Consider the following 53,988-nt stretch of genomic DNA (forward strand, 5'->3'; position numbering starts at 1 on the left):
CAATGGGTGGAGCGGGGCATAGTGCGCTTATTCTATCCAAGTTGTCAAAGGAAGGAAGATTATTTGCCTTTGACCAAGATGACGTTGCCATTGAAAATGCAAAGGAAAAATTAGCTGCATATGAAGGGCAATTAACTATTGTAAAAAGTAATTTTCGATACCTGCAAGAGGAATTACACAAGCTAGGGATTGAAAAGGTTGATGGAGTTCTTTATGATTTAGGCGTTTCCTCCCCACAATTAGACACACCGGAACGAGGATTTAGTTATCACCATGATGCCCCTTTAGACATGAGAATGGATCAACAGGCAGACCTCTCCGCATATGACGTTATTAATTCCTGGAGTTTTGAAGAGCTAGTGAAAATATTCTTTAAATATGGAGAAGAGAAATTCTCTAAACAAATTGCTAGAAAAATTGAGGCGGCAAGAGAAATAAAGCCAATTTCAACAACAGGAGAGCTAGTGGACTTGATCAAAGAGGGAATACCGGCTCCAGCTCGAAGAAAAGGTGGGCATCCAGCTAAACGAATTTTTCAAGCAATCCGAATTGCAGTAAATGACGAATTAGGTGTATTTGAAGATTCGTTAAATCAAGCGATTGATTTACTGAACCCTGGTGGAAGAATTAGTGTCATTACTTTCCACTCATTAGAGGACCGGATTTGTAAGGTGATATTTAAGAAGGCTAGTGAAACACCAGACCTTCCAAAAGGATTGCCTATTATCCCGGATGAGTTCAAACCAGAACTAAAGTTAATTACGAGAAAACCAATTGTGCCATCAGAAGAAGAATTAGAACATAACAATCGAGCACGTTCGGCAAAGTTACGTATTGCCGAAAAGCTGTAAACCTATCTAGGAGGGAATAGGATGAGTAACTTAGCAAGGAAGCTTCAGCAGGAACAGCAGCAACAAACCGTACAAGCACCTCAAAAGGTAAGAAAGACCAACTCATGGTTGTCTCCTGGAGAGAAAATCCTTGGTGTCACTTTTTGTGCCGCTCTATGCTTTGGTGCCGTACATATTATTTCAAATCAAGCGGCGATTTATGAATTAAATAAGGATATACAAAATACCTCTGTTAAATTAGAGGACCAACAGAAGATTAATAATGACTTAAGAATGCAAGTGGGAGAGTTAAGCACTCCAGATCGAATCCGCAGCATGGCAGAAAAGCTTGGATTAAAGCTTAATGACAATAATGTTAAGGTTGTGCAGGAGTAATGACAAAGAAACAGCCCAATATGAATGTGGGAGCAGCGATATTATTTATAATATTTAGCCTGCTCTTTTTTGTCTTAATTTTTCGGTATGTAACGATTTTGGCAACAGGAGAAGTGCACGGGCAGAATTTGTCTGCTTTAGCTCAGCAAAAATATGAGAAAGAGGCAACGATTGAGGCTACAAGAGGAACGATATATGACAACAATGGTGAAGTGATCGCAGAAGATACAGCTTCCTTCAAGTTAGTTGCGATTTTGGATGAAACATTAACCACTAGTCCTAAAAATCCAAGACATGTCGTTGACAAAGAAAAGACGGCCAGAGAGTTGTCAAAAGTGATTGATTTAGAAGAATCAGAGATTTATAGAATTCTTTCTAAAGAGGGTGCTAAGCAGGTAGAGTTCGGAACGAAGGGTAGAGATATTTCAATTCAAGTAAAAACAGAAATTGAAAATCTAAAACTTCCAGGAATTACATTTATACGTGGATCAAAGCGTTTTTATCCAAACGGCATTTTTTCCTCTCACGTAGTTGGCTATGTTGATGTGGATGAAGAAACGAATCAGACGGTTGGGCAGCTTGGAATCGAAAAATCAATGAACGAGGAATTAACCGGAATTAACGGGAAAGTAAATTACCCTGGTGACTTTTGGGGGTATATCCTACCCGGCGGTGAGGAAAATGTAACAGCGGCTAAAGATGGATATGATATTTATTTAACACTAGATAAAAAGATTCAGACTCTTCTTGAGGATGCTATGAACAAAGTGGATGAACAGTATGATCCAGCTAAAATGGTCGCGGTAGTAGCTGATCCAAAGACCGGTGAAATTTTAGCGATGGCGCAAAGACCAACGTTCCATCCAACAACTAGAGAAGGAATCTCTGACACCTGGCACAATGAGGTAATCGAAAACTCATTTGAACCAGGATCAACAATGAAAATTTTCACTCTTGCGGCTGCCGTTCAGGAAGGAGTTTTCAATCCGAACGAGGGGTACCAATCAGGTTCGTATAAACCAACCGAAAATTCGCAAAGGATTCACGATCATAATGGTAGCGGGTGGGGTACAATTTCCTACTTAGAAGGATTACAAAGATCCTCAAACGTAGCGTTTGCTAAACTTGTGAAGGAAAAGATCGGGTATGATACGTTTCGAGAGTATTTAACGAAGTTTGGGTTTGATCAGCCAACTGGGATTGACCTTCCCAATGAAACGAGCGGAAAGATCGTTTACCAATACCCAATTGATAAAATTACAACAGGGTATGGACAAGGAACAGCCATTACACCAATTCAGCAAATTCAAGCAGCCACTGCTATTGCAAACGGCGGTAAAATGGTGAAACCACATGTGATTGATAAGATTGTAGATCCAGCGTCAGGAAAGACGATTAAGCAAACAGAAACAGAAGTTGTCGGAACACCAATCTCAGAGGAAACCGCCAACCAGGTTCTTGAGTATCTAGAGACAGTGGTTAGTTCGCCGAAGGGAACAGGGTATAACCGATACAATATTGAAGGATATCAGGTTGCTGGGAAAACAGGTACTGCGAGTATGACCCAAAATGGTGTGTACTTAAATGGGAAGAATGACTATGTGTTTTCGTTTTTAGGGATGGCTCCTGCAGATGATCCGCGATTAATTATTTATGTGGCAGTACAGCAGCCGAAGGTAGACCATTATTCAGAAGGATCTATACCAGTTTCCATGATATTTAATCCAGTTATGAAAAATAGTCTTCAGTATTTAAATATTGAACCAGCTGAGCAAAAAGAGGTAGAGCCAATTACTGTTCCAGATTTTCTAAATAAAAACGTTGGAGAGACCGAAGAGCAAGTGAAAAGTTTTGGAGCTCATACCATTGTTATTGGGAATGGAACCAATGTCATTGCACAATCTCCACAAGAGGGAGAGAAAATACTCGCTGGAGAAAAGGTATTCATTGTAACAGACGGAGATTTAACGATGCCAGATGTTACAGGATGGTCCTTAAGAGATGTTGTTAAGATTGCTTCGCTTGCTAATTTACAACTAAGTACAACTGGCAGCGGCTATGTGACAAAACAAAATATAAGTGTAGGAAGTGTTGTAGAAGCGGGTGATCATTTAGTGATTCACCTGAAGGCACCGACAGAAGAAGAAACAAAGCTTGGTGATGATGCTTCTGAGGAAACTGGAACAGAAACAGAAGAAGGTTCAGAAGAACAAGCAGAAGAAGTGGAATCAGAATAATCTTAGAACGTACAAGTGATGCTTGTGCGTTCTATTTTTTTTTGTACAAGCATATAGTGGAACGAGCCATATATGTTGTTAGGAGGTTCTAACGAAGATGCGAGTGTCAAATGTTACAGTACGAAAAAGACTAACGATCTCACTTTTAGTAGGGTTTCTCATTTTCCTTATTATTGATGTAAGGCTAGGGTATGTACAATTTGCCTTAGGAAATATTTTAACCGATGGAGCGAAAGATCTTTGGAGTCGGAATATACCTTTTGAACCCGAGCGTGGTGAAATTGTCGATCGTAACGGTGTTGCACTCGCTACAAATAAAAGTGCACCGACCGTTTATGTAGTGCCAAGACAGGTGAAGGATCCTGCGAAAACAGCAGAGCAGCTAGCTGCCGTTTTAAACTTTTCAAAAGAGAAAGCGTACCAATATGTAACAAAGTCAGCGTCGATCGTGAGAATTAATGAGGGGCGAAAAATTACCCATGAAAAGGCGAATGAAGTTCGTGATTTGAACTTAGAAGGTGTATATATCGGAGAAGATTCGAAACGCCACTATCCGTTTGGGAACTATTTATCTCATGTTCTCGGTTTTACAGGGAGTGATAATCAGGGATTAACAGGTCTTGAAGCGTATTATGACAAAGAGCTCATGGGAGAAGAAGGTTCTGTAAAATTCTATGCAAATGCCAAAGGACAAAGAATGAATGATATGGCAGATGACTATGAGGCTCCTGTTGATGGATTAGATTTAAAACTAACCATTGATTCAAAGGTACAAACGATAGTAGAAAGAGAGTTGGATAATGCGCAGGCGCAATATAATCCTGATGGTATGATAGCCATAGCTATGGACCCGAATACCGGAGAGATTTTGGCAATGTCAAGCCGGCCGGGGTTTGATCCAGCTGAGTTCCAAGAGGTGAATCCTGAAGTGTATAACCGAAATCTCCCTGTTTGGAGTACGTATGAGCCAGGGTCTACCTTTAAGGTTATTACACTAGCAGCTGCACTTGAAGAGGGGAAAGTAGATTTAGAGAATGATCACTTTCATGACTCTGGATCGGTCAAAGTTGGTGGAGCGACGCTAAGATGCTGGAAACGAGGGGGACATGGGTCGCAAACCTATTTGGAGGTTGTGCAAAATTCCTGTAACCCAGGTTTTGTTCAATTAGGTGAAAGTCTCGGGAAAGATACATTATTTAAGTATATAAAGGATTTTGGATTTGGACAAAAAACAGGAATTGACCTACAAGGAGAAGGAAAAGGAATCTTATTTAATCTAGATCGAGTCGGACCAGTGGAATTAGCTACGACTGCATTTGGTCAAGGGGTATCAGTTACACCCATTCAACAGGTTGCTGCGATATCGGCAGCAATTAACGGTGGTACGTTATACACCCCTTATATTGCGAAGGAATTAGTTGATCCGCGAACTGGTGAAGTCGTAATGAAAAAGTCACCAGTAGCGAAACGAAAGGTAATTTCAGAAGATACCTCAGAGAAAATTCGATACGCTCTTGAAAGTGTTGTGGCACAAGGATCAGGTGGAAGAGCCTTTGTTGAAGGCTATCGAGTTGGTGGTAAAACAGGAACAGCGCAAAAGGTAAAGGACGGAAGGTATATGGAAAATAATCATATCGTTTCTTTTATTGGATTTGCGCCAGCGGACGACCCGCAACTCGTTGTGTATGTGGCTGTTGACAATCCTAAGGGAACTACACAGTTTGGGGGAGTGGTTTCCGCACCAATCGTAGGTAGCATTATGGGTGATAGTTTGAGAGCTTTAGGAGTAGAACCAAGAAAGGGTCAGCTAGAAAAAGAGTACAAGTGGCCAGATGTACCAATGATTGAGGTTCCTGATGTAGTTGGGATGACCAAAACAGAACTTGGCGATTTATTTGTTAATCTGAAAATTGAAACCTCTGGAGAAGGTAATGTAGTTGTAAAGCAAACACCGGAAGCAGGGGTAAAGTTAAAAGAAGGATCAACCATTCGATTGTATTTTGATAATGTGGAACAGAAAGAAGACGAGAAAGAGAAAGAAGAATAGACTGATTCAGTGTGTAGACGGCGAAGTTTTTTCGCCGTCTTTTCAAAATGCTACATTATAGAATAGCGAAAAAGGGTAACTTCATGTAAAATAGATAGGCGCATGCTTTTTTTTGGAAGTAGGTTAAATTATGAGAGGATTTGAGGAAATGAAACTACATACACTGGTCAATCACCTTCAACCGCTTGTTCCTTTCGAGGGTGAAAATCCAGACATATTACACATACATAATGACAATCGTAAAGTAACAGAAGGTAGTTTATTTATTTGTATAAAAGGCTTTACTGTCGATGGTCATGATTTTGCAGAGAATGCGGTGAAGTCTGGTGCGGTAGCCGTTATAGCAGAAAGACCGTTACAAGTGGACGTACCTGTTGTAATTGTAAAAGATACAAAACGTGCAATGGCAGTTATAGCAGATGCTTTTTATGGACAGCCAAGTCAGAAAATGAAAGTTGTTGGAATCACCGGGACAAACGGGAAAACAACAACGAGTCATATTATCGACCATATTCTGAAAGAGGCAGAAAAGAAAACTGGGCTAATCGGGACCATGTATACGAAAATTGGTGAAGATGTTCTTGAAACAAAAAATACTACTCCTGAGAGCTTAACTTTACAGAACATCTTTCATCAAATGATTGAAAAGCAAGTTGATTGTGCGGTTATGGAGGTTTCCTCTCATGCGCTAGTGGAAGGAAGAGTTCATGGTACGGACTTCGATGTTGCTGTGTTTACAAATTTATCACAGGATCATTTAGATTTTCATGGTTCGATGGAGGAGTATAAGAGAGCAAAAGGTTTATTGTTTGCCCAGCTAGGGAATAAATTTACTCTTAATCAACCGAAATATGCTGTACTAAATGCCGATGATGAGGCTAGTGAGCAGTACGCACATTCCACTTCGGCACATATCCTAACATATGGCATTCAGCATGATGCAGATATTAAAGCAACTAATATTTCCATGTCAGCAAAAGGCACCACTTTCTTATTAGTTACTCCAATCGGTTCCTCTAAGGTGACGATCAAACTTGTTGGGAAATTTAATGTATATAATGTACTCGCGGCTATAGGTGCAGCAATGGCACTAGGAATTCCATTATCTGTTATAACAGACGCTTTAAGCATCATGGAAGGTGTAGCAGGACGATTTGAACTTGTCGATGCAGGACAAAACTTTACTGTTATAGTAGATTACTCCCATACACCAGATAGTTTACAGAACGCACTTGAGACCATTAAAGAATTTGCTGTAGGGAAGACTCATGTGGTCGTTGGCTGCGGCGGGGACCGCGACCGTACAAAGAGACCATTGATGGCAAGAATCGCTTGTGATTATGCTGATGATGCCATTTTTACTTCTGATAATCCGAGAAGTGAGGACCCGTTTGCGATTCTAAATGAGATGGAAACAGGGGTTTCAGGAAGAAAATATAAAGTCATTGAAAATCGAAAGCAGGCGATTTACGAGGCGATTAATCAAGCCGAAAAAAATGATATTATCCTCATTGCTGGAAAAGGTCATGAAACATATCAGCAAATTGGCAAGGATATCCACCATTTTGACGACAGACTCGTTGCAAAGGATGCTATTTTAGAAAAAAATAAAGCGTAAAGCAAGAAAGGCTAGAATTTACATGATATTATACAAATTTTCACATGAAAAACTTCTGAATACAAAGGAACAAACATATGATATTGCTGTACTACATAAACAGCTTATTCATACTAGTGTTTCCGTGATGGAAAAAGTGGGGGGAAAGTGATGGAGCAAGTTATATTATTCACCATATTAGTGGGATTTCTCATTTCGGTCATCCTATCCCCAATTTTGATTCCGTTTTTAAGAAGGTTGAAATTCGGACAAAGCATTAGAGAAGAAGGACCTAAATCGCATCAAAAGAAATCAGGTACTCCGACGATGGGCGGTACGATGATCTTATTATCTATCGTTGTTACGACTATTGTGATGACATCGAAGTATTCGGAGCTTTCCGTACAAACATATTTACTACTTTTTGTAACAATAGGGTTTGGTCTTTTAGGATTTTTAGATGACTTTATTAAAGTGGTCATGAAGAGGAATTTAGGATTAACTTCTAGGCAAAAGCTATTTGGACAAATCGTTATTTCGTTTATTTTTTATTTTATTTTAAGACAAAATGAATTCTCAACAACAGTCTCCATTCCACTAACAGACATTAGTTTTGACCTTGGTTGGCTGTATGTATTTTTTATCATTTTCTGGCTAGTCGGGTTTTCAAATGCGGTAAATTTAACAGACGGTTTAGATGGGCTAGTTTCGGGGACAGCAGCTATTGCTTTTGGAGCTTTTGCTGTACTGTCTTGGAACCAGGGGGCATATGATGTAGCCATTTTCTCTTTAGCAGTTGTTGGTGCTGTACTAGGATTTCTTGTCTTTAATGCCCATCCCGCTAAAGTGTTTATGGGAGATACGGGATCTCTTGCTTTAGGGGGAGCGATAGCTACTATTGCCATTTTAACTAAGCTAGAAATTCTGCTAATCATTATTGGAGGAATATTTGTAGTTGAAACATTGTCCGTGATTCTACAGGTGATTTCTTTTAAAACGACTGGTAAAAGGATATTCCGTATGAGTCCTTTGCATCATCATTATGAGTTAATTGGTTGGTCCGAATGGAGAGTAGTTGTCACGTTCTGGACAGTTGGGTTAATATGTGCTGTATTAGGAATCTATATCGAGGTGTGGTTGTAATTGAGAGATATTAAAGATTATGTTCATAAAAAAGTACTTGTACTTGGTTTAGCGAAGAGTGGGGTCGGTGCAGCAAATTTGTTGCACCGTTTAGGTGCGTTTGTCACTGTGAATGATAATAAGCCATTATCTGAGAATCCTGAAGCTCAGGGGTTGCTTGAACAAGGGATCACAGTTATTTGTGGAAGTCATCCAGTCGAGCTTTTAGATGAAGGCTTTGAGCTTATCGTAAAGAACCCAGGTATTCCTTATCATAATGAAATGATCCAGGCGGCCATTGAAAAAGGAATTCCAATTATTACTGAAGTTGAGCTGGCGTATCAAATTTCTGAAGCTCCTTTTATTGCCATTACAGGTACGAATGGAAAAACAACAACTACCACTCTTATTTTTGAAATGTTAAAGGCAGGAAATAAGGCACCTTTAATTGCGGGGAACATTGGAACGGTTGCGTCAGAAGTGGCTCAGGAAGCAACATCTGAAAATACGATTGTTATTGAACTATCATCGTTTCAGCTAATGGGAATTACAACATTTAAGCCGAGGATTGCTGTACTCACTAATCTGTATGATGCTCATTTAGACTATCATGGTACCAGAGGAGAGTATTGGAGTGCGAAAGCAAATATAACGAAGTACCAAACAGATGAAGATTACTTTATCGTTAATGGAGATCAAGAGAGCACATTTGAAATAGGCCAAAGAAGCAACGCGGTCTGTGTTCCTTTTTCTACAAAACAATTTCAACCAAATGGTGCCTATGTATTAGATGATTATCTGTACTTTAAAGAAGAAAAGATTATTGAAATCGCTGATATTGTTTTACCCGGTGAGCATAACCTTGAAAATATCCTTTCAGCAGTAGCAGCTGCAAAGCTTACAAATGTTTCAAACGAAGCAATCGTCGAGGTACTGACCACTTTTACTGGTGTTAAGCATCGTCTTCAATATATTGGAGAAATCGAAGGGCGTAAGTTTTATAATGATTCAAAAGCAACAAATATATTAGCGACAGAAAAAGCTTTAACTGCATTTAAAACACCTATTGTGTTACTTGCCGGAGGATTGGATCGTGGAAACGGGTTTGACGAGTTAATTCCATTCTTACACAATGTGAAAACTGTTGTCACGTTTGGACAAACGGCTCCTAAAATTGAGGAGGCAGCACAGAAGGCAGGAATAAAAACAATTGTCCGTGTCGATAATGTGGAAAAAGCCGTACCTGTTGCCTTTACACACTCAAGTTCAGGAGATGTGATCCTCTTATCACCTGCATGTGCTAGCTGGGATCAATACAAAACTTTTGAGGTTAGAGGAGACATTTTTATCAATGCGGTGCATAAGCTTAAGTAAGGGCTTGTCTTATGGAGACTATTGAACGTAATGGTATCTAATTAAGGTGTAATCCTCACTGTAAGCCCTAAAACTTGCATTCGAGGTGTGTTCTTTTGCCGACTAAAAAAGCTACTCCAGATCTGATATTATTGATTGTAACATTTACCCTTTTAGCGACCGGATTAATTATGGTTTATAGTGCGAGTGCCATTTGGGCTGACTATAAATTTGACGATTCCTTTTATTTTGCCAAACGACAAATGTTGTTTGCTGGGGTCGGAATTGTGGCCATGTTCTTCATTATGAATGTCGATTATTGGACGTGGCGAACTTTCGCAAAAATGATCATAATCATCTGTTTTGTCCTTCTTGTTCTTGTACTCATCCCAGGGATAGGAAATGTAAGAAACGGTTCCCGAAGCTGGATTGGGGTTGGTGCGTTTTCTATTCAGCCTTCAGAGTTTATGAAGCTCGCGATGATTGCGTTTTTAGCTAAGTTTCTTTCGGAAAATCAAAAAAAGATTACTTCTTTCAGAAAAGGTCTTATGCCATCTCTTGGCTTAGTATTTCTTGCATTCGGGATGATTATGCTACAACCAGACCTAGGAACTGGAACGGTGATGGTTGGAACGTCGGTTGTCATGATTTTTATCGCTGGTGCCAGAATTGGCCATTTTGTGGGCTTAGGATTGCTAGGGGTTATTGGGTTTGTTGGCCTAGTTATATCAGCCCCATACCGAATTAAGAGGATTACCTCCTTTTTAGATCCATGGGAGGACCCACTCGGCAGTGGTTTTCAAATCATTCAGTCTCTTTATGCGATTGGTCCAGGTGGATTATTCGGTTTAGGATTAGGACAAAGTAGACAAAAGTTCTTCTATCTACCTGAACCACAAACCGATTTTATCTTTGCCATCTTGGCTGAGGAATTGGGTTTCATTGGAGGATCCTTTGTTTTACTTCTATTCGCTTTATTATTATGGCGTGGAATTCGAATTGCTCTAGGTGCTCCAGATTTATTTGGTAGTTTTTTAGCAGTTGGAATTGTTGCAATGGTCGCTATTCAAGTAATGATTAATGTGGGTGTGGTTACAGGACTGATGCCGGTTACTGGAATTACTCTTCCGTTTCTGAGCTATGGAGGTTCTTCCTTAACACTCATGCTTATGGCCATTGGGGTGCTACTAAACGTTAGTAAACACTCGAAATTATGAGATAGATAAGCTTAAGAACCCTGTTATTCATGCAGGGTTCTCTTCTGTTTATTATTACATTTAGATGACAATCGTTCGTTGTTTTTCGATTTGTCGTTTGAAATATAGTAAAATGGGGTAAAACGTGAGGGTGATTTTTTTCAGATTACATCATGACTATCATCGAGAATAGTTGATTTTTCAACGTTAAGGAGAGTGGAAAGAATTGCGTATAGTTGTAAGTGGTGGTGGAACCGGTGGTCATATTTATCCGGCTCTAGCCCTTATTAGAGAGATACAAAAGGAACATAAAAATGCTGAGTTTTTATATATCGGTACCGAAAAAGGATTAGAAAACACCATTGTTAGAAGAGAAAATATTCCTTTTCAATCAATACATATTACTGGGTTTAAACGTAAACTTTCAATAGATAATGTAAAAACGGTGATTAGATTTTTAAAGGGTGTTCAAAAAAGTAAGCAATATTTAAAAGAATTTAAAGCAGATGTTGTCATAGGCACGGGCGGGTACGTATGTGGTCCTGTTGTTTATGCTGCTTCTAAGCTCGGAATTCCAACAATCATACATGAACAAAACAGTGTACCAGGATTAACGAATAAGTTTTTAAGTCGGTATGTTGATAAGGTTGCTATTTGTTTTGAGGAAGCCAAAAGCTATTTTCCTCAAGAAAAGGTTGAGCTTACAGGAAATCCAAGAGCATCTGAAGTATTAAATAAGGATGGAATTAAAGGGAAGCTGTCTGTTGGATTAAAAACGAATATCCCATCAGTGCTAGTAGTAGGTGGAAGTCGTGGGGCACGGCCAATAAATGAAGCGATTTTAAAATCATTATCAGTGCTTAGTGAAAAACCTTATCAAGTATTATATGTAACTGGAGAGGTTCACTACGATGAAGTACTCAAAGAAGTGGAACTAGTTGGGAATCCTGATAATGTCATTGTAAAGCCTTTTATTCATAATATGCCAGAAGTTCTTGCAGGAATGGATTTAATTGTTGCTCGAGCAGGTGCAACGACGTTAGCTGAATTGACATCCTTAGGAGTACCAAGCATACTAGTTCCTAGCCCTTATGTAACAAACAATCATCAGGAAAAAAATGCTCGCGCCTTAAGTGATCATGGTGCTGCTATATTAATGCTTGAAAAAGACTTAACGGCTACTAAATTAATAGAGCAAATGGATTCTCTATTACTTCATAAAGAGAGCTTAAAAGAAATGAAGCAAGCAGCCTATAAATTAGGGATTCGTGATGCGGCCCAGAGACTGTATCGATTAATGGAGACGTTATTAAAAGAAAGAAACAGTCGATAATAATGATTCCTTCGTTTGTAGCCTAGGTTTGACACGATGCATAAGATAAAATAACTCCGACTGAAAGGGGAGGTAGGAATGATTGGATTAGCTGAAGAATTAAAGCAGTCTAAGATTGGAACGGTTAAAGAAAATGAGCCCATGGCGAATCATACAACGATTAAGATTGGTGGACCTGCAGAACTTTTTGTAGAGCCCTCATCAGTAGAAAACTTAGAAACGACCATGAATTTGATCCGAAAGTATAAAGTACAGTGGATTGCTATTGGAAGAGGGTCAAATTTACTCGTGTCTGATCGAGGAATTTCCGGTGTGGTAATTAAGCTTGGTTCAGGATTAGATAAGGTTGAAATAAATGGTACTACACTTACGGTTGGTGGTGGACACTCACTTGTGAGCTTGGCAACCTCCATCAGTAGAAAAGGGTTATCAGGATTAGAGTTTGCTAGTGGGATCCCTGGGTCTGTCGGTGGGGCAGTGTTCATGAACGCGGGTGCACACGGATCTGATATTTCTAAGATACTTGACAAAGCTCTCGTACTATTTGAGGACGGCACATTAGAATGGGTTTCGAACGAGGAAATGGAGTTTTCCTATCGAACCTCTGTGCTGCAAAAAAAGCGACCAGGAGTTGTTGTTGAAGCAGTTTTTTCTTTGAAAGAAGGAAACAAGGATTCTATTTTTAGTGAAATGCAAAAGAACAAAGACTACCGCAAAGAGACCCAACCTTGGAATTTCCCGTGTGCGGGTAGCATTTTCAGAAATCCACTGCCGAATTATGCAGGTAAGTTGATTGAGGTTGCGGGCCTAAAGGGTTACCAAATCGGTGGGGCTAAAATATCAGAAATGCATGGGAATTTTATCGTAAATACAGGAAATGCAAAGGCAGACGATGTTTTACAGTTAATTCAGCATGTCAAGGATACGATATATGACTTGTATGAAGTAAAAATGGAAACAGAAGTTGAAATAATAGGAATAAAATAGGATTAATGTCCCCCTTACAAAGTAGTGGTATATGATATAATAAATACTTGGGAAATTACTTATTACCTAAAAAATAACGGCATGATTTCTCGTGCCGTTGTTTTCACTTATAAAAAATTATTGGATTATCTGTTTTTTACACAAAATATATTTACATGGTGAGGTGATTGGATTGGATCAGGGGAAAATAGTCTCAATTGAAGAACGGATTCCCAAGTTGAAACAACAAAGACGAAAAAAGGCTAATAGAAGACTGGTCACTTTATTAAGTTTATTCTTCTTGTTAATCGTTTGCGTCGTTTATTTCCAATCACCGTTAAGTCATATTAAAAAAATAAGTGTTACAGGTAATGACTTATACAAGGCTGAACATCTAGTGAAAAACAGTGGCTTGTCCACGGGTATGAATATTTGGAAGCTCGATAAAAAAGAAGTGGAAAAGGAAATAGAGAAGCTTCCGGAAATAAAATCAGCAACTGTAAAATGGTCATTCCCTAATAATGTATTAATTACTGTAAAGGAATATGATCGGATTGCAGTTATTGCAAAAGAAAATTCGTTTATTCCCGTTTTAGAGAATGGTGAAATATTACAGGATGAAGGAAGTACAAGCTCACCTTCTAATGCTCCAATATTAATTGGTTTTACAGAAGGAGAGATACTTGAAGAGATGGTTAGTAGTCTGAAAGAGCTCCCGTTTGAAATTCTTTACTCCATTTCTGAAGTGAACTATACACCAAAAGAAACGGATCGTTTCCATATTTCTTTATACATGAATGATGGAAATGAAGTTAGTGCATCTTTAAGGAGCTTTTCAAAAAAAATGATACACTACCCTTCCATCGTGAGTCAGTTAGATCCGTCACAAAAGGGAGTTATTGATTTAGAGGTTGGTTCGTATTTTAAAACATACGAATCAGGAGGAGTTGAAACAAGTGAAGAAGAGGGTGAAGGGTAAACATGTTATCCTCTCGTTAGTTTTCCTTGTATTAGGATATATGGTGTCTTTTTCTTACCACTTAACTAAACAGGAAAAGGCACAAAATACGATATCGGACAAGCAGTGGAATCGTGATTTAGAACTGCGCAATCAGTTGATTGCTCAGGAAGAAAGAAACCGAGAGCTTCAAAATGAGTTAAAGGAAAAGCAAGATAAAATTGTAGAAATTGAAGAAGAATTAGCGAAGGAAGAACAAGTTTTCTTCAATCTTGCGGAAGACGCAGAGAAATATCGTATGTTTGTAGGTAAAGTGAAGGTAAAAGGGAAGGGAGTAGAAGTGTCCCTTGCTGATGGTGACTACAATCCGAATGAAGAAAACATTAATAACTATATTGTTCATGAGCATCATGTCTTTAAAGTGATCAATGAGTTATATATATCGGGTGCTGCGGCAATTGCGATTAATGGGCAAAGGCTCACACATAATTCCTATATTCTTTGTAATGGTCCAGTTATTGAAGTGGATGGATATCAGCATCCTGCTCCATTCGTAATTACGGCTATTGGTGATCCTGATGTGATGACCTCTGCTTTGAATATAACAGGTGGAATTAAAGATATGCTTGTAAGTGACAATATTGAAGTAACGATCGAGAAAAAAGAAGAAGTTATTTTGGATCCACTATTAGGTACTTAACTCGTTTGCAAGTTTTGTCCACAAATATTTTAGAAAGCTAGGTGATTATTGCGTGGACAGAAAGAAAATAAATAGCTTGGTAATCATCGGGGTGATTGTAGGCTTTATGCTTGCTATCCAATTTCAAACTGTCTCTAAGCCAGAGGTAAGAGACACAAGGGATACATGGCAGCTTCGTGAAGACTTAGTGAAGGAAAAGGAGCTTCAATCCCGACTGATTAAAGAAATTCGTTCCAATGAAGAAAAATTGAACGAATACGAAACGGAAAGGGAGCAGGGCAAGGGAAACACATTAAGGAATACTCTAGAGGAATTAAAGCAAGAAGCAGGACTAACTGAGTTGTCTGGACCAGGTTTGACGATTTACATAGAACAACTGAATGAAGAATTGATCCTAGGGACTTCAGGTGCTACGCTTTCAGCTGACCTATTAGAACGACTTCTTAATGAAATAAATATGTATGGCGCAAAACATGTTTCAGTCGCAGGTCAAAGGGTGATCAATACAACTGTTATCCGTGATATTAATGGCGAAACGAAAATAAACGGACGTTCCTTAACGAAATTTCCTATCGAAATCATTGTTTTGACGGAGGATTTTACCGTTGCGGAAAAGCTGTACAATCAAATGCAGGTTTCCAAATCAGCAGAAGAATTCTTTATTGATAATCTAACAGTTACTGTAAAGAAGCCTGAGCTTTCCATTACTGTCCCAGCCTTTGAAGATTCCATTCGAATTAGAGGTATGGAGCAAGTAAAATCTGACAAAGGAGATAGTTAATCATGTGGCTTCCCCTTTTAGGATTAATAATTGGAGTCGTCCTAGGTTTATTAACCGATATATCAGTTCCTGAGGAATATTCTAATTATCTATCCATTGCCGTACTAGCTGCCCTTGATACTTTATTCGGGGGAATCAGGGCGCATTTGCAAAATATATATGACGAAAAGGTTTTTGTTTCCGGTTTTTTCTTTAATATTATTCTTGCTGCAAGTTTAGCTTTTCTAGGTGTTCATCTTGGTGTAGACTTGTATTTAGCAGCAGTTTTTGCCTTTGGAGTAAGGCTATTTCAAAATATCGCCGTTATTCGAAGAATTTTGCTAACAAAATGGTCTACAAGTAAAGAAAAATAGAAAAAATTTGTATATTTTAAAAGGGAATACATTAATTTTGCCGAATAATTTTATAGATACAATATTATACGGTCTGAAAAACGGGAATTGTTGTTCAATTTTTTGAATTGTTAAAGGAGGTGCCAAAGAATGAACAGCAATGAAATATATGTAAGTCTTGACATCGGTACATCCAGTGTAAAAGTGATCATTGGGGAAATGGTCAATGACTCTTTAAATATTATTGGTGTTGGCAATGTTAAATCCGAAGGACTAAGAAAAGGATCCATTGTTGATATAGATGAAACCGTTCATTCTATTAGAAAGGCAATAGAACAAGCTGAGAGAATGATAGGCATGGAAATTAATAAGGTAATTGTTGGTGTAACTGGGAACCATGTGATGTTACAGCCCTGTCATGGTGTAGTAGCTGTTTCAAGTGAAAATCGTGAAATTACCAATGATGATGTAGCTCGAGTAATTGATGCAGCGCAAGTAATATCTATTCCTCCTGAGCGTGAGATTATTGATGTCATTCCTAAGCAATTTATTGTTGATGGACTAGATGAAATTAATGACCCGCGGGGAATGATAGGTGTAAGGCTTGAAATGGAAGGAACGATAATTACAGGTTCTAAGACGATTTTACATAATACTCTTCGATGCGTAGAACGTTCTGGATTAGAAATCCTTGATATTACTTTACAACCACTAGCTTCTGGTGCCTTTGCACTCTCAAAGGATGAAAAAAACTTAGGTGTGGCACTCGTTGATATAGGTGGAGGGTCAACAACCATTAGTGTCTTTGAACAAGGATTTTTGCGAGCAACAAGTGTACTTCCAGTTGGTGGAGACCATATAACAAAAGATATCTCGATTGGTCTTCGCACATCTACTGAAGATGCTGAGAAAATAAAAACGAAACACGGACATGCATTTTATGACCATGCTTCCGAGGAAGAAGTGTTTAGTGTACCGATTATCGGAAGCGATCAGCATCAACAATTTAACCAGCTAGAAGTTTCTGATATTATTGAAGCAAGAATGGAAGAAATTTTTGACCTTATTCAAAATGAAATTAGACGTTTGGGCATTCGTGATTTACCTGGTGGTTATGTGTTGTCAGGTGGAGTTGCAAACACCCAAGGAATTCTTGAATTAGCTCAAGTGGTTTTCCAAAACCGAGTACGCATCGCCATTCCGGATTATATTGGAGTGCGTGAGCCGCAATACACGACTGCTGTCGGTTTAATAAAATTCGCTTATAAAAATGCTAAAATACAAGGTCGGTCTATTGGTAACAGTACAGCTGCCTCTGAAACAAAGGAAAAAAGAGTTCAAAAGCAGCCACAACCAAAAACAAAACCGGACAAGCAGCCGGAAGAAAAAATGACATCACGAGTGAAAAAATTCCTTGGTTACTTTTTTGAATAGTGTTTTCAATTGACCGCTACCGGGAATATCGACGAATTAGGAGGATACGTCATGTTGGAATTTGATACAAATTTAGATTCATTGGCAACTATAAAAGTAATCGGCGTTGGTGGAGGCGGAAATAATGCTGTTAATCGGATGATTGAGCATGGCGTCCAGGGTGTCGAGTTTATTGCTGTAAATACAGATGCTCAGGCATTAAATTTATCCAAGGCAGAAACTAGAATGCAAATTGGGGGAAAGCTTACTCGTGGACTTGGAGCAGGAGCAAACCCTGAAGTAGGAAAAAAAGCAGCTGAAGAAAGTAGAGAACAAATTGAAGAAGTGTTAGCTGGAGCGGATATGGTTTTCGTTACAGCTGGTATGGGTGGCGGAACTGGAACAGGGGCTGCACCAGTTATTGCTCAAATCGCTCGCGAGTTAGGGGCATTAACAGTAGGTGTTGTAACAAGACCATTTACGTTTGAAGGTAGAAAGCGTTCGACTCAAGCTCAAGGCGGAATCTCGTCTATGAAGGAAGCGGTTGATACACTTATTGTGATTCCAAACGATCGTCTTCTTGAAATTGTGGATAAGAGTACGCCAATGCTTGAAGCATTCCGTGAGGCTGACAACGTTCTTCGCCAAGGGGTTCAAGGTATTTCTGACCTTATTGCAACACCAGGTCTTATCAACTTAGACTTTGCAGACGTAAAGACAATTATGTCTAACAAAGGCTCAGCTCTTATGGGGATTGGTGTAGCTGCAGGAGAAAATCGTGCAACAGAAGCAGCGAAAAAAGCCATTTCATCTCCGCTACTAGAAAAGTCCATTGATGGAGCTCAAGGTGTGTTGATGAACATTACTGGTGGGTCAAATTTAAGTCTATATGAAGTACAAGAAGCAGCAGACATCGTTGCTTCAGCATCAGACCAAGAAGTCAACATGATCTTTGGTTCAGTAATCAATGATAACTTAAAGGATGAGATTGTTGTAACCGTAATTGCGACTGGATTCAACGAAGACATTTCTCAACCGAAACCAATAAATCGTCCATCATTTGGGCAACAAAAACAATCAGTAGCACCTACAAAGCCACAAAGAGAAATCATTCGTGAAGAGGAGTACAATGAACCTGTACGTCCAACTACTTCACACAGCGGTGACGATACGTTAGATATACCTACTTTCTTACGTAATCGTAATAGAAGACGATAGTAAACCCTATCAATACAAAAAGCAGAATTCGAACAGAATTCTGCTTTTTATTTTGTTTTAAGTGGGAAATCTATTTTCCTAACCTCATATGAGAAATTTTGACAAAAAACGGAGGGATTTGTGAAAATCTCTTCTTTTTTGTGTACATAAAGTGACACACTTCCAACATCTATGTACGTTATACTTTTTCATAACAGAATAATAGATTGAAAAAGGAGAAACGAGCAAGGAGGAAAATCTTTGACACTATATTTAGATGTGATTTGGCTGCTAAATCTCCTTTTCGATACGTTACTTCTTTATTTAACTGCCATAATAGTAAAAAGAGAGTATAAGATTTGGAGACTGTTTTGTGGAGGACTCATAGGATCCTTCATTATTATATTGGCTTTTACTCCTTTTCAGAATTATTCTGGTCATCCTATTGTGAAATTAGCATTTTCTTTAGTGATGGTTCTTGTTACCTTTGGATACAAAAGAATACGTACCTTCATCCGTACGACGATGACTTTCTATTTCGTTACCTTTTTGGTAGGTGGAGCACTTATTGGGGTTCATTATTTCATTCAGTTTGATAATCAATTGACCTCCTCTGTGTTAATAGGAAGTGTAAAGGGATTTGGTGATCCGATTAGCTGGTTTTTTGTTCTCATAGGCTTTCCGATTGCATGGCATTTCTCCAGATCAAATATTGAACAATTTGAAATGACGAAAATACAATTTGATCAATTGGTTTCTATTCACATCCAGATTGGAGAAAGTCATTTGACATGTAAAGGGCTTATAGACAGTGGGAATCAACTTTACGATCCTCTCACCAAAATGCCTGTCATGTTTGTTTCTGTCCATAACCAAATAGACACGATCCCTGAATTCATTAGAAGACTCTCAAGTGAAAAGGATGAAATCATTTATGGATCTGCCTCTCTTCCAACTGAATGGGAAAATAAGCTCCGGATAATCCCATATAAAGTAGTTGGACAAGAGCATCAGCTTATCATTGCTATTAAGCCTGACCAACTTCAAATTGAGATGGAAGAAAAAATAATTCAAGTGGACAAAGGATTAGTTTCCTTTACAACCCAGCAACTTTCCTCTGACGATACGTTTCAATGTATTGTTCATCCAAAGATGGTAACAGGTGTCGCAAAGGTGAAATCAGATGTAAAGGTAAGCTAATAATACTATACTCAGAAAAACATAAATTAGAAGGAGGACAACTCATGAAAAGTATAAAACTTCGACTTTCTTATTACTGGTATAAATTATTAATCAAGCTAGGACTCAAGACAGATGAGGTCTTCTATATAGGTGGAAGTGAGGCATTGCCTCCTCCGTTATCAAAAGAAGAAGAGGAAGTGTTGCTTCAAAAGCTTCCGAGCGGGGATAAAGCAGCGAGGTCCATCCTCATTGAGAGAAATTTACGCCTTGTCGTTTATATAGCAAGAAAGTTTGAAAATACAGGAATCAATATTGAGGATTTAATTAGTATCGGAACCATAGGATTAATTAAGGCAGTTAACACATTTAATCCTGAAAAGAAAATTAAGCTTGCTACATATGCATCAAGATGTATCGAAAATGAAATACTCATGTACTTACGGAGAAATAATAAAATTCGTTCAGAAGTTTCCTTTGATGAGCCCCTGAATATTGATTGGGACGGTAACGAACTGTTATTGTCCGATGTATTAGGAACAGAAGAAGATATTATTACAAAAGACCTGGAAGCCAATGTTGATAAAAAGCTTTTATTAAAAGCATTGCATCAGCTGAATGACCGTGAAAAACAAATCATGGAGCTCAGATTCGGATTAGGTACAGGGGAAGAAAAAACCCAAAAAGACGTCGCTGACATGCTTGGTATATCACAATCATATATTTCAAGGCTCGAAAAAAGAATTATTAAAAGATTGAAGAAAGAGTTTAATAAAATGGTTTAGATCAATTCTTCGTGGAAAGAAAAAAATTTTACGATAAAATTATATGTGTAATACCTTGTCCTACAGACATTTATAGGAAATTCTAAGTATGCATGTCCATTTTGGATGTGCATATTTTTCCTTCTCGGGGAGATACTGTTTTTTGTACAGCAGCTCCTGTGAGGAGGGAAAAGAATTGACTCGTAATAAAGTTGAAATTTGCGGTGTTGATACATCTAAGTTACCAGTTTTGAAAAATGAAGAAATGCGTTTGCTATTTAAAGAAATGCAAGCCGGGGATATAACAGCCCGAGAAAAGCTCGTGAATGGTAACTTACGCCTTGTGTTAAGTGTCATTCAGCGATTTAACAATCGTGGTGAGTTTGTTGATGACCTATTTCAAGTAGGGTGTATCGGGTTGATGAAATCAATTGATAATTTTGACCTAGGTCAAAACGTAAAATTCTCTACTTATGCTGTTCCAATGATAATCGGAGAAATTCGACGTTACTTAAGAGATAACAACCCAATTCGTGTATCTCGTTCTTTAAGGGATATTGCTTACAAGGCGTTACAGGTTCGAGAAAAACTAATGAGTGAGACGTCAAAGGAGCCAACTGCTGAAGAAATAGCAAAAGTACTAGATGTTTCTCATGAAGAAATCGTATTTGCTTTAGATGCCATTCAAGACCCCGTTTCGTTATTTGAGCCAATATATAACGACGGTGGAGACCCCATCTATGTGATGGATCAATTAAGCGATGAACGTAACAAGGATGTTCAATGGATTGAAGAAATTGCTTTAAAAGAAGGAATGAGACGACTCAACGAAAGAGAAAAGCTCATTCTAAGAAAGCGATTCTTCCAAGGAAAAACTCAAATGGAAGTCGCCGAAGAGATTGGAATCTCCCAAGCACAAGTATCCAGATTAGAAAAAGCTGCAATTAAACAAATGAATAAAAACATACAAACATAAACTACCGATTCTCCTCGGTAGTTTTTTTTGTATAAAACAATCATGAATTCTCCTCCCTTCTTCATATATTTAACTATCGAATAGTCGGGAGTGAAATGTGATGGTGAAAATTTCTGAATTTCAAATTAAAGATGTGGTCAATGTTGCAGATGGCAAAAAGTTAGGGAATATTAGTGATATAGAAATAAACTTATCAAACGGTAAAATTGAGGCGATTATCGTGAGTGGTAACGGACGGATGTTAGGCTTCTTTGGAAAAGAAGAAGAGATTATTATTTCTTGGAGAAATATACTTAAAATCGGTGAGGATGTCATTTTAGTTCGTTACAGAGGGGTTAATGAAGGGCAATACGATGAAGCAGAGGCCAAGTAAGCCTGAATTCACTGGGAGTATACTGCGAATTATGGTAAACTATAGAAAAATCAACAAACAATTGAGGTTTTTATAATGGAACCATTTATTCTAAAAGAGACGTCTCATTTCATCATAAAAGATTGGACGGATCGTTTCGATGGACTTGTTGCGGGTTTTACTACGAAAAACGGAGGACAAAGCAAGAACTTCTTTTCAACTTTGAATACAGGATTTCACGTTGGGGATCAGGAAAAGGATGTTTGCTTAAATCGAGAAATCTTGTCAAAAAGCACTGGTATCCCGTTAACTCATTGGGTTGGCGCCGAGCAGACGCATGATGTACATGTAAAAAAAGTCTCGCTACATGACCGTGGGCTTGGCTCCAATTCATATGCAGATGCTTTTAGGGATACCGATGCTTTCTTTACCTATGATAAAAACCTGCTTTTAACATTGTGCTTTGCTGACTGTGTTCCACTCTATTTTATTGCTCCAAAATACGAAGCAATTGCGATTGCTCATGCAGGGTGGAAAGGGACAGTTGGAGGGATCGCGAAAAGTGTGATAACTGTATTTGAGGACGAAAATATTCCTGTTTCGGAAATTTTCGCAGTAATTGGCCCCTCCATTTGCGAAAAATGTTATATTGTAGATGATAAAGTCATTTCATTTGTGGAGAATTTAGTGGAAGATGTCGAAAAAAAACCATATAATCGAATCAAAGATAACCAATACCACTTAAATTTAAAAGAGTTAAATAAACTGATTCTCCTCAAAGCAGGAATGAATGAGTCAAATATTCAGGTAACTGATTTATGTACGAGTTGTGATTCTGATTATTTTTTCTCCCACCGAAGAGACAAGGGAAAAACGGGTCGAATGATGAGTTTTATTGGTTGGAAGGAGGAGCAATCGAGAGAATGAAAGTTAGTGAAAATCTACGTGTGCTCCAGGAAAAGGTAAGTGTGGCATGTCAAAGGAGCAAAAGAGATCCAGAGGAAGTAAAAATCATTGCTGTAACAAAATATGTAACAACAGAAAGAGCGTTAGAGGCATTAGAATGTGGGGTAACACATCTTGGTGAAAACCGTGATGAAGGCCTTCTTGAAAAGTGGAACACTTTAGGGGACAAGCCTACCTGGCATTTTATCGGAACTCTTCAAACTAGAAAGGTAAAAAATATCATAGATAAAGTGGATTATATTCACTCTTTAGATCGTGAGTCCTTGGCAAAGGAGATTAATGCAAGAGCCGGAGATAGAACGATTTCTTGCTTCGTTCAGGTGAATGCGTCAGGCGAAGAATCAAAGCATGGATTAACGCCAGAAATGGTGGTACCATTTTTAAAGGAATTAGAAAAATTCCCTAAAATAAGGGTAGAAGGGCTAATGACGATGGCTCCCTTTACTGAGGACGATACGATCATTAGACAATGCTTTCAAACGTTAAAAAAACTTCAGCTCGAAATTCAACATATTGATTTACCATATGCTCCATGTCTGGAGCTTTCAATGGGTATGTCTAATGATTTTGAAATTGCCATTGAAGAAGGGGCTACAATGATACGAATCGGCACCGCTTTGGTGGGCGAATAGTGTGGGAGGTGTAATGGATGAGTCTTAAATCAAAATTTAAAACATTCTTTTTCTTAGATGATGAATATGAGTATGAAGAAGAGGAGTACGAAGCTCCAGCAGCAAAGCCGCAAAGACAACCTCAACAACAGCAACAAAGTGTGTCTCCTAAACAGAACGTGGTAAGCTTGCAGAGTGTTCAAAAATCTTCAAAGGTTGTTTTAATTGAACCGAGAGTATATGCAGAAGCTCAGGAAATTGCAGATCAATTAAAAAATCGTCGGGCAGTTGTTGTGAATTTACACAGAATTGAACGAGACCAAGCGAAACGGATTGTTGATTTTTTAAGTGGTACTGTGTATGCCATCGGTGGAGATATTCAAAAGATTGGTGCAGAAATTTTCTTATGTACCCCAGATAACGTGGAGGTTTCAGGCAATATCTCGCAACTTATGCAAGAAACAGAATTCGAAGATACGAGGTGGTAATACGTAAATGGACTTACTTCTAACGATTTTAATTCGAGTGGTGGATATCTACTCTTGGGCATTGATTATTTATATTCTTATGTCATGGTTTCCAAATGCAAGAGAAACAGCTATCGGGCAATTTTTAGCCAGAATTTGTGAACCGTATTTAGAGCCATTCCGAAGAATTATTCCTCCGATCGGTGGAATGATTGATATTTCACCAATTGTTGGTATTTTTGTATTAAAATTGGCATCAACAGGCTTATATACGTTATTTGGTTGGTTTTAGCTAAAAGGGGCATAATTGCCCCTTTTTTGCACTTTCATATCTTTATAAATTACGATAGGAGATTAGATCAATATGGATTTGCACCAGCACTTCCGCCGAGAAGAACATAGTTTTGTCGATCAAGTCATGAGTTGGAAGGATCAGGTGGAGAGTAACTATGCTCCAAAGCTAACGGACTTTCTTGACCCCAGAGAGCAGAAAATTGTCGATATGATTATTGGAGCGAATTCGGAGGTAAAGGTTCAATTTTTCGGTGGAGCAGAGCAAGTGGAAAGAAAGAGAGCCTTCATCTATCCAGATTATTATTCTGTAGAGGAAGAGGATTTCCGAATTTCCTTATATGAGCTGATCTACCCTAATAAGTTTGTTTCAATTGAGCATCGACAAATTTTAGGTAGCATGATGTCTCTTGGTCTAAAAAGAGGAAAATTTGGAGACATCCTTATAGAAGGGGAAACCATTCAACTCTTTGTCGCCAATGAAATAAGCGATTATATTTCCATGCAGTTGGAGTCGGTAGGGCGTTCAAAAGTAAGTTTAAAAGAGCGTCGTCTAGACGAAGCCATTCAAATGAAGGAACAATGGAATGAGTACACGACAACCGTTTCTTCCCTTAGATTAGACGCGATTATAGCTGCTGCTCATAATATTTCTCGTCAGAAATCTCAAACATTAATTGCAGGTGGAGTAGTGAAAGTTAATTGGATGACCATTGAAAATCCCTCGTTCGAATGTAAGGAAGACGATGTCTTATCCGTACGAGGATACGGAAGAGCAAAGCTATCTTCCATCGATGGGAAAACAAAGAAAGATAAATGGCGAATTGTTGTAGAAAAACATCAATAATTTATAAAAAATTTGCAGGAATTTAAAAGTACTTGTCGAATATCTGTTACAATGAATAGTATATACTATTAAGCAATTGGAGGTGGCTTATAATGCCATTAACACCGTTAGACATACATAACAAGGAATTTACAAAAGGATTCCGTGGTTACGATGAAGATGAAGTAAATGAGTTCCTTGACCAAGTAATCAAGGACTACGAATTGATTATTCGAGAAAAGAAAGAACTTGATGAACGATTAAACGATATGAATGAGCGTTTAACTCATTTTTCGAATATTGAAGAAACCTTAAATAAATCAATTATTGTAGCTCAAGAAGCAGCGGAAGAGCTAAAGCGTAATGCTCAAAAAGAAGCTAAGCTAATAATTAGAGAAGCAGAGAAAAATGCGGATCGCATTGTAAATGAGTCCCTTTCTAAAGCTCGTAAAATTGCTCTAGAAATTGAGGATCTGAAAAAGCAATCCAAAGTGTTTAGAACTCGCTTTAAAATGCTTATTGAAGCACAGCTTGATATGCTTAATAACGATGATTGGGATCATCTCTTACAATATGAGCTTGATTCAGCAGAATTAAAATCTGCAAATTTAAAAGAAGAAGAAGATTCATTGGCTTGACGAAAAGCGGTTTCTTCGAATATAATTTTTTAACAAGTAAAAATTGTATGTTGCGATGACAGGGATAGTAGAATTTATCAATGCTTTTTCTAGCGAGTTAACAGTTGGTGGGAGGTTAACAAAAGCGATAAGTTTGAATATCACCCTTGAGTACCTAGCTGAACGTCCATTAGGAATAGTAAGCTTTGGCGTCTAAATTCACGTTACGAATTTTAGAGCGGATGGGTTTTTAGCCTATCTACTAGGGTGGTACCGCGGGAATATAAGCCTTCTCGTCCCTTTTTGGGATGAGAGGGCTTTTTTGTATTTATTTTTACTAATAACTGGTAACAATGAAGCTAGATGAGGAAGATTTAGGAGGAAGTTTAAAAATGGATTATAAAGATACGTTATTGATGCCGCAAACGGAATTCCCGATGCGTGGAAATTTGCCAAAGCGTGAGCCAGAGATTCAAGAAAAGTGGAACCAAATGGATATTTATTCTCTAGTTCAGGATCGTACGAAGAATCGTCCGATGTTTGTTCTTCACGATGGGCCTCCGTACGCAAACGGAGATATTCATATGGGTCACGCATTAAATAAAATCCTTAAGGACTTTATTGTCCGTTATAAGTCAATGAGTGGTTACAACGCGCCGTATGTTCCTGGTTGGGACACACACGGGTTGCCAATCGAGCAAGCTTTAACAAATAAGGGTGTTAAGCGTAAGGAACTTACAGTTGCAGAGTTTCGTAAGCTTTGTGAGGAGTATGCTTTAGGTCAAATTGATTCTCAGCGCACACAGTTTAAGCGTTTAGGTGTTCGTGGAGATTGGGAGAATCCTTATATCACTCTTGATCCAGCATATGAAGCACAGCAAATTAAGGTCTTTGGTGAAATGGCGAAGAAAGGGTATATCTATAAAGGATTAAAGCCGGTATACTGGTCACCATCTAGTGAATCAGCTTTAGCAGAAGCGGAAATTGAGTACCAAGATAAAAAGTCAGCTTCTATTTATGTTGGTTTCCCTGTTCAAGATGGAAAGGGTGTGCTTGATGCGGATACGGAAATCGTTATCTGGACAACAACACCATGGACCATTCCAGCAAACCTTGGAATTTCTGTACATCCAACATTAAATTATGTTGTTGCTCAAGTGAATAATAAAAAGTACGTTGTGGCTGAAGAGCTTTTAGAAGCAGTCACAAAAGAAATTGGCTGGGAAGAAGTAACGGTAGTAAAGACGGTGAAAGGTCAGGAGCTAGAACATATTTTAGCGAAGCATCCGTTATATGATCGCACGTCTTTAGTCATGCTAGGGGAACATGTTACGACAGATGCAGGAACGGGCTGTGTTCATACGGCTCCAGGACATGGGGAAGACGACTTCCATGTAGGTCAAAAATACGGTTTAGACGTCCTTTGTCCAGTTGATGATAAAGGGGTAATGACGAAGGAAGCAGTAGGTTTTGAAGGACTATTCTATGATACAGCAAATAAGCCGATTACGGAAAAGCTTCAAGAAGTGGGTGCTTTATTAAAACTAACATTCATTACTCACTCTTATCCGCATGACTGGAGAACAAAGAAACCAGTTATTTTCCGTGCAACGGCTCAATGGTTTGCTTCAATTAAAGATTTCCGCGAAGACTTGTTGGAAGCTGTTAAGGAAACGAAGTGGGTTCCAGCTTGGGGAGAAACTCGTCTATTCAATATGGTACGTGACCGTGGAGATTGGTGTATTTCTCGTCAGCGTGTATGGGGTGTTCCAATTCCTGTATTTTATGGCGAAGACGGAGAACCGATTATCACGGATGAAACAATTGAACATGTATCGCTATTATTCCGTGAACATGGTTCGAATGTTTGGTTTGAAAGAGATGCAAAAGATCTGTTACCTGAAGGCTTTACACATCCATCAAGCCCAAATGGAAAGTTCACAAAAGAAACTGATATTATGGACGTTTGGTTTGATTCTGGTTCTTCTCATCAAGCCGTTCTAGAAGAGAGAAGCGAATTACAAAGACCAGCGGATCTTTATCTCGAAGGATCTGACCAATACCGTGGATGGTTTAACTCTTCATTATCTACAGGGGTAGCTGTAACAGGTAAAGCTCCTTATAAGGGAGTTCTAAGCCATGGTTTTGCCCTTGATGGTGAAGGCAGAAAGATGAGTAAATCAATTGGTAATGTTGTTGTTCCTGCTAAGGTAATGGATCAGCTAGGTGCAGATATTTTACGCCTATGGGTAGCATCAGTGGATTATCAATCAGATGTTCGTGTGTCTGACGCTATCTTAAAGCAAGTAGCTGAAGTATACCGTAAGATCCGTAATACATTCCGATTCCTACTAGGAAATTTAGCAGACTTTAATCCTGCTACTGATAAAGTAGAATTTGATAAGCTTCGTGAAGTAGATCAATTCATGCTAGTTAAGCTAAACAAACTAATTAAATCTGTGACAAAGTCTTATGAAGAATACGAATTTGCAAGTATTTACCATGCAATCAATAACTTCTGTACGCTAGACCTAAGTGCATTCTACCTTGATTTTGCAAAGGACGTTCTATATATTGAGGCAAAGAATCACTACGAGCGCCGTGCAATCCAAACGGTTCTATATGAAAGCTTATTAGCGTTAACTAAATTATCAGCTCCGATTCTTTCTCACACAGCTGATGAGGTTTGGGCATACATTCCTAATGTGGAGGAAGATAGCGTTCAATTAACCGATATGCCTTTACACGTTGACCTTCCTAATGCAAAGCAGCTTGAAGAAAAATGGACGAAATTTATGAAGGTTCGTGATGATGTTCTTAAAGCTTTAGAAGAAGCACGTAATGCAAAGGTAATCGGGAAATCATTAACAGCAAAAATTAGCTTGTATGCAACAGGAGAAACAAAGGAACTATTACAATCTGTTAAAGAAAACCTTCAACAATTATTTATTGTGTCTGGTTTTGAATTAGCTGGAGATATGGATTCTGCGCCTGCGGAAGCTGTAAAGCTTGAAACAGCTGCTATTGTCGTATCAAAAGCTGAAGGTGAAACTTGTGAACGTTGCTGGACCGTAACAACTGAAGTAGGCAAAGTAGAGGAGCACCCAACCCTTTGTCCACGTTGTGCAGATGTAGTGAAAGAAAACTACAGCCATCTTGTATAAAAAATGGAAGAACTCTCTGGATTTCCGGAGAGTTCTTCCTGTGTTTATGGAATATGTATGAGTAATTATTCCACTTTCGTTAATGATTGTTTTCGTTGTTAAATGTTGTTCGTGTCGAATCGTGTCCATCGCGATATACTAACGGAAAACATCTGAAAACGGAGGTATGAACAAAATGGAAGCATTTGAACAAAAGCTCTATTTGGAACTCCGGAAATCGCGTACTGAATTAATGATGCAATTATCAAATTCGAAAGGATCTCCCTTAGTAAAACCGCTTATTGAGGAAGAGTTAAGAGACATCAATAGTGCCATTCAAAAATTGGAAAATGGTACTTTTGGCAGATGCGAAATATCAGGTGAATTGTTACCTTATGAACTACTTCAAATGGTTCCAACCTTAAAAACGGTGGAGGACTGTGGGAAGCTTGAACAATATTTATGTAAACCGCTTTTTTAATTAGAAGCGTTTGCTGTCGTTTTTATAGAGAATGTGCTAAAATGCAAAGGGAATATTAAGAGTAGGTTTGGAGGTTTCCTTTGTGTTTTATTACATAATCGCATTAATTGTCATTATTCTTGATCAATGGACCAAATGGTTAGTTGTGAAAAGAATGGAGCTTGGAGAAAGCATAACTGTTATAGAAAACTGGTTTTATATTACCTCCCACCGTAATAGAGGGGCTGCTTGGGGAATTTTGCAGGGACAAATGTGGTTTTTTTACTTAATAACCGTGATTGTGATTATCGGGATTGTTTATTATATTCAAAAAGCAGCGAAAGGTAAAAGGCTTCTTGGAGTGGCACTCGGGTTAATGCTAGGAGGAGCAATTGGTAACTTCTACGACCGAGTAGTACATAAAGAAGTAATCGATTTTATTCATACGTATATTTTTAACTATAATTTCCCTATCTTTAATATTGCTGATTCAGCCTTAGTTATTGGAGTAGGTTTATTAATGATACAAATGTGGCAAGAAGAGCGACAATCTAAGGAGATAGCAAATGGACAAAGTAATACAAACAATTAATGAAGAGCATAAAGGCGAAAGACTCGATAAGGTCCTTTCGAGTGTTAACAATGAATGGTCGAGATCTCAAGTGCAGCTATGGATGCAAGAGGGGAACGTTGTTGTTAACGGCCAAAAAGTAAAAAGTAGCTATAAATGTTCGGTTGGAGATGTAATAGAAATAAGCATTCCTGATCCAGAGGAGCTTGATGTGGTTCCTGAGCCTATGGACCTTGAGATCTTTTATGAGGATAGTGATGTACTAGTTGTAAACAAGCCTAAGGGAATGGTGGTACACCCAGCCCCTGGTCATACAACTGGAACACTTGTGAATGGATTAATGGCTCACTGTAAGGATCTGTCGGGCATCAATGGAGTGCTTCGACCAGGTATCGTCCATCGAATCGATAAGGACACTTCCGGGTTATTGATGGTGGCTAAAAATGATTTGGCTCACGAAAGCCTTGTGAATCAACTCGTGGCAAAGACAGTAACCCGTAAATATCGTGCCATTGTCCATGGAGTCATTCCTCATGATTATGGGACAATTGATGCCCCGCTAGCAAGGGACCCTAAGGATCGTCAAAGTATGACTGTAGTGGATAACGGAAAGCATGCGGTTACCCATTTTCAGGTAATAGAGCGCTTTAAAGATTTTACACTTGTCGAATGTCAATTAGAGACAGGACGTACCCATCAAATCAGAGTTCATATGAAGTATATTGGTTATCCGTTAGCAGGTGACCCAAAATACGGACCAAGAAAGACGCTAGATATAGGCGGACAAGCTCTGCATGCGGGTGTGTTAGGTTTTGATCACCCTCGAACCAATGAATACTTAGAATTTGAAGCACCATTACCAGAGTACTTTATAGAGCTTCTCGAGTCTTTGAGAAATAATCGTTGACAAAGTTCTACATCTGATTTATGATTTCTATAGTTGAATAAGTCCTTTAAAGACGGTCCTGTGAGGCTGAGAAGGAGACGGAGCTTGTATGGCATAAGTATGCCTACAAATGGAATTCGTGTACCCTCTAAGCCCTGGCCTAGAGGGTTTTTTTATGGATAAATGAGGAGGGAAGACCTTGTCACAAAAAGCAATTGTACTTGATGAACAAGCCATTAGAAGAGCATTGACAAGGGTTGCTCACGAAATTATTGAAAAAAATAAAGGTGTAGAACGAATTGTTCTCATTGGAATACGGACAAGAGGAATATTTCTCGCTGAGCGTCTTGCTGCAAGAATTAAAGAAATTGAAGGCACAGAGGTTCCAGTAGGAGAATTAGATATCACTTTGTATCGGGACGATCTAACAAAGAAAACAAATGATCAGGAACCTTTAGTAAAGGGGTCAGATATCCCGCACGATATTACTAACAAAATTGTCATCCTAGTCGATGATGTTTTATACACAGGCAGAACTGTACGCGCTGCATTAGATGCATTAGTCGATATCGGAAGACCTGCTTCTGTACAGCTAGCAGTACTAGTAGACAGAGGCCATAGAGAATTACCAATACGAGCAGATTATGTTGGGAAAAACATCCCAACCTCTAGTTCAGAAAAGATTGTTGTTCAACTAGCAGAAGTTGACAAACATGATACAGTAAGTATCCACGAAAAATAAATATAACCTTTTAAAAAAGCACAGAGAGGCTTTCAAGGGGAAATGTAGACTCAAGGGGTGAAATATATACCTTGACCTACAACTAGACCCTCTTGTGCAAAAGAGGGTTTTTATTTTAACTAACCAGAGGAGAGACACATACATGAATAACAAACCAATCCTAGATGTACATGAAACACCGAAACCAGTCCATTGGCTCACACTTAGCCTACAGCACTTATTCGCTATGTTTGGAGCTACCATATTAGTACCATTCTTAGTTGGACTCGATCCAGCGATTGCACTTATCTCCAGTGGTTTGGGAACGATCGCGTTCCTTATGATAACGAAATGGCAAGTACCTGCTTATTTAGGATCATCATTCGCTTTCATTACACCAATCATTGCGGCAAAAGCAGCAGGTGGCCCAGCAGGAGCCATGATTGGAAGCTTTATTGCTGGTTTAGTGTACGGAATTGTTGCACTAATCATTAAAAAAGCAGGTTACCGTTGGATTATGAATCTTCTTCCTCCAATCGTAGTAGGACCAATCATTATTGTAATCGGGTTGGCTTTGGCAGGAACCGCAGTTAGTATGGCAATGAATAACCCGGCTGGCGAGTACAGCCTACTGCATTTCTCAGCGGCACTTGTAACATTAGTAGCAACCATCATTTTCTCCATCTACGGAAAAGGAACATTGAGCATGATTCCAATTCTCGCAGGTATCATTATCGGATATGTGTACTCATTAATAGTAGGAATCGTTGATTTTGCCCCAGTAGCAGCAGCAAAATGGTTCGAAATGCCAAACTTCTTTGTACCATTCGTTGATTATGAAGTGAAAGTAACACTTGATTTGGTATTATTAATGGCTCCAGTTGCCATCGTAACATTATCAGAACATATTGGTCACCAACTTGTATTAGGGAAAGTGGTTGGTCGTGATTATATTAAAAACCCTGGTTTACACCGTTCGATTTTAGGAGATGGAACAGCTACCATGATCTCTGCACTAATCGGTGGACCTCCGAAGACAACATATGGTGAAAACATCGGGGTCTTAGCCATAACAAGAGTTTACAGCGTGTATGTCCTTCTTGGGGCAGCAGTCGTTGCAACAGTATTTGGATTCATTGGTAAAGTAACAGCACTAATAAGCTCAATCCCAACCCCAGTAATGGGTGGAGTATCCATCCTCCTATTCGGAATTATCGCATCATCAGGATTACGTATGCTAGTTGATAGCAAAATCGACTTCGGAGACAAGCGCAACCTTGTGATTTCATCAGTAATCTTAGTAGTAGGTATTGGAGGAGCAGTAATTAAAGTATCAGAAGGATTTGAAATTCATGGGATGGCATTAGCAGCTATCTTAGGGATACTGATTAATTTAATCCTTCCTGGTAGACCAGAAGCTGCAGAAGATATGTTTGAAAGTGATAAGGAAAATGAAGTAGCATAGTTAAACCTTTTAAAGAAAGTCCAGAGAGGCTTGAAAGGGTGCATAGGAGAAGTGGAGATACCTTAGTCGGGTGTGTTCTGCTTCTGCCTATCTGCATAGCACCCTGACAAAAAAGTCAAGGGTGCTATTTTTTACATAAACCACAAAAGGAGTGTTTTGATCATGAATCTGCTTACTACTTCAGAGCTTTCCGTTACCGAGATATACGACATCCTTGCAGAGGCGAAAAAATTTTCTGAGGGTGCTGCGTGGCAGCCTAATCAATCTTCCTTTGTTGCAAACTTGTTTTTTGAACCGAGTACTAGAACAAAATGTAGTTTTGAAATTGCTGAAAGAAGACTAGGCTTAAACATTATTCCATTTGAAACACACTTATCAAGTATCACTAAAGGAGAAACACTATATGATACGGTTCGAACTTTAGAATCCATTGGTGTCCAGGCAGTTGTCATTCGCCACACAGAAGATGAGTACTTCAAGCAGCTAGTTGGCAAAACAAACGTTAAAATTATTAACGCTGGAGATGGATGCGGTCATCATCCAACTCAATCGTTGCTCGACTTATTAACGATTTACGAAGAATACGGACATTTTCAAGGCCTTAAGGTAGGAATTGTGGGAGACCTAATACACAGCCGTGTGGCAAGGTCAAATGCGATTGCCCTTCACCGATTAGGGGCAGAGATCGTCTTCTCGGGACCAAAAGAATGGATTGACCAAGAGCTTTTACAATATGGAAGTTATGAAGATATTGATACGTTAACAGAAACAGTTGATGTGCTCATGCTCCTCCGTATCCAACACGAAAGACATCAAGTTGGTGGAGAAACGGTTGATTATCACCAAGCTTTTGGGTTAACAGTAGAAAGAGAGAAACGAATGAAACAAGGAAGCATTATTATGCATCCTGCGCCAGTAAATAGAGATGTAGAAATCGCTGATAGTTTAGTAGAATGCGAGCGTTCGAGAATCTTTAAGCAAATGGAAAATGGCGTCTACGTTCGTATGGCAGTATTAAAAAGAGCATTACAACAATCTGAAGGGGGAAAATTCAATGACAATTCTCATCAAAAATGGTCAATGGCTTACTGATAAAGGACAAAAAGAGGCAGTCGATATTTTAATAAAAGACGAAAAGATTGCAGCGATTGGTCCGGATCTTCAAGCGGAGGATGCAGAGATCATTGATGCAACAGGATTGCTAGTATCTCCTGGGTTTGTTGACTTGCATGTTCATTTACGTGAGCCAGGAGGAGAGAAGAAGGAAACGATTGCTACGGGTACACTAGCGGCAGCTCGTGGTGGTTTTACAACGATCGCAGCTATGCCTAATACAAGACCGGTTCCAGATTCAGTAGAAACTCTTCAAAACTTAAATAAACGAATTGCAGAAACAGGTGCTGTCCGAGTGCTGCCATATGCTTCGATTACCATACGAGAGCTAGGAAAAGAACTTACTGATTTTGCAGCATTAAAAGAAGAAGGAGCATTCGCCTTCACGGATGACGGAGTAGGGGTCCAATCAGCAGATATGATGCTTCAAGCGATGCAGCTTGCGGCAAGTGTAGATATGCCAATCGTGGCACATTGCGAAGAAAACACGTTAATTCATAAGGGATCTGTACATGAAGGGGAATTTTCAAAAAAACATGGCTTGAACGGAATTCCTTCTGTATGTGAATCGGTTCATATTGCTCGAGACGTATTATTAGCAGAAGCAGCAAACTGTCATTACCATGTGTGCCATATTAGTACGAAAGAATCGGTCCGTGTGGTACGTGACGCCAAGCGTGCAGGTATTAGAGTAACCGCAGAAGTAACACCTCACCACCTATTATTATGTGATGAGGATATCCCAGGATTAGATTCGAACTATAAAATGAATCCTCCACTAAGAGGAAAAGCGGATCGTGATGCATTGATTGAAGGTTTACTTGATGGAACCATTGATTTTATCGCCACAGACCATGCCCCACATACAGCAGAAGAAAAAGCTGAGGGAATGGATCTAGCTCCATTTGGCATTGTTGGTTTAGAAACAGCATTTCCGCTTTTATATACAAATCTTGTTGAAAAAGGAATTTTGACAGAAAAGCAGCTGGTAGATTTCTTAACTGTTAAGCCAGCTCAGGCATTTGACTTACCATATGGAAAACTTGAGGTTGGAGCGGTCGCTGATCTAGTACTTGTAGATCTTACGAAAGAAGAAAGTATTGATCCAAACACATTCTTATCAAAAGGTAGAAACACTCCGTTTGGTGGTTGGGAGTGTAAAGGATGGCCAGTAGTAACAATCGCAGCTGGGAAAATCGCATGGAAAAGAGGGTATGTAACAGTATGAAAAGGCAATTAATTCTAGAAAACGGTACAGTTTTTATCGGAAAAGCTTTTGGAAGTGACACAGAAAAAATGGGGGAAGTCGTGTTTAACACCGGAATGACTGGTTATCAGGAAATTCTCTCTGACCCATCTTACTGTGGACAAATCGTTACTTTTACGTATCCGCTTGTTGGAAATTACGGAATTAATCGTGATGATTTTGAATCAATTTCTCCGTCTGTTCATGGAATGGTTGTTAAGGAAGCAGCAGAGTTTGCATCGAACTGGAGAAACGAAAAAACATTAGATGAATTATTAAAAGAAAAGAATATTCCTGGAATTTCAGGTGTGGATACAAGAAAGCTTACAAGAATCATTCGACAATATGGTGCACTAAAGGGTGCCATCTGTTCGATCGATGCAAGTGTCGAGGAAGTGCTCGAGGGGTTAAAAGCCCCATTTAGAAACGATCAAGTAAAGCAGGTTTCCACAAAATCTGCTTATGCAAGCCCTGGTAGAGGAAGAAGAATCGTTCTTGTTGACTTTGGAATGAAGCATGGAATTTTACGTGAATTAAATAAGCGTGATTGTGACGTAATTGTTGTTCCATATAACACAACAGCTGAAGAAATTAAACGTTTGAAGCCAGACGGAGTGATGCTCTCAAATGGACCTGGAGACCCTAAGGATGTTCCAGAAGCAATTGAAATGATTCAACAAATCATTGGACATGTTCCTCTGTTTGGAATTTGCTTAGGTCATCAGTTATTTGCCTTAGCATGTGGAGCAAACACAGTTAAGTTGAAATTTGGACATCGAGGATCGAACCATCCGGTGAAGGATTTAGCAACAGGAAAAGTTGCTCTTACTTCACAAAACCACGGGTACACAGTTGAAGAAGAATCGCTTCAAGGAACTCCTTTAGAGGTTACACATATCGCCTTAAATGACGGTACTGTTGAAGGATTAAAGCATAAAGAAGCAAAAGCATTTACAGTCCAGTATCATCCGGAAGCATCACCAGGACCAGAGGATGCAAATTATTTATTCGAACAGTTTTTACAGTTGATTGAGACAGAAAAAGAGGAAGGTGCAATCGAATGCCAAAGCGTACAGATATAAAAAGCATACTAGTTATCGGGTCAGGTCCCATCGTCATTGGGCAAGCAGCAGAATTTGATTATGCAGGTACTCAGGCGTGTATCGCATTAAAAGAAGAAGGGTACCGTGTCATCTTAGTAAACTCAAACCCAGCAACAATTATGACAGATACAACGATGGCAGATGCTGTGTATATTGAGCCACTAACTCTGGAGTTCGTTAGCACAATCATCCGAAAAGAGCGTCCAGATGCACTTGTCCCAACACTTGGAGGACAAACAGGCTTAAACCTAGCAGTAGAGTTAGCTAACTCTGGAGTTCTTGAAGAATGTAATGTAGAAATTTTAGGTACCAAGCTTTCAGCCATTGAGCAAGCAGAGGATCGCGATTTATTCCGTACATTAATGAATGACTTAGGCGAGCCAGTACCTGAAAGTGAAATTATTCATACACTTGAAGAAGCATATGACTTCGTGGCACAAATTGGTTACCCAGTTATCGTTCGTCCAGCGTTTACACTCGGCGGAACGGGTGGAGGTATCTGTCATAACGAAGAGGAATTGGTTGAAACCGTAACAAGTGGGTTGAAAAATAGCCCGGTTACACAATGTTTATTAGAGAAAAGCATTGCTGGCTTCAAAGAAATTGAATACGAAGTAATGAGAGACGCTAATGACAATGCGATCGTTGTATGTAATATGGAAAACATTGATCCAGTAGGTGTTCATACAGGTGATTCGATCGTTGTTGCACCGAGTCAAACGCTAAGTGATCGTGAGTATCAAATGCTTAGAAACACATCATTAAAAATCATCCGTGCCCTTGGAATTGAGGGTGGTTGTAACGTCCAACTAGCTTTAGATCCTGACAGTTATGATTATTACATCATTGAAGTAAATCCACGTGTAAGTAGATCATCTGCGCTAGCATCTAAAGCAACAGGATATCCGATTGCTAAGCTTGCTGCAAAAATCGCAGTTGGGTTAACACTTGATGAAATGATGAACCCTGTAACAGGAAAAACCTATGCAAGTTTTGAACCTGCACTTGATTATATCGTTTCAAAAATTCCAAGATGGCCGTTTGATAAGTTCGAAAGTGCTAACCGTACACTAGGTACACAAATGAAGGCTACTGGTGAAGTAATGGCGATTGGTCGTACCTTTGAGGAATCTTTATTAAAAGCAATTCGTTCACTTGAAGCGAATGTGTTTCATTTTTCACTAAACGATGCAGATGAAATTTCTGATGAGTTACTTGAGAAACGAATTCGTAAAGCTGGAGATGAGCGCCTGTTCTATATCGGAGAAGCGTTAAGACGTGGAGTCACGATCGAAACCATCCATGCATGGAGCAAAATTGATCTATTCTTCCTTGCAAAGTTTGCTAAGATTGTCGAGTTCGAAGCTAAGTTACAAACTCTTCCTTTTGACGAGGAAATCACGAGAGAAGCAAAGGAACTAGGATTTGCTGACAGTACCCTTGCTAAGCTATGGGCGTCAAATGAGCGTGCTGTTTACGATTGGAGAGTAGAAAAGGGCATTGTTCCAGTCTATAAAATGGTTGATACATGTGCAGCTGAGTTCGAGTCTGAAACCCCTTATTACTACGGTACGTATGAAGACGAAAATGAATCGATTGTTACTGAACGTGAAAGTGTAATTGTGCTTGGTTCTGGTCCAATCCGAATCGGCCAAGGGATTGAATTCGATTACTCTACGGTTCATGCAGTATGGGCGATTCAAGAAGCAGGATATGAAGCAATCATCATTAACAATAACCCAGAGACAGTTTCAACCGATTTTAGTATCTCAGATAAGCTATACTTTGAGCCACTAACAATAGAAGATGTCATGCACGTAATTGACTTAGAAAAGCCAGCTGGCGTGGTTGTCCAGTTTGGTGGACAAACAGCGATTAACTTAGCCTCTAAACTTGTAGAAAGAGGAGTAAAGATTCTCGGAACAAGCTTGGATGATCTTGACCGTGCTGAAAATCGCGATCGTTTTGAAGCAGCACTTCAGGAGTTAAATATTCCACAACCACTTGGTAAAACAGCAAGAACTGCTCAGGAAGCAGCAGTAATCGCTAGTTCGATTGGTTATCCAGTGTTAGTTCGTCCATCATATGTTCTTGGTGGAAGAGCGATGCAAATTGTCTACCAAGAGGCTGAACTTCTACAGTACATGAAAGAAGCGGTGAAAATTAACCCTGAGCATCCGATATTGATAGACCGCTACCTAACAGGAAAAGAAATAGAAGTAGATGCAATCTGCGATGGCGAAACAGTAATCATTCCTGGAATCATGGAGCATATCGAAAGAGCAGGAGTCCATTCTGGAGATTCAATCGCTGTGTACCCACCACAAAGCATTACTCAGGCAGTAAAAGATAAGCTAATTGATTACACTGTACGATTGGCAAAAGGACTAGGAATCATCGGACTTTTCAATATTCAATACGTTGTAGCTAAAGAGGAAGTATATGTGTTGGAAGTAAATCCTCGTTCAAGCCGTACGGTGCCATTCTTAAGTAAAATTACAAACGTACCAATGGCTAATCTGGCAACAAAAGCGATTCTTGGCTTATCACTGAAGGAGCAAGGCTATGAGACAGGACTGGTAGAAGAAAAGCAAGGTGTATTCGTTAAAGTACCGGTGTTCTCTTTTGCTAAGCTAAGACGAGTTGATATTACATTAGGACCAGAAATGAAGTCGACTGGTGAGGTTATGGGGAAAGACCACACACTTGAAAAAGCCCTTTACAAAGGATTAGTTGCTTCAGGAATGAAAATTCAAGGATTTGGATCGGTTCTTATGACGATTGCTGACAAAGATAAGCAAGAAGCTTTAGGGATCGCAAAGCGTTTCTTCTCAATCGGCTTCCGGGTTATGGCAACGGAAGGGACAGCGAAGTTCTTCCAAGAACAAGGAATTCCAGTGAAGGTTGTTGAGAAGATTGGTGGAGGCCATCCTGATATTGTTGATGTTATTCGTAACGGCCAAGCGCAGTTTGTGATTAACACATTAACAAAAGGAAAGCAGCCAGAACGTGATGGGTTTAGAATTCGTAGAGAATCAGTTGAAAACGGTGTTCCTTGCTTAACTTCATTAGATACAGCAGAGGCCATTTTACGAGTAATTGAATCAATGAATTTTTCAGCTGAGGCGATGGAGAAAAGTCCCGCAGACAGCAGGGAGGCAGTACTACTATGATTCGCAATGAGGAATGTATCGTAATTTCCAATCAAGAAATAGCTCACAATATTTTTGAGCTCACCCTTAAGGGTGAGCTCGTCCAACAGATGAATGAACCAGGTCAATTTGTACATCTAAAAGTTAGTGATAGTGTAGATCCACTTTTGCGTAGACCAATTAGTATTGCAAAAATCGACCAAGCAAATGACATGTTTACGATGATTTTCCGGGCAGAAGGTAATGGAACAAAGCTACTTGCACAGAAAAAAGTTGGGGATGTTGTAGACGTTCTAGGGCCATTAGGAAATGGATTTCCAGTAGAGGAAGCTAAGGCTGGATCAACCGCCCTTTTAGTAGGTGGCGGCATTGGTGTACCTCCGCTATATGAATTATCTCTAAGGCTAAAGATGCGAAACGTGAATGTCATTCATGTGTTAGGCTTTGCAACAAAGGATGCGGTATTTTACGAACAGAAATTTGCCGAATTAGGTGAGACGTTTATCGTAACGGTTGATGGATCTCATGGAGAGAAAGGATTTGTAACGGATGTGATCTCCGCACAGAATCTTTCGTTTGAGACATTGTACACATGTGGTCCTACCCCGATGTTACGAGCATTAGAGACTGCGTACCCTGAGAAAAAAGTATATCTTTCTCTTGAAGAGCGAATGGGCTGTGGAATTGGAGCTTGCTTTGCATGCGTATGTAGAACACAGGAAGACCCTACAGGATATACTTATAAAAAGGTTTGTACGGATGGGCCAGTGTTTAAAGGAGGGGAGGTTCTTATATGAGTCAACTAGCGGTGAACCTACCTGGTTTACAATTAAAAAACCCAATCATGCCTGCGTCAGGATGCTTTGGTTTCGGTAGAGAGTATAGTCAGTTTTATGATTTAAGTACATTAGGTTCCATAATGATTAAAGCAACAACAGTAGAACCTCGTTTTGGGAATCCAACTCCACGGGTAGCAGAGACAACTGCTGGGATGTTGAATGCGATTGGCTTACAAAATCCTGGCCTTAAAAAGGTTATTAATGAGGAGCTTGCTTGGTTAGACCAATTTGATGTTCCGATCATCGCAAATGTGGCTGGCTCACTTGAAGAGGACTATATTGAGGTTGCACGTGAAATTTCAAAGGTAAGTAATGTTCATGCACTAGAACTGAATATCTCTTGCCCGAATGTAAAAACAGGTGGTATTGCCTTTGGAACGATTCCTGAAGTGGCAAAGGAATTAACGAAAAAGGTGAAAGAAGTATCAAGTGTACCTGTGTATGTCAAGCTTTCACCGAATGTATCGAATATTGTTGAGATGGCCAAGGCGGTAGAGGCAGGCGGTGCGGACGGGTTAACCATGATTAATACTTTAATTGGCATGAGGCTTGATTTGAAGACAGGTAAGCCTGTGCTTGCTAATAATACAGGAGGGCTTTCAGGTCCTGCGATTAAACCGGTTGCGATTCGAATGATTTATGAAGTAAGTCAGCACGTAAATATTCCTATTATTGGGATGGGTGGCGTTCAATCGGCAGAAGATGTGATTGAATTTTTTTATGCCGGAGCGAGTGCGGTGGCAGTTGGTACAGCTAATTTTGTCGATCCGCTCGTATGTCCGAAAATCATTGAACAACTTCCAGCGTTATTAAATGAACTTGGTTTTGATCATATTTCAGAATGTACGGGAAGGAGTTGGAAGAAGAATGAAAAACTCGCTTATCATCGCTCTTGATTTTCCAGATAAAAATGATGTGTACGGTTTTTTAAAGAAATTTAATAATGAGCAACTATTCGTTAAAGTTGGCATGGAGCTTTTTTATAAAGAAGGCCCTGCTATGGTTAAAGAATTAAAGGACATGGGTCATGATATTTTCTTAGATTTAAAATTGCACGATATTCCAAATACAGTGGGGCGTGCGATGAGAAATCTAGCTAGTCTAGGCTGTGACTTAGTGAATGTTCATGCGGCAGGTGGAAAAGAAATGATGATGGCAGCTCTAGAAGGTCTTGAGGCTGGAACGGCTTCAGGTGCGAAAAGACCAAGCATCATCGCAGTAACACAGCTAACTAGTACTTCAGAGGAACAAATGAAGGGTGAACAATTAATTTCAGTGAGCCTCGAACAATCCGTTCTTCATTATGCAAAGGTAACGAAGGATGCAGGACTTGATGGTGTGGTTTGCTCTTCAAATGAAGTGAAGATCATCCGTGAACAATTAGGTGAACAGTTCTTAACTGTTACACCAGGAATTCGCATGAGTTCGGAGTCAGTTGGTGACCAAAAGAGAGTAGCCACTCCTGAGTTTGCTAGGAACGCAGGTGTGTCCATGATTGTTGTAGGTCGTTCTATAACAAGAGCCGAAGATCCGGTACTAGCTTATCAGCTTTACAAAAACGCGTGGGAGGGAAAAGTATATGAAACAAAAAATAGCTAACACACTTTTAGAAATCGGAGCAGTTTCGTTACAACCGAATCAACCTTTTACTTGGACATCAGGAATTAAATCACCTATTTATTGTGATAATCGACTAACTTTATCTTTCCCTGAAGCAAGAAGAGAGATTGCAGCTGGACTAAAGGAACTTATACTTAAGCACTTCCCTGATGCAGAAATGGTAGCTGGAACAGCAACTGCTGGGATTCCTCATGCGGCATGGGTAAGTGAACTACTTGATTTACCGATGAGTTATGTCCGTTCATCAGCTAAAGGGCATGGCAAAGGAAATCAGATTGAAGGCCGTGTCGTTGCAGGACAAAAAGTAGTAGTAGTGGAAGACTTAATCTCAACAGGCGGAAGCGTAATTACAGCAGTTGATGCATTAAGGGAAGCAGGTTGTGAAGTATTAGGAGTCGTTTCTATCTTCACGTATGAGCTGGAAAAAGGGAAGAAGCTATTAGAGGAAGCAAACATTAAGACATATTCTCTTACCGATTTCTCAACATTGGTAGATGTGGCATTAGCGGCTGGAAGCATCGAAGAGGATGCAGTAGCTAGTCTTCGTAGCTGGAGCCAAGACCCAACAGCTTGGAAACCGGTAGTAAAAGCATAATATAAATGCAGAAAAAAGAGTGTCCACCCCAGACGGACAAAAACAGCGAATCTGTCCATTTGGGGTGTCTGACACCCTTTTTTTTTTACTTTTTTAACTGGATGATAAGGTTTTCGTCAGGTGTGACGTATACCGTTTGTTGGTTGTCATATATGACGAAACCGGGTTTTGCGCCATTTGGTTTCTTTACATGTCTTACTTGTGTAAAGTCAACGGGAACGGAGCTTGAGCTTCGTGCTTTACTAAAATAGGAAGCGATATTGGCTGCTTCTAGAATAGTGTTATCACTAGGAGTTTTGCTTCGAATGACAACATGTGATCCAGGAATATCCTTAGTATGAAGCCATACATCGTCACGACTAGCTACTTTGTTCGTTAAATAATCGTTTTGCTTATTGTTTTTCCCCACCAGGATGTCTGTTCCGTCGGAGGATACATACTGATCAAGTACTGGCTTTGCTACTACTTGTTTTTTTGATTTATTTTTTTGTCGGTCACGAATATATCCTTCTTCAATTAACTCTTGTCGAATTTCCTCAATATCTTTGATAGAGGCGGTCTCCATTTGTTGAATTAATGTCTCAAAATACAGCACTTCCTCGTTCGCTTTTTCAATTTGTTCTTGAACAATCTTACGTGCTGTTTTTGCTTTTTGATACTTTGTAAAGTATCGCTGCGCATTGTCTGAAGGTGATTTCTGAGGATCGAGTGGAATGGTAACCATTCCAGCATTCTCATCATAATAATTAATAACCTCGACCGATGTCATTCCTTTTTCAACTGCATAGAGATTGGCCGTTAATAACTCCCCAAATAATTGATATTCCTCTGCATTTTGTGCATCTACCAACGTTTTTTGAAGCTTATCAATTTTCTTTTTGTTTTTATCTCGTTCATTATTAATCAACCGTTCCAGATCATTTCCTTGCTGCTTCACACGGTCTCTTTGGGCTTTCCCAAAATAAAAACGATCGAGCATTTCGCTTATATTGGAAAACGACTGAACTTCACTTGATGTATGAGTCATTGGGAAAAGGTAAAACATTTCTTTTCCGTGGGCATTCATAATCGATGGCTCATTTTGATAGGTTTTAATTTTTTCCATGCGACTAATAAAAGCTTTGGGCAAGGTATTCCGGTTGGCAATGCCTGCTTCATGGACGATTTCTCTTGCTAATAAAGGAGATAAACCAGCAAATTGCTCAACCAGCTGCTTATCTATCTTTCCTGCATTAAAGTCCACTCTCTTTAACACATCCTCCTCTGTTGCCTCTAGAGGATTATATTTGTTTTGCGCAGGAGGAAGCTTGTACTCCTGACCAGGTAGAATCGCACGATGACTGTTAAGAGCATAAGAAACATGCTTGATGCTGTCTAAAATCATGTTTCGTGTTTTATCAATTAAGATAATATTGCTATGGCGTCCCATAATTTCAATAACGAGTTGTTTGCTCGACAGATCTCCGAGTTCGTTTCTTCCCTTCACATCCAAAACAATCATTCTTTCAAGTCCCACTTGATGAATATCCTCTAATATGTATCCTTCTAGATGCTTTCTTAATAACATGCAAAACATTGGAGGCTCATTTGGATTTTCATAAGACTCTGTGGTTATTTGTGCCCTCGCGTAACTAGGATGAACAGAAAGCAAAAGCTTATGGTTCTTTCCACCGGCACGAATAACAAGCACAATTTCATTTTTAAATGGTTGATGAATTTTATTAATACGTCCACCGCGTAAAGCCTCAGAAAGCTCCTTAGTGATAGCGCGTGTAAACAGTCCGTCAAATGACATAAGAGAACATCCTTTTCTATAAATTGCATTTCAAAATAGCGGTCGCTTCCACTTTTGAAACGTCCAGTTCCAGCGACCAGCGACTAGTGTACTTCGCTCTTTTCCCTACGATAAGTCAACATCGAATCGCTTTGCTCTTCGTGTTTCCTTTATCTCAGTCAAAGCGCTCCAGTCCATACGTCGCTGACCGGTCGCTTCCACTTTTGTAATAATTATATCATTTTTTTGGACGAGGCTGAATAAGCTTAGTTTAGAGTGAGTTGGGACAACTCTGTTGAAAATTATAGGAGGAAGGGATTGCCGGATGAAATTCCATGGGATGGAAAAAAAGGAAGTAGAAAAAGCCTTAAATACTGATTACATGGTCGGTTTATCTGAGGCTGATGCAGTAAATCGAATAAAACAACATGGATTCAACGAGCTAGAAGAAGGAGAAAAGCAGTCCGCTTTAATCTTATTCTTTAGTCAATTCAAAGACTTCATGGTTCTTGTTTTATTAGCAGCGACGTTAATTTCGGGACTGTTAGGTGAGTATATAGATGCGATTGCTATCATCGCGATTGTCATTATCAATGGATTTTTAGGTTTTTTCCAAGAGCGTAAAGCCGAACGTTCCCTTCAGGCCCTAAAAGAGTTATCTGCGCCACAAGTATATGTCTTAAGAGACGGGAACTGGATCAAAATTGCTTCTAGAGAGGTCGTACCAGGAGACATTTTACGATTTACAAGTGGCGACCGAATCGGGGCAGATGTGAGATTAATAGAAACCAATAGTTTAGAAATTGAGGAATCAGCACTAACAGGAGAATCGTTACCTGTACAAAAAACTGATAACAAATTGCAAGAAGAAAACCTTGGCCTTGGTGATATGCAAAACATGGCCTTTATGGGGACGATGATCACGAGGGGAAGCGGTGTTGGAGTTGTCGTTGGAACCGGAATGAAAACAGCGATGGGACAAATTGCTGACCTGCTGCAAAATGCGGAAACAATGGAAACACCTCTCCAAAGAAGACTAGAGCAATTAGGGAAAATTTTGATCACAGCAGCCCTTCTTTTAACTGTATTAGTTGTGATTGCAGGGGTATTTGGCGGGCACGATTTATATACAATGTTTTTAGCTGGGGTATCTTTAGCGGTAGCCGCGATTCCTGAGGGGCTACCTGCAATTGTAACAGTTGCTTTATCCCTTGGAGTTCAACGGATGATTAAGCAAAAAGCCATCGTTCGTAAGCTTCCTGCTGTTGAAACGTTAGGCTGTGCTTCTGTTATTTGCTCTGATAAAACTGGAACGATGACACAGAATAAAATGACCGTTACCCATTTATGGAGTGGTGGAGAGGTTTCCCAAGTTGGTGGAGTTGGTTATGAGCCAAGAGGCGAATTCTATCGGGGAGATCATAAGGTTTCTATAAAAGAAGAAAAAGCACTTCAGCAGATGCTGATGTTTGGCATGCTCTGTAACCATGCAGAGATCACTCAAAAAGGCAGTGAATATGTTATTGACGGAGATCCTACAGAAGGTGCGCTTCTCGTATCTGCACTAAAAGCAGGATTTACAAGAGACCAACTTCACAAGCAGTATGAATTAGTAAAAGAATTTCCATTTGACTCAGCCCGGAAAATGATGAGTGTTGTTGTAAAGGATACGAACGGAAGACAATTTATTGTTACAAAGGGTGCCCCAGACGTGTTGATTTCAAAAAGTGAATCGATCCTCTGGGAAAATCGTCGACAGTTTATGTCTCGTGACATGGAGGAAAAAGTAAAGGATGCCATTGAAGGGTTAGCATCTCAAGCATTACGTACGATCGCGATTGCGTACCGAGAGGTATCACCTGGAACGCTCATCCTTGATGAAAGAGAAGCAGAGAAGGATCTCACTTTTATCGGGTTACAAGGGATGATTGATCCACCACGACCAGAAGTGAAGCATGCAGTTAAAGAATGTAAAGAAGCAGGCATTAAGACTGTCATGATCACAGGAGATCATATCATTACAGCGAAGGCGATTGCCAAACAGCTAGGTATTTTAACACCAAAAAGTAAGGTGCTAGATGGTAATGCACTGAATGAAATGTCTGTAGAAGAACTTGAAGAAGTTGTGGATGATGTTTCAGTATTCGCACGTGTTTCTCCAGAACATAAGTTAAAGATTGTAAAAGCATTACAAAGTAGAGGACATATCGTTGCGATGACTGGTGATGGGGTCAATGATGCGCCGGCTATTAAGGCAGCTGATATTGGTGTTGCAATGGGAATTACCGGTACAGATGTAGCGAAAGAAGCGTCTGCATTAGTTCTTCTTGATGATAATTTTGCAACGATTAAAGCAGCGATTAAAGAAGGAAGGAATATTTACGAGAACATTCGTAAATTCATTCGTTATCTGCTTGCTTCCAATGTTGGTGAAATATTAGTGATGCTGTTTGCCATGTTACTTGCACTCCCACTTCCTCTAGTGCCGATTCAAATTCTTTGGGTTAACCTTGTAACGGATGGTTTGCCAGCGATGGCGTTAGGTCTAGATCAGCCAGAGGAAAATGTGATGAAGCGTGGTCCGCGGAGTCCTAAAGAAGGTGTTTTTGCAAGAGGGTTAGGGTGGAAGGTCATATCGCGAGGCTTTTTAATTGGAACTTCGACTTTGCTTGCGTTTATGATTTCGTATAATGAAAATCCTAATGATTTAATCCATGCTCAAACAGTTGCTTTTGCTACTCTTGTTTTAGCTCAACTGATTCATGTTTTCGATTGCCGCAGTGAAAAATCAGTTTTTTCAAGAAATCCATTCGGAAACATGTATCTTGTATGGGCGGTTATTTCTTCATTAGCTTTAATGCTAGTAGTTATGTACTATCCGCCATTACAACCAATCTTCCATACCGTTCCACTGGCTCTTCGTGATTGGTTATTAGTCATTGGTTTTGCTTCAATCCCAACTTTTTTACTAGCAGGTTCATTTTTGGCAAGTAAAAATAAATAAAGTATGTTATAATCCAAAAGGTGATAGAGAAAGCTCTATTACCTTTTTCTATACACAAAAAGTTATGGGGTGTTGGGTTTGGTAAAGAGCATGACAGGCTTTGGTAGGAGCATCCGCAGCAATGAACATATCAAGGTAACTGTTGAGGTTAAAACGGTGAATCACCGATTTGCCGAATATCACTTCCGAATACCTAGAAGTCTTTCTAACTTCGAGGATAAGCTAAAAAAGAAGCTAAATGAATACATAAAAAGAGGAAGAATTGAGGTCTTCATTACCATAGAAGGTGAAGAACTGACAAATCGAAAACTCTTAGTCGATTGGAGTCTCTTAGAGGACTATCTTCAGTACATAAAGGAAATTCAGAAACGTTTTCAAATTAATGAGAGTGTTTCATTAAAGGATATACTTAATCGTGACGAGATATTTAGTATTGAAGAGCAAGAATCTGGCACCGAGTGTATCGAAGAGCTTTTGTTAGATGCAAGCATAGAGGCTGCTCAAAATTGTGTGAATATGCGTGAAGCGGAAGGGAAGGCATTGCAACAGGATATTCGCTCACATATTGAAAAGATACAATCGACTGTCCAAGCACTTAGACAATATGCGCCAACTGTGGTTGAACAATACGCGAATCGGTTAAAAAAGAGAATTCAAGAATATGTAGACCTGCAGCTGGATGAAGCGAGAATCGTGACTGAAATTGCCATTTTTGCAGATAAAGCAGATATCAATGAAGAGCTCACAAGACTCGATAGTCATGTTGTGCAATTTAATACCTTCCTAAATGATCAGGAGCCTGTTGGAAGAAAGCTTGATTTCCTTGTTCAAGAGATGAATAGGGAAACAAATACAATCGGATCAAAGGCAAATGATGCAAAGATAGCTGCCGAAGTGGTGGAGTTAAAAAGCTTAATCGAAAAGATTAAGGAGCAGATTCAAAATATTGAATAGCTCTTGGTTTAGAAAAGCTTTAGGAAGGTAAAAATAATTCTTATGATTGGAGGACAATCATGTCAATTAAACTAATAAATATCGGTTTTGGAAACATTGTTTCTGCAAATCGAATTATTTCTATCGTTAGTCCTGAATCAGCTCCGATAAAGAGAATTATTCAAGATGCTAGGGATCGTGGTTCGTTAATAGATGCTACATATGGAAGAAGAACTCGTGCAGTAATTGTGATGGATAGTGACCATGTTATTCTTTCTGCGGTACAGCCAGAAACGGTTGCGGCCCGATTAAATGATAAAGATGATATTATTGATGAAGGGTAGGATTGATTCATGCAAGAAAAAGGGTTATTAATTGTATTATCTGGACCCTCTGGAGTAGGAAAAGGTACGGTAAGGAAAGAGGTATTTTCACAGCCTGATACCGCCTTTGAATACTCTATTTCAATGACTACCCGTGCTCCAAGAGAAGGGGAAGTTGATGGAGTTGATTACTTCTTTAAATCTAGAGAAGAATTTGAACAACTTATAAAAGAGGAAAAGCTACTTGAGTATGCCGAATTTGTGGGCAATTACTACGGGACACCCGTTGATTACGTAAGACAAACATTAGATAGTGGTAAAGACGTCTTCTTGGAAATTGAAGTACAAGGTGCAAGACAGGTTAGAAAGAAGTTTCCGGATGGACTTTTTATTTTCCTCGTTCCGCCAAGTTTATCTGAGTTGAAAAACCGGATTGTCACACGTGGTACGGAGACTGAGGATGTAATCAACAATCGAATGAATGCAGCAAGAGAAGAATTAGAAATGATGCATTTATATGATTATGTTGTGGAAAACGACCAAGTCGACAGAGCTGTTGAAAGAATTAAAGCGATCGTCATTGCCGAGCATTTACGTCGTGAACGAGTAGAACCTAGATATAGAAGAATTTTGGAGGTAGATTAATCCTATGTTATATCCATCAATTGATTCATTAATGACAAAAATTGACTCAAAGTATTCACTAGTTTCGGTTGCTGCAAAAAGAGCACGAAAGCTACAACAAGGAGAAAACCTGCACTTAGATAAGTATGTTTCTCATAAGCAGGTTGGAAAAGCATTAGAAGAAATTCATGCCGATAAGCTTACTTACCGTATCGTAAAAGACGAATCAGCTGAATAAAGACGGGGAACAACCTAAATTTTAGGTTGTTTTTTGTTTTAAAGATGCAAATGAAGTTATGTTCTTGCATAATGGAAGAAAGATGTTTATCGAACGGAGGTTTTTTCTGTGAGAGGAAAGAAGATTTTACTATGTGTTACTGGGGGAATTGCTGTTTTTAAAGCGGCAGCTTTAACAAGCAAACTCACCCAAGCTGGGCTTGAAGTAAAGGTCATTTTAAGTGAATCGGCTTCAAAATTTGTGACACCCTTAACCTTTCAGGCGCTTTCAAGAAATGATGTGCATATAGACACGTTTGATGAAAAGAATTCAAAGGTAATTGCCCATATTGATTTGGCTGATTGGGCAGATTTAATCGTTGTTGCTCCGGCAACAGCGAATGTCATTGGAAAGCTAGCGAATGGAATCGCTGATAATATGATTACTACCACCTTGCTGGCTGCAACATCACCAGTATGGATTGCCCCTGCAATGAACGTTCATATGTATGACCATCCTGCAGTGAGAAAGAATTTAGAAACATTACGAAGCTACGGATATGGATTTATCGAGCCTGGAGAGGGTTATTTAGCATGTGGCTATGTTGGGAAAGGCAGAATGGAAGAGCCCGAGACAATTGTTGAGAAAATTGCTGAATTTTTCCAACCTATGAATACTCCTTTAAAGAGTAGAAAGGTACTTGTAACAGCAGGTCCAACACGAGAAAAAATAGATCCTGTCCGATATATTACGAATTTTTCGTCCGGAAAAATGGGGTATGCCATTGCCGAGCAAGCTAGGAATCTTGGAGCGGAGGTTACTCTCATCACAGGACCTGTTTCCATTGAGCCGCCACTGGGAGTTAAGGTTATCCATGTGGAAAGTGCGCAGGACATGCTTGATGAGACAATCGCCCAATATGAATCTAGTGATTTAGTTGTAAAAACAGCTGCGGTTGCTGATTATAAGCCAAAGACGGTTTCTGACCGCAAAATTAAAAAGCAGGAAGGCAATGAAAGCATCGAATTAGAAAGAACCAAGGACATTTTATTTGAGCTTGGAAAAATCAAAAAGCACCAAGTATTGGTTGGTTTTGCTGCGGAAACGGATCATGTAGAAGAGTACGCGATGAGAAAGCTCGAGAAGAAAAATGCTGATATCATCGTGGCAAATAATGTTGCAGAAGAAGGATCGGGATTTGGGACAGATACAAATAAAATAACAATATACAAGCGAGATGGACATTCTATCTCGTTACCATTAATGACAAAGCAAGAAGCGGCAAAAAACCTTCTTTTAGAGGCTTTAAAGCTCCTACCAAAAGAGGAAGCTGAATGATTGCGAGTGTAATTGTGGATGTCCCAGCTAAGCAAACCGACAGACCATTTGATTATCGCATTCCTGAGCATTTAGAAGGGGTTATCACCCCAGGAATGAGGGTGGTTGTTCCGTTTGGGCCACGGAAAATTCAAGGGTTTGTCATTTCCTTACAGCCTAGCTCAGAGTTTGAAAAGCTTAGAGATATTATTGCTCCTATGGATATTGTACCGGTATTAAATGAAGAACTTTTACAGCTTGGGGATTGGTTATCCGAAGAAACTCTTTGTTATCGAATTTCTGCCTATCAGGTGATGCTACCGGCAGCACTTAAAGCGAAATACGAAAAAAAAGTCCGCGTGACGACCGATTTGAATCTGTTGCCACAGGTCCTAAAAAAGGTATTTGAGAAAAGTCTTATTGTCCCTTTTGATACGATTAAAGAGGATACATGGAAGGTATTACAAAAAGAAATCGCTAGTGGCCATGTTGAATTTATATATGAAGTAAAGGAACGGGTGAATAAGAAAAAGCGCAAGTATGTTATGCCACATGTGAATGAAGAGGAGCTATCCGATTCACTCAAGCTATTATCCATTCAGGCAACGAAGCAAAGGGAAATTATAGAGTTTTTCCTAGCGAACCCAGATCCAGTCCCTTTACAACATTTGCTGAACCTATTAAACACCTCTTCATCTGCTATAAAGGGTCTTGTTAATAAAGGAATGTTAAGGGAAGAAGAAGTAGAAGTGTACCGAGATCCTTACGAGAATCGTGTATTTGAACGGACACAGGCTTTACCGTTAACCCCCGAGCAGAAAATAGCTATTACCCCCGTTTTACAAACCATTGAAGAAGATCTTCATAAAGTATTCTTACTTTATGGGGTAACAGGAAGTGGAAAAACGGAAGTATATTTACAATCGATTCAACGAGTGTTAGAGAAAGGAAAGGAAGCGATCGTTCTCGTCCCAGAAATCGCCTTAACTCCACAAATGGTGAAACGGTTTAAAGGAAGATTTGGAGATGAAGTGGCTGTCATGCACAGCGGACTTTCTACAGGGGAAAAATACGATGAGTGGCGAAAGATTCAAAGAAAAGAAGTAAAAGTGGTTGTAGGGGCAAGGTCTGCCATTTTTGCTCCCTTTGAAAACCTCGGAATTATTATCATTGATGAAGAGCATGAAACAAGTTATAAGCAAGAAGAAAATCCTAGATACCATGCAAGAGACGTTGCGATTCAACGTGCCAAAAAATATGGCTGTCCGGTTGTACTAGGAAGCGCAACTCCAGCACTCGAATCATTTGCTCGCGCAAAAAAAGGTGTGTATGAGCTTTTAACATTGCCGAGCCGGATGAATAGTGGTCCGATGCCTCATGTTGAAGTCGTGGATATGAGAGAAGAGCTTCGCGAAGGAAATCGCTCCATGTTTTCAAGGGTATTAATGGAAAAATTGAAAGATAGACTCGAAAAGCAGGAGCAAACAGTATTGTTTTTAAACAAACGAGGACATTCCTCCTTTGTGATGTGTAGAGATTGCGGGTATGTTGTTAACTGTCCGGATTGTGATATTTCGTTAACTTATCATCGATTTAGCGAGAGAATGAAGTGTCATTATTGCGGCTATGAGTCCCTTGTTCCAACACAATGCCCAGAATGCCAATCTGAGTATATTCGTTATTTTGGGACTGGCACACAGAAGATTGAAGAAGAACTTGGCAAAGTGTTGCCAGAGGCAAGAGTGATCCGAATGGATGTGGATACGACTTCAAAAAAAGGGGCGCATGAAAAGCTGCTAACTAATTTTGGTGAAGGAAAAGCAGATATTCTGTTAGGGACGCAAATGATAGCAAAAGGATTAGATTTTCCTAAAATTACACTCGTAGGAGTTCTTTCAGCTGATACGATGCTGCATATCCCTGATTTCCGTTCATCTGAGAAAACCTTTCAGCTGCTTACACAGGTAAGTGGAAGAGCCGGAAGACATGAGCTAACAGGGGAAGTAATAGTACAAACCTATACGCCTGAGCATTACAGTATTCAGTTTGCTGCTCAGCAGGACTATGATTTGTATTATGAAAGGGAAATGCAAATAAGAAAGCTTCACCATTATCCCCCTTTCTATTATATATCCCTGATCACAGTAAGCCATGAGAATTTGATGAAGGTGGTGTCGGTGACAGAGAAGATTACCGGATACATTCGGAATAGTCTTTCTCCAGAAGCGATTGTTCTAGGGCCTGTTGCCTCACCAATTCCTCGAATCAAAAATAGATATAGATACCAATGTTTGATAAAATACAAACGTGAGCCACAGTTAGGTCGTGCCATTAAAACTGTACTTGATCAATATCAGCATGAATCTGCAACAACCGGGTTAACCATTTCTACAGACGTGAATCCTTATATTCTCATGTAGTTAGTTATGAAGCGAGTTGTTTTCGTAGAGAATAGTGATAAATATGAAAAAATCGGAGGAAGTATTTTGACGGTAAAGAAGCTAGTTACTCATCCTGCAGAGGTACTTGAGCAAGAATGTGAGAGAGTAACGGTATTTGATAAAAAACTAGAAAAGCTACTAAATGATATGTATGATACTATGATTGAATTCGATGGGGTAGGTCTTGCAGCCCCTCAAATTGGCATAGCAAGACAAATTGCCATCGTTGATATAGACGATGAGTCGGGGACGATTGAACTCATTAACCCTGAAATATTAGAAGTGTCCGGCGAACAAACAGGTCCGGAAGGTTGTCTTAGTTTCCCAGGAGTTTACGGAGAGGTAACAAGACCGTATTTTGTAAAGGTGAAAGCTCGAAACCGAAAAGGAAAAGCGTTTGTGATCGAAGCAGAAGATTTTTTAGCACGTGCGATTCTTCATGAAATCGATCATCTTCATGGCATCCTATTTACATCCAAAGTAACAAGGTATTTGACTGAAGAAGAGTTAGAGGGAGTCGAAAGCGAATGACGAAAATAGTATTTATGGGCACTCCTGATTTTTCTGTTCCCGTATTAAGAAGTGTGATAGAAGCAGGATACGAGGTGATCGGTGTAGTTACTCAACCAGATCGCCCAGTTGGAAGAAAAAGAGTACTTACTCCACCTCCGGTAAAAGTAGAAGCGGAAAAGCATGGCATTCCTGTTCTTCAACCTGAAAAAATTCGTGTAAGAGAGGACTTGGATCAAGTATTAAGCTTAAAGCCTGACTTAGTCGTAACGGCAGCGTTCGGACAAATCCTTCCGAAGGAGCTGTTAGAAGCGCCACCGCTCGGATGCATTAATGTTCATGCCTCTCTGTTACCAGAATTGCGTGGAGGGGCTCCCATCCATTACTCCATCATTCAAGGTAAAGAGAAAACAGGAATAACGAT

Annotated in this window: 50 protein-coding genes and 1 other annotated feature (1 of these 51 only partly in view); of the genes, 49 read left to right on the forward strand and 1 reads right to left on the reverse strand. The window is 39.4% G+C overall.

The genetic code is table 11. From position 1 onward, the window contains the following. The 40 genes from rsmH to pyrE form a co-directional block, all read left to right on the forward strand. Positions 1 to 851: the 3' portion of a 16S rRNA (cytosine(1402)-N(4))-methyltransferase RsmH gene (rsmH, locus tag ACGLXV_RS08705; RefSeq protein ID WP_391558300.1), read on the forward strand. It extends 82 nt beyond the left edge of the window; the window shows 851 of its 933 coding nt (coding positions 83-933); the start codon falls outside the window, past its left edge; it ends in the stop codon at positions 849 to 851. A 21-nt stretch (positions 852 to 872) separates the two neighbouring features. Beyond that, entirely contained in the window at positions 873 to 1,226 is a 354-nt protein-coding gene (gene ftsL, locus ACGLXV_RS08710; protein ID WP_119707451.1) for a cell division protein FtsL, read from the forward strand. Next, complete coding sequence (locus ACGLXV_RS08715) at positions 1,226 to 3,463, forward strand: penicillin-binding protein (RefSeq protein ID WP_391558301.1); 2,238 nt, start codon at positions 1,226 to 1,228, stop codon at positions 3,461 to 3,463. Before ftsL ends, ACGLXV_RS08715 begins: the two co-directional genes overlap by 1 nt. A 97-nt stretch (positions 3,464 to 3,560) precedes the next feature. Next, positions 3,561 to 5,510 carry a stage V sporulation protein D gene (locus tag ACGLXV_RS08720; protein WP_391558302.1) on the forward strand — a complete coding sequence of 650 codons (1,950 nt, stop codon included), beginning with the start codon at positions 3,561 to 3,563 and terminating at the stop codon, positions 5,508 to 5,510. 148 nt (positions 5,511 to 5,658) lie between these two features. Then, positions 5,659 to 7,128, forward strand: a complete 1,470-nt coding sequence (locus tag ACGLXV_RS08725) for a UDP-N-acetylmuramoyl-L-alanyl-D-glutamate--2,6-diaminopimelate ligase (RefSeq protein WP_391558303.1) — start codon at positions 5,659 to 5,661, stop codon at positions 7,126 to 7,128. 147 nt (positions 7,129 to 7,275) lie between these two features. After that, positions 7,276 to 8,250 (forward strand): phospho-N-acetylmuramoyl-pentapeptide-transferase, encoded by a 975-nt coding sequence (mraY, locus tag ACGLXV_RS08730; protein ID WP_391558304.1) that lies wholly within the window; start codon positions 7,276 to 7,278, stop codon positions 8,248 to 8,250. Beyond that, complete coding sequence (gene murD, locus ACGLXV_RS08735) at positions 8,251 to 9,603, forward strand: UDP-N-acetylmuramoyl-L-alanine--D-glutamate ligase (RefSeq protein ID WP_391558305.1); 1,353 nt, start codon at positions 8,251 to 8,253, stop codon at positions 9,601 to 9,603. Positions 9,604 to 9,698: 95 nt separating this feature from the next. Then, on the forward strand, positions 9,699 to 10,799 hold the full coding sequence (gene spoVE, locus ACGLXV_RS08740) for a stage V sporulation protein E (protein ID WP_119707456.1): 1,101 nt from the start codon (positions 9,699 to 9,701) through the stop codon (positions 10,797 to 10,799). Between the two features lie 205 nt (positions 10,800 to 11,004). Next, positions 11,005 to 12,111: an undecaprenyldiphospho-muramoylpentapeptide beta-N-acetylglucosaminyltransferase gene (murG, locus tag ACGLXV_RS08745; protein WP_119707457.1), complete on the forward strand. Its 1,107-nt coding sequence runs from the start codon at positions 11,005 to 11,007 to the stop codon at positions 12,109 to 12,111. Between the two features lie 78 nt (positions 12,112 to 12,189). Continuing rightward, positions 12,190 to 13,098, forward strand: coding sequence for a UDP-N-acetylmuramate dehydrogenase (gene murB / locus ACGLXV_RS08750; protein ID WP_391558306.1), 909 nt, complete (start codon positions 12,190 to 12,192; stop codon positions 13,096 to 13,098). Between the two features lie 163 nt (positions 13,099 to 13,261). Continuing rightward, positions 13,262 to 14,056 carry a cell division protein FtsQ/DivIB gene (locus tag ACGLXV_RS08755; RefSeq protein WP_391558307.1) on the forward strand — a complete coding sequence of 265 codons (795 nt, stop codon included), beginning with the start codon at positions 13,262 to 13,264 and terminating at the stop codon, positions 14,054 to 14,056. Beyond that, positions 14,034 to 14,735 (forward strand): DUF881 domain-containing protein, encoded by a 702-nt coding sequence (locus ACGLXV_RS08760; protein WP_391558308.1) that lies wholly within the window; start codon positions 14,034 to 14,036, stop codon positions 14,733 to 14,735. The genes ACGLXV_RS08755 and ACGLXV_RS08760 overlap by 23 nt, the downstream gene beginning before the upstream one ends. A 52-nt stretch (positions 14,736 to 14,787) precedes the next feature. Beyond that, a complete protein-coding gene (locus tag ACGLXV_RS08765; RefSeq protein ID WP_119707460.1) occupies positions 14,788 to 15,516 on the forward strand; it encodes a DUF881 domain-containing protein in 729 nt (242 codons plus the stop codon). 2 nt (positions 15,517 to 15,518) lie between these two features. Continuing rightward, complete coding sequence (locus tag ACGLXV_RS08770; RefSeq protein ID WP_119707461.1) at positions 15,519 to 15,869, forward strand: small basic family protein; 351 nt, start codon at positions 15,519 to 15,521, stop codon at positions 15,867 to 15,869. A gap of 129 nt (positions 15,870 to 15,998) precedes the next feature. Next, positions 15,999 to 17,282, forward strand: a complete 1,284-nt coding sequence (gene ftsA / locus ACGLXV_RS08775; protein ID WP_119707462.1) for a cell division protein FtsA — start codon at positions 15,999 to 16,001, stop codon at positions 17,280 to 17,282. A gap of 51 nt (positions 17,283 to 17,333) precedes the next feature. Next, positions 17,334 to 18,479: a cell division protein FtsZ gene (ftsZ, locus tag ACGLXV_RS08780; protein WP_119707463.1), complete on the forward strand. Its 1,146-nt coding sequence runs from the start codon at positions 17,334 to 17,336 to the stop codon at positions 18,477 to 18,479. 240 nt (positions 18,480 to 18,719) lie between these two features. After that, the gene (gene spoIIGA, locus ACGLXV_RS08785) at positions 18,720 to 19,658 is read left to right on the forward strand and encodes a sigma-E processing peptidase SpoIIGA (protein WP_391558309.1); all 939 of its coding nucleotides are present in this window, start codon (positions 18,720 to 18,722) and stop codon (positions 19,656 to 19,658) included. Between the two features lie 44 nt (positions 19,659 to 19,702). Next, positions 19,703 to 20,422: an RNA polymerase sporulation sigma factor SigE gene (gene sigE / locus ACGLXV_RS08790; RefSeq protein ID WP_066053008.1), complete on the forward strand. Its 720-nt coding sequence runs from the start codon at positions 19,703 to 19,705 to the stop codon at positions 20,420 to 20,422. A 175-nt stretch (positions 20,423 to 20,597) separates the two neighbouring features. Further along, positions 20,598 to 21,377 carry an RNA polymerase sporulation sigma factor SigG gene (gene sigG / locus ACGLXV_RS08795; protein WP_119707465.1) on the forward strand — a complete coding sequence of 260 codons (780 nt, stop codon included), beginning with the start codon at positions 20,598 to 20,600 and terminating at the stop codon, positions 21,375 to 21,377. Positions 21,378 to 21,477: 100 nt separating this feature from the next. Further along, on the forward strand, positions 21,478 to 21,750 hold the full coding sequence (locus ACGLXV_RS08800) for a YlmC/YmxH family sporulation protein (protein ID WP_119707466.1): 273 nt from the start codon (positions 21,478 to 21,480) through the stop codon (positions 21,748 to 21,750). A gap of 75 nt (positions 21,751 to 21,825) precedes the next feature. After that, positions 21,826 to 22,656 (forward strand): peptidoglycan editing factor PgeF, encoded by an 831-nt coding sequence (gene pgeF, locus ACGLXV_RS08805; RefSeq protein ID WP_119707467.1) that lies wholly within the window; start codon positions 21,826 to 21,828, stop codon positions 22,654 to 22,656. Then, on the forward strand, positions 22,653 to 23,327 hold the full coding sequence (locus tag ACGLXV_RS08810) for a YggS family pyridoxal phosphate-dependent enzyme (protein ID WP_391558310.1): 675 nt from the start codon (positions 22,653 to 22,655) through the stop codon (positions 23,325 to 23,327). The genes pgeF and ACGLXV_RS08810 overlap by 4 nt, the downstream gene beginning before the upstream one ends. Positions 23,328 to 23,344: 17 nt before the next feature. Next, positions 23,345 to 23,794 carry a cell division protein SepF gene (locus ACGLXV_RS08815; protein WP_119707469.1) on the forward strand — a complete coding sequence of 150 codons (450 nt, stop codon included), beginning with the start codon at positions 23,345 to 23,347 and terminating at the stop codon, positions 23,792 to 23,794. 7 nt (positions 23,795 to 23,801) lie between these two features. Then, positions 23,802 to 24,065, forward strand: coding sequence for a YggT family protein (locus ACGLXV_RS08820; protein ID WP_119707470.1), 264 nt, complete (start codon positions 23,802 to 23,804; stop codon positions 24,063 to 24,065). A 72-nt stretch (positions 24,066 to 24,137) separates the two neighbouring features. Beyond that, positions 24,138 to 24,911 (forward strand): YlmH family RNA-binding protein, encoded by a 774-nt coding sequence (locus ACGLXV_RS08825; protein ID WP_119707471.1) that lies wholly within the window; start codon positions 24,138 to 24,140, stop codon positions 24,909 to 24,911. 92 nt (positions 24,912 to 25,003) lie between these two features. After that, positions 25,004 to 25,528 carry a DivIVA domain-containing protein gene (locus ACGLXV_RS08830; protein ID WP_119707472.1) on the forward strand — a complete coding sequence of 175 codons (525 nt, stop codon included), beginning with the start codon at positions 25,004 to 25,006 and terminating at the stop codon, positions 25,526 to 25,528. 46 nt (positions 25,529 to 25,574) lie between these two features. Continuing rightward, positions 25,575 to 25,811, forward strand: a binding site (T-box leader). 88 nt (positions 25,812 to 25,899) lie between these two features. Continuing rightward, complete coding sequence (ileS, locus tag ACGLXV_RS08835) at positions 25,900 to 28,671, forward strand: isoleucine--tRNA ligase (RefSeq protein ID WP_119707473.1); 2,772 nt, start codon at positions 25,900 to 25,902, stop codon at positions 28,669 to 28,671. Positions 28,672 to 28,846: 175 nt separating this feature from the next. Further along, on the forward strand, positions 28,847 to 29,131 hold the full coding sequence (locus ACGLXV_RS08840) for a TraR/DksA family transcriptional regulator (protein ID WP_119707474.1): 285 nt from the start codon (positions 28,847 to 28,849) through the stop codon (positions 29,129 to 29,131). A gap of 82 nt (positions 29,132 to 29,213) precedes the next feature. Then, complete coding sequence (gene lspA, locus ACGLXV_RS08845; protein WP_119707475.1) at positions 29,214 to 29,702, forward strand: signal peptidase II; 489 nt, start codon at positions 29,214 to 29,216, stop codon at positions 29,700 to 29,702. Further along, a complete protein-coding gene (locus tag ACGLXV_RS08850) occupies positions 29,677 to 30,588 on the forward strand; it encodes an RluA family pseudouridine synthase (RefSeq protein ID WP_391558311.1) in 912 nt (303 codons plus the stop codon). The genes lspA and ACGLXV_RS08850 overlap by 26 nt, the downstream gene beginning before the upstream one ends. Before the next feature lie 178 nt (positions 30,589 to 30,766). Further along, on the forward strand, positions 30,767 to 31,309 hold the full coding sequence (gene pyrR, locus ACGLXV_RS08855) for a bifunctional pyr operon transcriptional regulator/uracil phosphoribosyltransferase PyrR (protein ID WP_119707477.1): 543 nt from the start codon (positions 30,767 to 30,769) through the stop codon (positions 31,307 to 31,309). Positions 31,310 to 31,451: 142 nt separating this feature from the next. Beyond that, a complete protein-coding gene (locus ACGLXV_RS08860) occupies positions 31,452 to 32,753 on the forward strand; it encodes a solute carrier family 23 protein (RefSeq protein WP_119707478.1) in 1,302 nt (433 codons plus the stop codon). 159 nt (positions 32,754 to 32,912) lie between these two features. Continuing rightward, a complete protein-coding gene (locus ACGLXV_RS08865; protein WP_119710525.1) occupies positions 32,913 to 33,845 on the forward strand; it encodes an aspartate carbamoyltransferase catalytic subunit in 933 nt (310 codons plus the stop codon). Further along, positions 33,808 to 35,094, forward strand: a complete 1,287-nt coding sequence (locus tag ACGLXV_RS08870; protein ID WP_391558312.1) for a dihydroorotase — start codon at positions 33,808 to 33,810, stop codon at positions 35,092 to 35,094. Before ACGLXV_RS08865 ends, ACGLXV_RS08870 begins: the two co-directional genes overlap by 38 nt. Further along, positions 35,091 to 36,194, forward strand: a complete 1,104-nt coding sequence (locus ACGLXV_RS08875; RefSeq protein ID WP_391558313.1) for a carbamoyl phosphate synthase small subunit — start codon at positions 35,091 to 35,093, stop codon at positions 36,192 to 36,194. The genes ACGLXV_RS08870 and ACGLXV_RS08875 overlap by 4 nt, the downstream gene beginning before the upstream one ends. Further along, on the forward strand, positions 36,173 to 39,388 hold the full coding sequence (carB, locus tag ACGLXV_RS08880; RefSeq protein WP_391558314.1) for a carbamoyl-phosphate synthase large subunit: 3,216 nt from the start codon (positions 36,173 to 36,175) through the stop codon (positions 39,386 to 39,388). Before ACGLXV_RS08875 ends, carB begins: the two co-directional genes overlap by 22 nt. Beyond that, the gene (locus tag ACGLXV_RS08885; RefSeq protein WP_391558315.1) at positions 39,385 to 40,164 is read left to right on the forward strand and encodes a dihydroorotate dehydrogenase electron transfer subunit; all 780 of its coding nucleotides are present in this window, start codon (positions 39,385 to 39,387) and stop codon (positions 40,162 to 40,164) included. The genes carB and ACGLXV_RS08885 overlap by 4 nt, the downstream gene beginning before the upstream one ends. Then, positions 40,161 to 41,102 carry a dihydroorotate dehydrogenase gene (locus ACGLXV_RS08890; protein WP_391558316.1) on the forward strand — a complete coding sequence of 314 codons (942 nt, stop codon included), beginning with the start codon at positions 40,161 to 40,163 and terminating at the stop codon, positions 41,100 to 41,102. The genes ACGLXV_RS08885 and ACGLXV_RS08890 overlap by 4 nt, the downstream gene beginning before the upstream one ends. Further along, positions 41,074 to 41,805 carry an orotidine-5'-phosphate decarboxylase gene (gene pyrF, locus ACGLXV_RS08895; RefSeq protein WP_391558317.1) on the forward strand — a complete coding sequence of 244 codons (732 nt, stop codon included), beginning with the start codon at positions 41,074 to 41,076 and terminating at the stop codon, positions 41,803 to 41,805. The genes ACGLXV_RS08890 and pyrF overlap by 29 nt, the downstream gene beginning before the upstream one ends. Beyond that, positions 41,786 to 42,421 (forward strand): orotate phosphoribosyltransferase, encoded by a 636-nt coding sequence (gene pyrE, locus ACGLXV_RS08900; RefSeq protein ID WP_391558318.1) that lies wholly within the window; start codon positions 41,786 to 41,788, stop codon positions 42,419 to 42,421. The genes pyrF and pyrE overlap by 20 nt, the downstream gene beginning before the upstream one ends. A gap of 85 nt (positions 42,422 to 42,506) precedes the next feature. On the opposite strand, the gene ACGLXV_RS08905 is transcribed toward pyrE, so the two are convergent. Then, a complete protein-coding gene (locus ACGLXV_RS08905; protein WP_391558319.1) occupies positions 42,507 to 44,216 on the reverse strand; it encodes an Rqc2 family fibronectin-binding protein in 1,710 nt (569 codons plus the stop codon). 304 nt (positions 44,217 to 44,520) lie between these two features. Between ACGLXV_RS08905 and ACGLXV_RS08910 the strand changes: the two genes are divergently transcribed. The 9 genes from ACGLXV_RS08910 to ACGLXV_RS08950 all read left to right on the forward strand — a co-directional run. Next, positions 44,521 to 47,199 carry a calcium-translocating P-type ATPase, SERCA-type gene (locus ACGLXV_RS08910; RefSeq protein WP_391558320.1) on the forward strand — a complete coding sequence of 893 codons (2,679 nt, stop codon included), beginning with the start codon at positions 44,521 to 44,523 and terminating at the stop codon, positions 47,197 to 47,199. A 69-nt stretch (positions 47,200 to 47,268) separates the two neighbouring features. Then, positions 47,269 to 48,153, forward strand: coding sequence for a YicC/YloC family endoribonuclease (locus tag ACGLXV_RS08915; protein ID WP_391558321.1), 885 nt, complete (start codon positions 47,269 to 47,271; stop codon positions 48,151 to 48,153). Between the two features lie 59 nt (positions 48,154 to 48,212). After that, the gene (gene remA / locus ACGLXV_RS08920; RefSeq protein ID WP_066053091.1) at positions 48,213 to 48,476 is read left to right on the forward strand and encodes an extracellular matrix/biofilm regulator RemA; all 264 of its coding nucleotides are present in this window, start codon (positions 48,213 to 48,215) and stop codon (positions 48,474 to 48,476) included. A 9-nt stretch (positions 48,477 to 48,485) separates the two neighbouring features. Then, positions 48,486 to 49,100, forward strand: coding sequence for a guanylate kinase (gene gmk / locus ACGLXV_RS08925; protein WP_119707490.1), 615 nt, complete (start codon positions 48,486 to 48,488; stop codon positions 49,098 to 49,100). Positions 49,101 to 49,104: 4 nt separating this feature from the next. Then, positions 49,105 to 49,317 (forward strand): DNA-directed RNA polymerase subunit omega, encoded by a 213-nt coding sequence (rpoZ, locus tag ACGLXV_RS08930; RefSeq protein WP_119707491.1) that lies wholly within the window; start codon positions 49,105 to 49,107, stop codon positions 49,315 to 49,317. Positions 49,318 to 49,425: 108 nt separating this feature from the next. After that, positions 49,426 to 50,634, forward strand: coding sequence for a bifunctional phosphopantothenoylcysteine decarboxylase/phosphopantothenate--cysteine ligase CoaBC (gene coaBC / locus ACGLXV_RS08935; protein ID WP_391558322.1), 1,209 nt, complete (start codon positions 49,426 to 49,428; stop codon positions 50,632 to 50,634). Continuing rightward, positions 50,631 to 53,033 (forward strand): primosomal protein N', encoded by a 2,403-nt coding sequence (gene priA, locus ACGLXV_RS08940; protein WP_391558323.1) that lies wholly within the window; start codon positions 50,631 to 50,633, stop codon positions 53,031 to 53,033. The genes coaBC and priA overlap by 4 nt, the downstream gene beginning before the upstream one ends. Positions 53,034 to 53,099: 66 nt before the next feature. Further along, positions 53,100 to 53,585 (forward strand): peptide deformylase, encoded by a 486-nt coding sequence (def, locus tag ACGLXV_RS08945; protein WP_160545638.1) that lies wholly within the window; start codon positions 53,100 to 53,102, stop codon positions 53,583 to 53,585. Next, a partial coding sequence (locus tag ACGLXV_RS08950; protein ID WP_391558324.1) for a methionyl-tRNA formyltransferase occupies positions 53,582 to 53,988 on the forward strand: 407 nt, incomplete at its 3' end. The genes def and ACGLXV_RS08950, both read left to right, overlap by 4 nt.

Origin of the sequence: Robertmurraya sp. (genome assembly GCF_036676585.1) — a bacterium.
GTDB lineage: Bacteria > Bacillota > Bacilli > Bacillales > Cytobacillaceae > Robertmurraya_A.

Coding starts and splice junctions, on each gene's coding strand:
- ACGLXV_RS08890 (WP_391558316.1), top strand. CDS start 40,161: ATGAGTCAACTAGCGGTGAACCTACCTGGTTTACAATTAAAAAACCCA.
- pyrE (WP_391558318.1), top strand. CDS start 41,786: ATGAAACAAAAAATAGCTAACACACTTTTAGAAATCGGAGCAGTTTCG.
- carB (WP_391558314.1), top strand. CDS start 36,173: ATGCCAAAGCGTACAGATATAAAAAGCATACTAGTTATCGGGTCAGGT.
- ACGLXV_RS08715 (WP_391558301.1), top strand. CDS start 1,226: ATGACAAAGAAACAGCCCAATATGAATGTGGGAGCAGCGATATTATTT.
- ACGLXV_RS08800 (WP_119707466.1), top strand. CDS start 21,478: ATGGTGAAAATTTCTGAATTTCAAATTAAAGATGTGGTCAATGTTGCA.
- ACGLXV_RS08825 (WP_119707471.1), top strand. CDS start 24,138: ATGGATTTGCACCAGCACTTCCGCCGAGAAGAACATAGTTTTGTCGAT.
- ACGLXV_RS08905 (WP_391558319.1), bottom strand. CDS start 44,216: ATGTCATTTGACGGACTGTTTACACGCGCTATCACTAAGGAGCTTTCT.
- ACGLXV_RS08870 (WP_391558312.1), top strand. CDS start 33,808: ATGACAATTCTCATCAAAAATGGTCAATGGCTTACTGATAAAGGACAA.
- gmk (WP_119707490.1), top strand. CDS start 48,486: ATGCAAGAAAAAGGGTTATTAATTGTATTATCTGGACCCTCTGGAGTA.
- ACGLXV_RS08840 (WP_119707474.1), top strand. CDS start 28,847: ATGGAAGCATTTGAACAAAAGCTCTATTTGGAACTCCGGAAATCGCGT.
- sigE (WP_066053008.1), top strand. CDS start 19,703: ATGAAAAGTATAAAACTTCGACTTTCTTATTACTGGTATAAATTATTA.
- ACGLXV_RS08720 (WP_391558302.1), top strand. CDS start 3,561: ATGCGAGTGTCAAATGTTACAGTACGAAAAAGACTAACGATCTCACTT.
- ACGLXV_RS08810 (WP_391558310.1), top strand. CDS start 22,653: ATGAAAGTTAGTGAAAATCTACGTGTGCTCCAGGAAAAGGTAAGTGTG.
- ACGLXV_RS08770 (WP_119707461.1), top strand. CDS start 15,519: ATGTGGCTTCCCCTTTTAGGATTAATAATTGGAGTCGTCCTAGGTTTA.
- ftsZ (WP_119707463.1), top strand. CDS start 17,334: ATGTTGGAATTTGATACAAATTTAGATTCATTGGCAACTATAAAAGTA.
- murB (WP_391558306.1), top strand. CDS start 12,190: ATGATTGGATTAGCTGAAGAATTAAAGCAGTCTAAGATTGGAACGGTT.
- ACGLXV_RS08850 (WP_391558311.1), top strand. CDS start 29,677: ATGGACAAAGTAATACAAACAATTAATGAAGAGCATAAAGGCGAAAGA.
- ACGLXV_RS08725 (WP_391558303.1), top strand. CDS start 5,659: ATGAAACTACATACACTGGTCAATCACCTTCAACCGCTTGTTCCTTTC.
- priA (WP_391558323.1), top strand. CDS start 50,631: ATGATTGCGAGTGTAATTGTGGATGTCCCAGCTAAGCAAACCGACAGA.
- ileS (WP_119707473.1), top strand. CDS start 25,900: ATGGATTATAAAGATACGTTATTGATGCCGCAAACGGAATTCCCGATG.
- ACGLXV_RS08910 (WP_391558320.1), top strand. CDS start 44,521: ATGAAATTCCATGGGATGGAAAAAAAGGAAGTAGAAAAAGCCTTAAAT.
- pyrF (WP_391558317.1), top strand. CDS start 41,074: ATGAAAAACTCGCTTATCATCGCTCTTGATTTTCCAGATAAAAATGAT.
- ACGLXV_RS08875 (WP_391558313.1), top strand. CDS start 35,091: ATGAAAAGGCAATTAATTCTAGAAAACGGTACAGTTTTTATCGGAAAA.
- ACGLXV_RS08860 (WP_119707478.1), top strand. CDS start 31,452: ATGAATAACAAACCAATCCTAGATGTACATGAAACACCGAAACCAGTC.
- pgeF (WP_119707467.1), top strand. CDS start 21,826: ATGGAACCATTTATTCTAAAAGAGACGTCTCATTTCATCATAAAAGAT.
- ftsA (WP_119707462.1), top strand. CDS start 15,999: ATGAACAGCAATGAAATATATGTAAGTCTTGACATCGGTACATCCAGT.
- remA (WP_066053091.1), top strand. CDS start 48,213: ATGTCAATTAAACTAATAAATATCGGTTTTGGAAACATTGTTTCTGCA.
- ACGLXV_RS08815 (WP_119707469.1), top strand. CDS start 23,345: ATGAGTCTTAAATCAAAATTTAAAACATTCTTTTTCTTAGATGATGAA.
- rpoZ (WP_119707491.1), top strand. CDS start 49,105: ATGTTATATCCATCAATTGATTCATTAATGACAAAAATTGACTCAAAG.
- ACGLXV_RS08885 (WP_391558315.1), top strand. CDS start 39,385: ATGATTCGCAATGAGGAATGTATCGTAATTTCCAATCAAGAAATAGCT.
- ftsL (WP_119707451.1), top strand. CDS start 873: ATGAGTAACTTAGCAAGGAAGCTTCAGCAGGAACAGCAGCAACAAACC.
- ACGLXV_RS08820 (WP_119707470.1), top strand. CDS start 23,802: ATGGACTTACTTCTAACGATTTTAATTCGAGTGGTGGATATCTACTCT.
- ACGLXV_RS08830 (WP_119707472.1), top strand. CDS start 25,004: ATGCCATTAACACCGTTAGACATACATAACAAGGAATTTACAAAAGGA.